The sequence below is a fragment of the Lentiprolixibacter aurantiacus genome, from assembly GCF_026241225.1.
GTDB classification, from domain to species: domain Bacteria; phylum Bacteroidota; class Bacteroidia; order Flavobacteriales; family Flavobacteriaceae; genus Lentiprolixibacter; species Lentiprolixibacter aurantiacus.
Genome location: NZ_JAPFQP010000004.1, coordinates 115,344 through 173,014, shown reverse-complemented (window position 1 = coordinate 173,014; position 57,671 = coordinate 115,344). Strand labels below are relative to the sequence as shown.

Sequence of the window (57,671 nt, the reverse complement as noted above, 5' to 3'; positions counted from 1 at the left end):
ATAAGTCCGCCCCTGCTGGTATTGATCAGCATGGCATTGTCCTTCATTAATTTAAGGGTTTCCCTATTGATGATATGCGCGGTTTCCGGCATCAGTGGTACGTGAAGAGAGACAATATCGGACTCTTTCAACAATGTACTCAAATCCACATAGCGATATCCTTTTTCTTCCAAACTGGTGTCGGGGAATTTATCGTATAACAGTATACGGCAACCAAAACCATGCATCAGATCGGCAAAAACACGTCCGATCTTTCCTGTGCCCAGAACACCGACGGTTTTTCCATACAGGTTAAAGCCTGTCAGCCTCGACAGGGAGAAGTTCCCGTCACGGACCCTGTTGTAGGCCTTGTGAGTCTTACGGTTCAGGGTCAGGATCAGTGCAACAGCGTGTTCGGCTACAGCATGTGGAGAATATTCCGGGACCCGGTAAACAGGAATTCCCTTAGCAGCGGCAGCGTCCAGGTCCACATTGTTGAATCCCGCACAACGCAGGGCAATCATTTTGACCCCCATATCCGAGAGGATATTGATCACCTCTTTGCTCAGGTCATCATTGACAAATGCACATATTACATCGGCTCCTCGTGCATAAGTTGCGGTCGATTTATCCAGCTTCACCCGAAAGTAGTTTATCTTATAGTTGTCGCTGTCAACATGTTGGTCGAACCATTGCTTGTCGTATGATTTGTAGGAGAAGAACGCGATATTCATAGAAGTTTAAACGCTTTGGGTGATTTTAACAAATTTTGAAGGCAAATGTAGGTCATGGATACTTATCTGATTCATTAATGCAGTAAAAAACCGTAATTTCTTTTTAGGGCGGGGCGGAAGCCCCATCTAACTCTTTATAATACATCCTGTCAAAATTTACCCGACGCAGTGTTTCAGGAAACCATAGGCAAGAGGATTTGCTTTTTTAGGCTTTTCTTTTATATTATAGGGTATGACAGCACAAGACAGAAAAGAAAATAGTTCGATCTTAGAAAAATCAATTGATTATTTAAAAGCCAAAGGATTCACCAATATTAAATCGGATTTGCCGGGCTATGAAAGTCCGAAATCCTTTGTAAGGAAGTCCAATGGCCTTAATGTTAGTCCGGATATTTCAGCGAATAAAAATGGGCGCAAGTATTACTTTGACATCAGCCTTAAAACTGAGGCATCCAGATTGTTAAAGTCTAAATGGTTATTGCTGGATACCGTTGCCCGCCTTAAATCTTTTCGTTTCAGGATCATTACTACCACAGGGCATGTCCGGTACACTGACAACCTCCTGGCGGAAGTTAACCTATCCAATAAAACGCCGATCAGGATCTGAATTACGGCTGCTGGAAGGATTCCATTACCGTAATTTTTAAGGCCTTCCCTAAACATGGGTTGTTTTTGGGTGGTAACCTTAGTACCTTTGCGGTAATGAGGATAAAAAACCACGAAAAGAGAAATAAGCGAGTTTTTAACTTTCAATATCTGGTATTCAGAAACCAGTCTGACAAATTTATCCCCCCCACAACCTGGCTTTTTGGGCTTCATTGAACTCTTGTTTATTCGTCGGTTGGCCACAATTTAGCAAACCAGGCTGGCGCATTATCATAATCAATTTACCAGTTCCCGAATGTCATACCATGACGTATTCATGGGCAGAATTTTAATCCTTGGATCCAGAGGTGTGGAAATATCCAATTGAAAAATAACACTGACAATACTTCGGCAAGAAGTTACCATAAAGAAACATAACACAAGTTAATATGCTAAAAATTGAAATTAAGCCGGGTGAAAATATAGAAAGGGCCCTGAAGCGCTATAAGCGCAAGGTCAGAAACGTAAAACAGATGGACGAAATACGGGAACGTAAGCAGTACACTAAAAAATCCCAAAAGAGGCGAGAACAGATAAAAAAAGCCAAATTCAGGCAGGAATATTTAAACAGACTCGAAAACGAATAGCTATGAAATTGATATGGATTAAAAGAAAGACTAAATATGAAAAAAGATTTAGTCCGAATATGGGTAAACTAACTACCAAGGTCACCTACGTTAGAAAATACCTGATGGGGCTTCCCGTAAATACTTTGCACAAATACCGGGAAACCTATTATGGCGAGGTGAAGGATTGTGAGGACTGCAATCTTTTTGTCTGATACCTTATTAAGACTTGGTTTCAAAAGCAGCCTGCAAATCAGTTGCCATTTTTAAATTGAACGGAAGCATACTGGTTCATTTGTGCGGTAAGAAGGAATACCTTTATTCAAGGGGAGGGGGACCTTATCCCCAGATGTTAAAAGCCTATAACTTAGTTGCTGATAAGGAATAATCTTCTTTTTGCAGCTACAGCCACTTTTTTCTTCTGAAGTAGTATAGCATTGCTAAAAATATCAGAAGCATAATACCTAGCAAAATAAAATAGCCATTTCGGTATTTCAATTCCGGGATGTATTCAAAGTTCATCCCGTAAATACCAGCAATAAAGGTAAGCGGTATAAAAATGGTGGCAATTATAGTCAGGACTTTCATGATGGTATTCATCTTATTGCTGATGGCTGTCATATACATGTCCATTAAACTCCAGGTCATTTCCCGGTAAATTTCTATACTCTCTGAGACCTGTATAATATGATCCTGTAAGTCACTGAGGTAGAGCATAATTTTTTCAGAAATATTAGGGTGACCACTTTTCTCAATTCGGGATACGATTTCCCGCAAAGGGGATATAGCTCTTCTTATCCGCAGGATTTCTCTTTTAAGTGATTGGATTTCTGTGGGCATTTCCTCACTGGTCTGGTCTTCAAATAGCTGATCTTCTAAGGATTCTATGCGGTTGCCTATTTCATCAAGAAGGTGGAAATAATAATCTACCACGGCATCCATTAACGCATACAGCAAATAATCCGAACGCATAGATCGGATTACGCCCTTATCTCCCCGAAGACGTGTCCTGACCGGGTCAAAGACATCTCCTTCTGCCTCCTGAAAGGAAATTACATAATGGCTTCCGAGAACCAGGCTAAGATGTTCTACAATTAAACCCTTCTCCTCATCCATATGTAGCATTTTAACAACCACAAAAAGATGGTCCTGAAACTCTTCGACTTTAGGGCGTTGCTGGGTGTTCACGATATCTTCAACCACAAGGGGGTGAATACCGTAACGTTTCCCTATTTTTTCAATTACCGAAGTATGACTAAGGCCATTGATGTTGATCCAGCTGACAGGTTCTGATTCTACAAAGGGATAGGCCTCTTCGATGCTGCTTAAATGCCTTTCCTCAAGCATTCCCTTGTTATATTCAATGACCTCGATGCTGAGTTCACTTTCTGTTTTATGCCCTACATAAACAGGAACTCCCGGCACCTGCCCGATGGTAGCCTTAGCACTCAGTCGTTTTTTTCTGATGCGGGGAGGCGTTTTAATCTTTTTCTTTGCTGCCATCTGGTTCTAAAATTTCGATGCCTTTTTGTATGACAAGATTAGTGGGAATGGTAATTTTCCTTCCATCATCAGTCTTCATAAAAAGGTAAAATGCACTTATATCTTCTATCTCACCGGTCCAGTCGAAATCCTTGTCCAATACCCGGATCCTGTCGCCCAGGCGCAGGGGATGACTGAAAAACAGGATAACACTGGCCGTGAGGTTTGATAAAATAGACCATTGTGCCACAAAAGCGACCCCCAGTACAGCCAGTATGGAGGAAATAAATACTACAAAATCCTTGAGGTTTACCCCCCAGATGATGGAAAGTACGGTAAGGGCCAGAAAGTAAATGATCAGGTAACTCAGGTAAAAAATCACCTTTCTTTTGTTGACATCAATCTCAACAAGTTTTCCAAAACGCCTGATTGCCCTCCTGGTGATGGAAATAACCAAAAAGGTCAGGATTATCAGGACCAGTGTGGATATTAATTCTGTTTGGATGTCCCCCATGCAGATTGATTTTAATTTAAAAATAGGCATTTATTTCAGGATTTGTTCCTCTCGAACCCCTGAATTATGCGAGATAAATAGGGATATTCCGGAACGGATTAACTCATTTACTCCTGATTGTACCATACCCTGGGGTCCATTTTATTTGAACGAGGCGGGAAAACCTTATGCGCTTCGTTTCTGGACTTTTCAGAGCTATTTATTCCGTCAATCTTTTGTTAATCAAAACAATAAATAGGAATATTTTGTAGTTTTGTTTCTGTATGAAGGCGGCATTGCACAAATTTGGAGCTGTTTGCTTGGCTTTAGTGGTCTTATTTTCCACCCTTTCATTTACGGTGGATATGCACTATTGTGGCCGTACCCTGGTCGATTTTAGCCTTGATCAGGCAGATAATTGCCTTATGAAATCATTGATGCCTGAAGATAGCAGCGCATGCGAAAGCATGAAGAAAATGCGCTGCTGTACAGATGTGGAAATCACCTTTGAGGGACAGGATGAGCTCAAAATGAATTTTGACCAGCTAACCCTTAACCAGCAGGTTTTCATTGTGGCATATGCCTATACCTTCATTGATCTGCTCCAGCCCGCGGAGGAGAATAGAATACCTTTTGACGGCTATCCGCCGCCCATCCTGGTGCAGGATATACAGGTATTGTACGAGACTTTCCTTATTTGATTATCGGATAATGTATAGCTCCCGATCCATTGTGGATACGGGCACTTTGTGTTGTATGCAACACGGATTTCATTATACCATAATCAAATAATATGCTCAATAAATCAATAAAATTTCTGATTCACAACAAACTGGTAGCAGCGCTGTTGCTGCTGCTTTTCATGGGCTGGGGAATTGTCAATGCACCTTTTAAGTGGGATATTCCTTTTTTGCCTGAAGATCCCGTTGCTGTTGACGCTATTCCCGATATAGGGGAAAATCAACAGATCGTCTTCACCAGATGGGAAGGAAGGTCTCCCCAGGATATTGAAGATCAGATTACCTACCCCTTAACGACCTCACTTCTGGGAATTCCAGGAGTGAAAACCGTTCGCAGTTCATCAATGTTTGGGTTTTCGAGCATCTACCTCATTTTTGAGGAGGATGTAGAGTTTTACTGGTCCCGCAGTCGAATCCTGGAGAAGTTGAATGCCCTGCCATCGGGACTATTGCCCGATGGGGTCAGCCCTTCCCTGGGACCGGATGCTACCGCCCTTGGACAGATTTTTTGGTATACCCTGGAAGGGCGTGATGAAAAGGGCAACGTTACCGGTGGTTGGGACCTCCACGAACTGCGAAGTGTACAGGATTACTATGTGAAATATGCCCTCTCTTCTGCCAATGGCGTATCCGAAGTAGCATCCATTGGAGGTTTTGTTCGGGAATACCAGGTTGATGTGGATCCGGAGTTGATGAGACAGTATAAGGTGAGCCTCCATGAGATTGTAAATGCTGCCAGAAGATCTAACCGGGATATTGGGGCGCAAACCCTTGAAATTAACCAGGCAGAATATTTAGTCCGGGGGTTGGGATATATCAAATCCATTACAGATATCGAGGAGGCCGTAGTCAAATCTACCGGATTTACGGCCATCCGTGTTAAGGACGTGGCCCGGGTAAACCTTGGGCCTGCAGCACGCCGGGGTATACTGGACAAGGAGGGAGCTGAGGTAGTTGGGGGCGTGGTGGTTGCCCGATACGGGTCAAATCCAATGGAGGTAATCAATAATGTCAAAGACAAGATAAACGAATTATCGACCGGACTGCCATCCAAAAAGCTGGCAGATGGACGGACTTCCCAATTGACCATTGTTCCCTTTTACGACCGGACCGAACTCATACAGGAAACCCTTGGCACCCTCAACCATGCCCTTACCATGGAAATTTTAATTACCGTGCTGGTAATAATCGTCATGGTATTTAATCTTCGGGCGTCAATTTTAATTTCAGGACTATTGCCTGTTGCCGTTTTAATGGTATTTATTTCCATGAAACTATTCGGGGTAGATGCGAATATCGTTGCACTTTCCGGAATTGCTATTGCCATTGGGACCATGGTCGATGTTGGCGTCATCCTGTCGGAAAATATTATCCGCCACCTGGATGAAAACAAATTGCTTTCAGCCAAAGAGCAACTCCCCGTAAATACGGTGGTATACAATGCCACTGCGGAAGTATCAGGGGCCATCTTGACGGCTGTGCTCACCACTATCATCAGTTTCCTCCCCGTGTTTACAATGATTGGGGCCGAGGGCAAACTCTTCCGGCCCCTGGCCTTTACTAAGACTATGGCACTAACCGCCTCCATTATTATATCGCTTTTGCTGATCCCTCCCTTTGCCGCTTATTTGTTCAGGAAACAAACCATAAAGGATACGGTGAGATACATTATCAACAGTTCGCTCATTGTTCTGGGCATAACAGCTGTCATTTTCGGGTACTGGCTTGGATTGCTGCTGGTTGCTTATGGCACGCTAACCATACTGTCTTTAAGGGGAAAGCTTACTCATAAACAGCAAAACATGGGTAATCTGCTGGTTTCTGCCGCTGCCATCCTGCTCCTGCTGTCCGTTCACTGGAGGCCCCTGGGCTTTGACCGGGGCATGTTCATCAACCTCCTTTTTGTTGGGCTTATTGGTTCTGGTTTATTGGGTACATTCTGGGTGTTCCGAAAATACTATACCCACATCCTGCGGTGGGCTATGGAAAATCGTTTGCTTTTTATTTCCATTCCTGTTGCCATTGTAGTTTCTGGAATATTGATTATGAAGAACACTGGGAAGGAATTCATGCCTCCTTTGAATGAGGGATCCTTCCTGCTTATGCCAACCTCTATGCCACATTCAGGGGTTGAGGAGAACAAGCGTGTTTTGCAGCAACTCGATATGGCTGTTGCGGGCATACCTGAAGTTGAAACTGTAGTGGGAAAAGCGGGTCGCACAGAATCTGCACTTGACCCCGCACCCCTCTCCATGTATGAAAATGTTATACAATATAGGTCGGAGTACCAGTTGAACGCGGACGGAGATCCACAGCGCTATAAAATCAACGAGGACGGATTGTTTATCCTCAAAGACGGCAGGCTGCTTGCCAATCCAAACCTCGGGTCGGAGAGTTCCGAAAATTCTCAGGAAAATCCCTACCGTATAGACCGGGATCTGTTGATAGCGGACGAAACCGGCGAGTATTTTCGAAACTGGCGACCCAAAATCAAGTCGCCCGACGATATCTGGAAGGAAATTGTCAGGGTAACCCGCTTGCCCGGGGTAACCTCCGCTCCCAAACTGCAACCTATTGAAACCCGACTTGTAATGCTGCAAACCGGGATGCGTGCCCCGATGGGGATCAAGGTCAAGGGGCAGGACCTCAGGCAAATAGAAGCATTCGGCATGCAGTTGGAAGAAATCCTGAAGACTGCCCGGGGTGTTAAGGCTGAGGCTGTTTTTGCGGATAGAATCGTGGGAAAACCTTATTTGCTTATTGATATAGATCGGCAGAGGCTTGCACGCTACGGAATTACTGTTGAAACTGTACAGGAGGTTCTTTCTGTTGCAGTGGGCGGTATGCCACTAACCCAGACCGTGGAGGGACGGGAGCGTTATGCTGTACGTGTTCGATATCCCAGGGAACTGCGCGATAACCCGGAAGATTTGGAGAACATCTATGTTCCCGTTTCCGGAGGGCAGCCGGTTCCTCTAGGGGAATTGGTAAGCATACGTTACGAACGCGGGCCCCAGGTAATAAAAAGTGAGGATACTTTTTTGGTGGGCTATGTCCTATTTGATAAAATGGACGGTTATGCCGAAGTAGATGTTGTTGAAAACGCCCAGCAAGCAATTCAGGCGAAGATAGAACAAGGTGAATTGATTATTCCCAAAGGGGTAAGCTATACTTTTACAGGTACTTATGAAAACCAGATTCGGGCCGAAAAGACCCTCTCTGTAGTAGTTCCTCTGGCACTACTCATCATTTTCCTCATCCTTTATTTCCAGTTCAGGAGCGTGTCTACTTCCCTAATGGTATTTACGGGTATTGCGGTGGCTTTTGCCGGGGGATTCCTCATGATCTGGCTGTATGGGCAGGACTGGTTCCTGAATTTCAGCCTGTTTGGGGAGAACATGCGCGATTTGTTCCAGATGCATACCATTAACCTGAGTGTGGCGGTCTGGGTTGGCTTCATTGCTCTTTTCGGTATTGCCACAGATGACGGAGTGGTCATGGCCACTTATCTCACCCAGACTTTTGAGCGAAACCAGCCCGGAGACCTGAATTCGGTTCGGGAATCTGTAATTGAAGCTGGAGTGAAGCGCATTAGGCCCTGCCTGATGACCACGGCCACCACCATCCTGGCCTTGCTTCCTATCCTGACCTCCACAGGAAGGGGAAGTGATATCATGATCCCAATGGCTATTCCAAGTTTCGGGGGGATGCTCATCGCACTTATTACCCTATTTGTAGTACCTGTGCTATACGGCTGGAAAAAGGAAGTTCAACTTAAACGTACTGCCAAATGAAGACCTTTCAATTAACATTTATCCTGCTACTAACCTTTATTGCTGGTAATGCCCAGCAATTGCAGGAGTATATCGCTCAGGCGCTGGTCAATAACCCCAACATCAAAGCCTATGAGGTGCGCTATAATCTGGCAGAGGAAATGGTAAATGAAGCGGCCTGGCTTCCCAATACGGAAATTAGCGTCGGGTACTTTGCCAGCGAACCGGAAACGCGGACCGGGGCGCAGCGCGCCCGGTTTTCGGCCAGACAGATGTTACCCTGGTTTGGAACGGTTGGAACAAGGCAGGAATATGCATCTTCCAGGGCAGCATCTGATTATATGGACTATATTATTGCCCGTAGAAAACTGGGCCTGCAGGTTGCTCAATCTTATTATGACCTCAATAGCAATCAGGCCAGGCAGAAGGTGCTGGAAGAGAATTTACGGCTCCTGGAAAGCTATGAAGATCTTGCATTGAACGCAGTTGAGGTAGGCAAGGCTAGTGCAGTTGATGTTTTGCGCCTGCAGATCAGACAGAATGAATTGCATCAGCAAAAAGACATTTTAGAGCAACAGTTTAAAGCAGCACAGTCAAAATTTAATGCCCTCCTTAACAGAGAAGGCAGTGCAACTGTTCAACTGTTTCCTGAAATATATATACCGGAAACAGATCCGGTAATAGCAGACAGCCTGCAGTTAAATCCTGAGTTGTTAAAGTTCGACCGCCTTTATGAATCGGTGGTGCAATCAGAATTGGTGAACCAGAAGGAAAGGGCTCCCATGCTCGGGTTAGGGCTGGATTATGTTCCCGTTCAGGAACGGCCCGACCTGGTCTTTAGCGATAATGGCAAGGACATTGTTATGCCCATGGTCTCCCTGTCAATTCCCGTTTTTAACCCGCGCTATGATTCCAGGACCAAACAGAATGAACTGCGTAAACAGGAAATCCAGTATCAAAAACAGGAACGTTTGAATATGCTGGATGCCACATTGGAAAATGCCCTTTCACAACGGAATGAAGCACGCATCGCCTACAATACCCAGCTCAAGAACATTAAACAGGCCAAAGACGCAGAGCAAATCCTCATCAAAAGTTATGAGACAGGCACTATTGATTTTAAAGAAGTGCTGGACATACAGGAGATGCAGTTAAAATTTCAGATGAATCAGATACAATCCGTGCAGAAGTATTTTACACAATCTGCCATTATCAATTATTTAATTAAAATGTAATTTTCAAAACTATGAACACAAAATTCAAATCTATCACAGTTGCTGTTTGTTTGGCGGGACTTCTATTTGCAGCATCCTGTAAAGGAAAAACAGAAAACAAGAATGAAGCCGCAACGGATCAAACAGAAAATGTGGAGGAACTGGGGAAGGAGTATACTTCGGCCTATGTTTGTCCTATGCATTGCGAGGGAAGTGGAAGTGAAGAAAAAGGCAATTGTCCGAAATGCGGAATGGCATATGTAGCCAATGAAGAGCATGTAAAGGACGGACATACTCATGAGTAAAATAAAATAATGAAACACACCTACCATATACACGGAATGTCCTGCAACGGATGCCGAATGCACGTGGAAGCTACCCTGTCGAATGTCGAAGGAGTAGCCCGGGCCTCGGTTGATTTGCAAAAGGCGCAGGCAACCATCGAAATGCAAACCCATATACCCCTGGAAACGTTCCAAAAAGCCTTGGAAAATGATGGGGGCCGTTATAGCATTCACCCTCCCGGTGAGCATGATCATCCAAAAAAGGAACATAAAATAAAACCCGTGGGGCAGGGGACAGGTGTTTTTTATTGTCCCATGCAGTGTGAAGGCGATAAAACCTATGACAAGCCGGGAGACTGTGCTGTATGCGGTATGGACCTGGTGGAGGAGCAAAATTTGTCCGTTGCTTCCACCAGCCAGTGGACCTGCCCGATGCATCCTGAAGTAATTCAGGATGGGCCTGGCAGTTGCCCCATGTGCGGGATGGACCTTGTACCTTTGGAAGCTGATCTCTCTGCCGAGGAAAAGGCCTACCGAAAGCTCCTTAAAAAGTTCCGGGTAGCCCTGGCATTTACACTACCGGTCTTCCTGATCGCCATGAGCGAGATGCTGCATCCTAACCCCCTTTTCGAAGTTATGGGTCAATATGCCTGGAACTGGGTACAGTTTGCCTTATCCCTGCCCGTCGTATTCTGGGCTACCTGGATGTTCTTTGAACGGGCCTACCGAAGCATCAGGTTTTGGAACCTGAATATGTTTACCCTTATAGGCATTGGTTCTGGTATCGCCTGGATGTTTAGCGTGGTAGCCCTTATTTTGCCAGATGTATTCCCGGATCAGTTTAAAACAGAATCCGGAACAGTGCATGTCTATTTTGAGGCAGCAGTGGTAATCCTCACGCTTGTGCTTCTGGGTCAGCTCCTGGAAGCCCGGGCTCACAGCAAGACCAATTCTGCAATTAAGGAGTTGTTGAAACTGGCGCCTAATAAGGCGATCAGGGTAGTAGATGGTGAAGAAGAGGTGGTAGGTATTGATGCGATAGAAATTGGAAATATCCTCAGGGTTAAACCGGGAGACAGGATTCCTGTAGATGGGGTGATCACAGAAGGCGAGAGCGCCATTGATGAATCCATGATCACAGGAGAACCGTTACCCGTGACCAAAAATGTCGGAGACCAGGTGAGCAGCGGAACCATTAATGGAAACCGAACCTTTTTAATGCAGGCAGAAAAAGTAGGTAGCGATACGCTTCTTTCCCAGATAATTTCAATGGTCAACGAGGCCAGTCGGAGTCGAGCTCCAATTCAGAAGCTGGCCGATACGGTTTCAGCCTATTTTGTTCCTATTGTGGTACTTGTTGCTTTGGTGACCTTCGGAGTCTGGGCTATTTGGGGTCCTGATCCGGCCTACGTTTACGCACTGGTCAATGCCATTGCCGTTTTAATCATTGCCTGTCCTTGTGCCCTGGGCCTCGCGACTCCCATGTCCGTGATGGTTGGGGTAGGGAAAGGTGCCCAGAACGGAGTGCTGATCAAGAATGCCGAAGCCCTTGAAAAGATGTATAAAATTAATACGCTTATTGTTGACAAGACGGGTACTATTACAGAAGGAAAACCCGCTGTGGAACACATTGGGTCATTCGGGAATAACTATACCAAAAATGAAATACTGGAACTGATCGTTGCACTGAACAGCAACAGCGAGCATCCCCTGGCGGAAGCCGCAGTAGCCCACGGTAAGGAAAAAAAGATAGGGGTAAAAAAAGTGGACAATTTCAGTGCAGTAACCGGAAAAGGGGTTGAGGGCACTGTTGACGGTAAAAAACTGGCCCTGGGCAACCTTAAAATGATGGATTATGCCCTGACTCCGGTAGCTGATGTTATGAAGGCGGAAGCAAAGCGTTTCCAAAAGCAGGGGAAGACCGTTTCCTTCCTCTCAGTAGAGGGCATTCTAGAAGGTTATATGGTAATTGGAGATAGAATAAAAGCGAGCAGCGCTAATGCTATCAGGGAATTACAAGCCAAAGGAATTGATGTTGTAATGCTGACAGGCGATAATTACGACACTGCGAAATCAGTGGCCAGTGAACTTGGCTTAGCCGATTTCAGGGCGGGCATGCTACCAGAGGATAAACTGAAAGAAGTGGAAAGGCTGCAGTCACAAGGTAATGTGGTAGCCATGGCCGGTGATGGAATTAACGATTCACCTGCTTTGGCTAAAAGCGATGTAGGCATAGCCATGGGGACCGGCACAGACGTAGCTATTGAAAGCGCGGCTATAACTCTGGTTAAAGGGGACTTACTAGGCATTGTAAAGGCGAGGAAACTCAGTGAGGCGGTCATGAAAAATATTAAGCAGAACCTCTTTTTCGCCTTGATATATAATACCCTGGGAGTTCCCGTGGCAGCGGGAGTGCTGTACCCCGTCTTTGGGATATTGCTGTCCCCAATGATCGCGGCTTTGGCTATGAGTTTTAGTTCTGTATCCGTGATTACCAATGCGTTGAGGTTAAGATCTGTAAAAATATAGGCGATATGGCGAACAGGATTACAGCAAAATGGATTCGGAAATCCCACAGGTACCTGGGTATCTTTTTAGGGATTCAGTTTCTGTTGTGGACATCGAGTGGAATGTATTTCAGCTGGACCAATTTAGATGAAATTCACGGAGACCACTTTAAAAACCTCGGGCAGCAACCCAGGGCATTTTCAGGCTTAATCGCCCCTGATATGCTTAAGGTAAAAGAGGGCATACGGTCTGTGGAAATTCGGGATATCAGCAAAACGCCATACTACTGGATCAATGGAAAACAACTTTTCAATGCCCTGGATGGAAGCCCCAAAAAAGCTATCAATGAGGAAGAAGCCTTGTATGTTGCAGCCCAAAACATGAAAAGTGACCTGGAAGTAGCCCATGTAACCTTGATAGAAGAGGCAGACAAACACCACGAATACCGGGAAAAGTTACTTCCGGCCTATGTGATCACCTATAAGGGCAATGAAAACCTGAAAGCCTACGTGTCTTCCAGGGATGGAAAGTTCCAGACGGTAAGGCACCGAAACTGGCGTATATTCGATTTCCTGTGGATGACCCATACCATGGATTATCAGGGCAGAGATAACTTCAATACTACCGTTCTGAGGGCCTTTTCCCTCCTGGGTTTGATTACCGTTCTCAGTGGATTTGTACTGTGGTACATCAGTTCCCCTTCGGTTGTAAATCTTAAAAAAATATTTAAATCAAAGAAATGAGAAAGAACACCCTTTATATCATTATCGCGGCAATTGCAGGCCTTTTGCTAGGATACCTGTTTTTTGGCGGTTCGGATTCCAGCAGTACTTCAGGTCAATCGCATGATCACAATTCAGAGGCGGCCGATCATATGTGGACCTGCTCCATGCACCCCCAGATCATGCAGCCCGAAGCCGGGGATTGTCCTATTTGTGGAATGGACCTTATCCCTGCAGAAACAGGATCAGAAGGTGTAGGGCCAGATCAAATAACAATGACAGAAAACGCAATGGCTTTGGCCAATGTGGAAACCACGGTGGTTGGTAGTGGCGATTTTGGATCCGGGGATGCCATTGTGCTATCAGGTACCATAGCGGTTAATGAAGAGGCCATGGCCGTACAGGCAAGCTATTTTGATGGTAGGCTGGAAAAGCTCAATGTGAATTATGAGGGACAGCAGGTAAGGAAAGGTCAGCTCTTGGCTACTATTTTCGCCCCGGAACTGGTGGCCGCACAACAGGAATTGCTTACAGCGGCTTCTCAAAAAGAATCTCAGCCAAAGCTATATCAGGCGGTTAGAAATAAACTTAAGTTCTGGAAACTTACTGATGAACAGATAAATGGTATCGAGAACTCAGGCAAGGTACATGAGTTCTTTCCGGTTTACGCAACTGTTTCTGGAACGGTTTCGGAAGTGATGAGCGCAGAAGGCGACTATATTAAGCAGGGACAGCCTATTGCCAGGGTAATTAGTTTAAGCTCGGTCTGGGCCGAATTTGACGCCTACGAAAACCAAATCTCCCAAATCAAGGAAGGCCGGGAAATATCCATTACCACAAAGGCCTACCCGGATCAGAACTTTGAAGGGCAGGTTTCCTTTATTTCTCCTGTACTCGATAATGCCACCCGGACCTTTACTGTTCGTGCTATATTGAATAACCAAAAAGGACTTTTTAAGCCGGGCATGTTTGTAAATGGCCAAATCAGGAGCGGCGTCCAGTCCGATGGGGACCAAAAGCTCTTTGTTCCGGTTTCTGCAGTTATGTGGACCGGGGAACGTTCCCTCGTATACGTTAAAGCTAGGGCAGAACTGCCCGTTTTTGAGATGCGGGCCGTTACCCTGGGAGAACGGATTGGGGAATCCTATACCATTGCCTCGGGACTGCAGGCAGGGGAGGAAGTGGTAACCAACGGGACATTTACTGTAGATGCCGCTGCACAGCTTCAGGGTAAGAAAAGCATGATGAACCCGGAAGGCGCCTCTTCCGTAACCGGTCATGAACATCATAGCGAAATGCAGCCGGATCAAAGTATGGAAATGGATTTGCCAGAATCGTTTCAAAAGGGTTTTATTGGACTGCTTCCATCTTATTTGAAGATGAAGGACGCCTTTGTGGCAAGCGACGCCAGGGCCATTGCCGGGGAAGCCTCTGCCTTGGGTAATAAGATGAACAACCTGGATGATTCTTCACTTGGGAAAATGGAAAAGGAATACTTCAGGGAATCGGTTCGGTTAATAGAAAAAATCAGTGGATCTGCCGGGTTAAAGGAGCAGCGCGCTTATTTTGTAAATCTTAATGAACGGCTTATCACCCTGGCTTCGCATATGCAATTGAACAGCACGTTCTATGTACAGCAGTGCCCTATGGCAAATAATAATAAAGGGGCCATATGGCTGAGTGCCGAAGAGAAAATCAGGAATCCCTACTACGGGGACGAGATGCTAACCTGTGGGAAGGTGGAACAGGTTTTGAATTAATGCTCATTCCAGCCCTACGAATGGGAGATTTCCTGTTGGCTCAGTTAAACAAAAACTTTAGGGTGAGGTTGGGGGTAATTCCAAGCGATTTTTGGTCTATCTGCTGAGGGTTTTCCAGATTATCCAATCGGTAGTAGGTGTTTAATGTATTTTCACGGTCCAGTATGTTCCACACGGACAATCCGGCCTGAAGACCTGTATTATTCCCCAAATTAGTATTATAAATTGCCGAAATATCAACCCGGAGATAATCTTCTACCCGTTCCCCATTTACATCGGCAAAATTCAGTTCACCATCTGTTACTTCACTTCCAGTTTGTGGCTGTGTATAGGGCTTGCCGGTTCTCCAGTTAAATCCTGCTGCCAGGTGGAGACTCTCCGTAGAAAACGTTAACCCTGAGGACAAAGCATGGGTAATGTCAAAATTGCTTCTAAATTCAGGTTCCTGTAGCTCCGGAAATATGTACTGGCTGTCCAGATACCCATAGCTCATCCACATATTCCAGTTGGACAGTTGTTTTCTAAGTAGTAATTCCAGTCCGCTTGCCTCATATTCCCCTGAAGACCTTACAAATTCATAACGATCCTGAAAACCCTGGCTCTGCGTGGTTATACCGTCCACTTTTTTCAGGTATCCAACGGTATTTACTAGCCAGCCGTTATTCCTGTAACTCAGCCCGATGGATCCCTGTTTGCTTTGGATAATGGGAATATCTTCATTATTAGAAAGCTGCCACCGCCTCTTTTCTATCCCCAGAAAATCATTTTGAAAATTAATGATCTGCGATGTATTCTGATGTTTAAATTCTCCGAGCACTTCCAGGTTTATATAAGCTCCTATTCGCTGGTTGAAACTTAACCTGGGTTCCCACAGTTGTCTGCTGAACTTTTCCAGGTGGTTGAACCGCATCCCGGCATTTAAAGAAGTGCCGGTAGCCGGTAATTTCCAACCCAACTCGGAAAAAACGCCGTGAGTTCTCAGTACCTCGCCAACCAAACGCCTGAAAACTGGATTATCAACATCATCAAGGTTGGTGATCTTGGTCTCAACGAAATGATATCCATTTCTCCATACCAAATTACCTCTGAGTTGATAGCTTGCCAGAAATCTGGCTCCTGTTTCAGAAATGATGTTTTCCTGTAAAAATCGCTGGCTGTCCAGGATATTGGCATTAATGGCCCTGAGTTTATAATCGGTTTCGTATACGGATAATTCAGTGCTAAGACCCGGGCTCCACCGGCGCTTGTAGAATACTCCTCCTGCTATACTTCTTTGGTTTAAACTGCTCTCACGGATTTCCTCACTGTTATTTACCTGGGCACTTTCATTAAACACCACTTCATTTGCGGTATGGATAAAGTTGAGCCTGATAAAATCCTTATCGCTCGGTTGAAAAAGCAAGCGCATGGAAGCATCGTAAAAATCAAATTCGATGTTGGAATTGGAAACAGAAACTACATTGCTCTCTATTTCCGTATCCTGAGCTATGCGTTCAAAATATTCCGTATAGGTAGGAGTTTCTACAAAATCACTGATCGCTTTTCTTGCAGCAAACTGTACGGAGCTATTTTTACCAAGCGGGACATCGGCAAAACCATTGGCATCAATAAGATTGATACCGAGGCTTCCTTTAAAGTCGGGATTTATATTCTGTCTTGTCTGCATGGCTATGGTCCCCGAAACCCCATCTGTTAATGATGCTGAGGTTCCGTTCTTTTGAAGGGATACACGTTGTGTAATCTGAGGGTTGTACATAGAAATAAGCCCGAAAAAATGGCCGGACTGATACATTTTGATATCGTCCCAGATAATCAGGTTCTGGTCGTTGCTACCCCCACGAATATTGATGTTAGATACGGTTTCATCCACGCTGTGTATGCCAGGTAGGGCCTGCACCGATTGGAGTACGTCTTCCTCTACAAGGCCCGGCAGTATTGAAAATTTGTCAAAATCCAGCTGGAAGGAGCCGTTATCCAGCTTATCAAGGCCCCGGATGAGGTAATCTGATAAAATAATTTCAGCTAGCTGCTCCTGTTCCGGCACCAGATAAATGATTGCACAATCACCTGGGTTAAAAAACCGGGCTTCCCTGCGCAGGGTTTTATGGCCAATATGGCGAAGTATTATTTGCTGAGAGGAATTTTCAATGGCCAGCTCAAAATACCCTTCTTCATTTGCTACCGTACCCTGGCCGTCGACCTGAATAGTTGTAAATGGTACAGGTTTACCGGTGTCTTTGTCGCGGATGCGACCGCAAATCATTCCTGCGCTTTCACGAATACTGATAATCCTATCCGAAATAAACTCAAAATTGAGTCCGGTTTGATTTTGCAATTCCTTGACGATATCATTTATATCCTCAGATATTTGCGGGAGGATTACCTGTTTTCCCTCTACAATATCCGAGGCGTAATTGAATTGTACCTGGAATCGCTCCTGAAGGATGTTAAGTACTTCAAGAAGTGGTTTATCCTGTGCTGTTTGCTGTCCGTAAAGCGTGTTGCAAACGGGCATGAGCAGCACAATAAAAAGAAGAATTAACTTATTTCTCACCTGGCATTACCCTGACATTGTTGGTTTCCGTGATGCTATAATGCAAATTAAGAGGTTCTGTTATAGATTTCAGGGCGTTTTCCAAATCTCCGTGAGTAAATCCACCTGTGAAAAGCAGGGTAGAGTCAACATTTTCGAAGGTGACCGATATACCAAATTGTCTTTCGAGCTCGGTAAATACCTCGGAAATGGCTACCCTTTCGAAAGTGCTGGTATTCTGAGTCCATTGAGGAGCTGAGAAGCTATTTTTTCCGGTAGTGAATTTCCCGCCTGATGACCTGAATTTATCACCTACTTCCAGGATCACCTTGTAGTTTCCTGAAACTACCTGAACTTTTCCCTCGTAACAACTTACTTCAAAGAAATCACCTCTTTGCTTAACATTGAACTCCGTTCCAAGGACCGTAATCTCACCTTCAGGAGTAATGACTTTGAACTTGCTTCCTTTAACAACATCAAAAAAAGCTTCTCCAATTAATCGAACCTGACGGTTTTTATCCCATTTTCTTTCGTTGAATGCCAGCTCTGAAACCGCATTTATGGTAACCCTGGATTCATCTGGCAAAGTAATGGTGGTTTGCTCCCCAATTCTGGTATCTATTTTAGTTACACTTCCGGGCCATAGAAAATAGGATAGCACAAAACCGATAAGTACTACACTGGCAACTCTGAGCAAGGGCCCAATCCAACGGATTTTTCCTTTTGATTCATCCTTTTTGCCCAACCTGTCCTTCAATTGAGAGTAATCTCCTGGGGAAGAGAAATGGGAAGCCTTAAAAGCTGAGGCATTATCCACAATACCCTTTAGAAATGCCGCATCTTCAAGTGATTCGAAAGCGCTAGATTCCTCCTGAGTAAGGGTGCCGGACAGCCATTTATTAATAAGTTCTTCCTTGTTCATTTTTACTTCCCTTTACTGTATAACAACTTACTTTCCATTTTTCCTGATTATTTAATGCGGAATCCTTCAAGTTCCTCTCTCAAAACCTTAAAAGCAGAGTATATCCGGTATTCCACGACTTTCCTTGTGACTCCTAACACTTCAGCAATTTCCTCGTGTTTTTTGCCCTCTACTTTATTCAGCATAAAAGCCGTACGTTGTTCTTCGCTTAATTTTGAGAGCACTTCCTGATACCTTTTAAAATACTCATCCTGCTCCATCAGGAATTCCGGTGACTCCCTGGTGTAATTTCTGGGTTTCTGGTTTTGGTAATTCAAAACTACCTTCTGATGTTTGATTTCGTTAAGCATCAGATTATTGGCCACGGTATAAAGGAAAGACCTGGCTTTTCCCAGGCTGACCTTTTTACAGTTTTCCCATAGTTTGATGAAAGCCTCCTGAACTTTATCATCTGGATTTAGGTTCTGCCCGTACTTGTAGTAGAGGAAATCGTGGAGCCCCTGTGCAAGTTTTTCATAGAGGCCGGAGTAAATATGTTCTTCGCAAACTTCCTTAAGCAGGTCTTTTTCCAAGAGTGTGGTTTTTCTATATCAAATTTATAAAAAGAATTTTCTTCAAATTTTTTCAGGAATTTTCAAGTCCGGGTTGTTTAATAAGTAAACAGCATGAATTTAAAACTTCAACCTATGAAAAAAGCTATGAAAAACCTCGGTCTGCTCTTATCAGCGATTGTGCTTCTGAATGTTTCCTGCAGGCAGGAAGAGTCAGAATTTATCGAGGCACCCCAGGAAGAAACCTTAAAGGCCAACTCGGCTGTTGCTTCTCTTCTCTCAAGGACAGCATCGAAAGATGGTTCAGACGATAATATAATAGACAATGCCAGCTGCCTGAGTATACAGTTGCCCGTTACCGTAATAGCCAATGGTATTGAGATTGTGGTAGATTCTGAGGATGATTTTGACATAATAGAAGAAATATTCGATGCGCTGGAAGACGATGAGGATGTCCTGGAAATTTTGTTTCCTATCACTATCATCCTGAGCAATTTTGATGAAATAACCATTAACAACCTTACGGAGTTAGAATCATATGTGGCTGCCTGCCCGGGTGAGAATGAATATGATGATGACATTGAATGTGCCGACATAAAATACCCCGTTACGGCATCTGTATTTAACGCTCAGAATGAAATTATCGATACCGTCACAATAAGCGATGATGAAACACTTTTCGCTTTCCTGGAGGAATTGGATGAGACTGATGTAGTAAATATTAATTTCCCCATAACTGTGGTTCTTTTTGACGGCACAGAAGTGGCAGCATCAAACCTTGACGATCTGGAAGATATTTTGGAAAATGCCGAAGACATCTGTGATGAGGACGATGACAACGATTATAATGACGATGACTGCGATAACTGTACCACGGAACAACTTTCTCAAGTGCTTACTGGTTGCTCAGACTGGACGGTGGATAAGTTGGAGCGCAATGACCAGAACCTCGAAGACCAGTATATTGGCTACCTGTTCAATTTTTTAAATGACGGGACCTTATCTGCAACGGAGGGCGCCAATGTGTTTTCGGGTACCTGGTCGGCCAGTGGAACAGCAAATAGCATATCGGTTCAAATAGACATTCCTGATCTAGGAGATTTTAATGCGGTATGGAACCTTCATGAGATCCAAACCGGTGGAGAAACAGATGTTGATTTGCGGGTAGGGGATGACCGCCTGAGATTTGAAAGTTCCTGTAGCACTGGAGGTGGAGATGGTAGTACTGGCTCTACGCTTGGAGCTATACTTATAGATGGGAGCTGGATAGTCTCGTCCTATGTTAGTGATGGTATTGATGAAACCACTAGTTTCAGTGGCTATGACTTTAACTTCCAGGCAGGTGGTTCCGTTGAAGCCAGTAATGGCAGTACGGTCACTGGCAACTGGTCTTTCCTTGAATCCAGCAACAAACTAATCCTGAATTTTGGAACGGACATTACCCTGGAGGAACTGAATGATGATTGGGATGTGGTATCGGTTACCGACACCCAGGTAAACCTAACGAGTGTGAGCGGTGGAGACGGCTCAACAGACACCTTAATATTAACAAAACAATAGAACAATAAATAATTTAAGATCATGAAAAAGAACATTTTAAGCCTGGGAATTTTTCTGGCACTAATATCCTTTACTGCCTGTACAACGGAGAGTGAGAGTAATAATGAAGACCTTGATTTAGCCCGCCTGCAAGCCGATGTTGCAGAGATTACAAACATGGCTACAACAGGTCCCTGGACTATAACCAACTTTGTTGATTCCGGAAAGAACGAGACGGGAGACTTCTCGGGTTACGGTTTTAGTTTTAATGCAGATGGAAGCCTGGTGGCAGACAATGGTACGACCACCATTACAGGATCTTGGTCTATTACCATAGACGATGATACCAGTGACGACAATAGCGATGATTCCAGTGGGGATTCTCAGGACCACGACTGCGATTCCTGTACTATTGAACAACTAACAGACGTGTTAACCGCCTGTTCCGACTGGTTTGTGGAAAAACTGGAAAGGAATACCAACAATCTGGAAGACAACTACTCTGGCTATCTTTTCAACTTTATGGCAGATGGCTCCCTGATGGTGACCAGCAGCACGGATAGCTACAACGGCAGCTGGACAGCATCCGGAAGCGGAAACAACATTCAGGTTGTACTAACGGTTACAGATCTGGCTGATTTTGAGGATACCTGGACCTTGCACGAAATAGAATTATATCAGGGAGAATCTAATGTAGACCTGAGGATAAATGGTGAAGATCGCCTGCGATTCAGGAACAATTGTACTCTTGGAGATTTTGGAGGCGGCAATACTACCGGGGAAATTGATTTCAACATATTCTTTGCTGCCCCGGAGGACTTTGCCGAACTAACTGAGGATTGGAATATTATTTCATATTCTGCCACCAAAATTGAACTGAAACATGTAAGCGGAGGAGATGGAGATATTGACCTGCTTACATTTGAAAAATAAGACGCTCCAATGAACATAACCTAGGGACCTTTCTGAAACTATGGAATGAGACCCGCTGTGAAAGAGAGAGGTTCTTTAATTGCCCCGGCAACACGTCGGGGCAGTTTAATTGTTATATTTAGTAAACTCAAAGCAGGATTTCCAAAATGGATACTTCGGATAAAGCTTCACAAAACTTTCCCAAACTATTCAGGAAAATGCAGGAGGTAGGCATACGCAAAAGTATCAGTGAAGGGACAGAAATCCTTCGTGAAGGACAGTTTGTAAAAGTTATACCTCTGGTTCAAAGTGGGCTCATCAAGGTGTTTACACGTCATGAGGACAGGGAATTGCTATTGTATTATATACGGCCTTACGAGAGCTGCATCATGTCTTTTTCTGCTGGTATCAATAATGAACCCAGCGAAGTGTTTGCAGTTACCGAGGAAGATACGGAGGTATTGTTAATTCCTGTAAGCGAAGTGCAAAACCTGGTAAAGGACAACCCAAACGGAAATCATTTCTTTTTTCAGCAGTATAAAGCCCGATACGCGGAATTGCTGGATACAATCCACCATGTACTTTTTTCAAAAATAGATGCCCGCCTTTATAAGCATCTTAAGGATAAGGCCGGTTTAAAGGGAGAAAATCCGCTTCGCATTTCACACCAGCAGCTTGCCAGTGAACTGGGAACTGTCCGGGAGGTTATCAGTCGCGTAATGAAAAAACTGGAAGGGGAAGGCCTGGTCAGACAAATAGGCAATACTATCCAGGTTTTTAACCGGTGACTTAAGTCACTGCACACTCCAACTACACCTTTTATTTTTATCAAAAAAGGAAATCATGAGCTGGAAATCCATAAAATTTCTTATTGCGTGTATTATTTGCATTGAAATTGCAGGTTTGGTTTGGCTTGTGAAGCTGTTGTTTAATTAAAAACTATAATCATGAAAAAAAATATGGGGTCTGCAGACCGAATCATCCGAACAATCATCGCTGTAGTAGTTGGAGCCCTTTACTTTACTGATGTAATAACCGGGACTCTTGGCCTGGTACTGCTTATCCTGGCAGTGGTATTCCTGTTAACCAGTCTGGTTAGTTATTGCCCGCTTTATGCCCCTTTTGGAATTTCAACCTGCAAGCTTAAAAAAGAGGATTCATAAAAAAATTGAGATTTCTTGAGGAGTTTTCCGGAGTTAATTGTTTTAATAATGTGATTCCGAGCAATATGGAATGGAATCATTCGTTAGTAAAATGTTCAATCTTAAGTACTTAACCTATTTTAAAGTTATGAAGAATTCAATTTATCTTACCCTTTTGCTGTCTGCCATGTTATTGGTGAGTTGTTCCAGTGACGAAAACGACGGCAGTAGGATTAGACTCAAAGTTGCCTCTGTTAATGCCCCCGGGATAAGCGGGAAATCTGCTGCTTTTACCAGCAAAGTTAACGAAGGCATTGTTTTTACAGATTTCCGTATCTCTATCAGGGATGTGGTTTTTAAAAACGATGATGACCCTAACAGCAGCCTGGATACCGATGAAATACAGTTCAGGGGACCCTACCAGATCGATTTGCTCACTGATGGTGATGCTGTTACTCAAACTATTGGGGATGCATTTGTTCCCGATGGACTTTACAAGGAGCTCCGTTTCAAATTTCATAAAGACGAAGACCTGCCAACAAACGATGTCCTGTACGACAAATCCATTTATATCGAAGGTACTATTGATGGCACTCCATTTGTTTTCTGGCACGATACCAGTGAAAATCTTGATGTAGGAAGAACTACGGGTGTGGAAGTAGCCGGAGGTGTGGTTAATTTCACCGTGGAATTTGATATCTCTCAGTTCCTGAGTTCTTTGACGACCATTGACCTGCATCAGGCTGTGGACGGGAATCAGGACGGATTAATAGAGATTTTCCCCAATGATCAGGATGGAAACCAGGATATAGCCGATACCTTAAAGGACAATATCAAAGAGACCGCCGATTTAATTGACAGGTAGTCTGGCGCTCCTAAAGATTAGTAAAAGCACCGCATGGCATGCGGTGCTTTTTTATTCTCTGGATTTGTGTTCGACATGACAAATATCAGTGTTCTTTATTTGTTTCGTTCAGACCTTTGTAACTATTGTTACGGCCTACAAATCGGATACGGGTTAATTTTAACTCATAACCATTTAGTTGACGAATTATGCATGTTGAACAAATCTATACCGGATGTCTCGCTCATGCGGCCTATTATCTGGAAAGTAAAGGGGAAGCTGCCATTTTTGACCCCCTTAGGGAAGTAGATCCTTATATCGCCAGGGCCAATAAGGACAATGCGAAGATCAAGTATGTTTTTGAAACCCATTTCCATGCTGATTTCGTAAGTGGACATCTGGATCTGAAAAAGAAAACCGGGGCCCAGATCGTTTTTGGTCCCACTGCTAAACCTGGTTATGAGGCCATTGTTGCCAAAGACGGGCAAATATTTGAAGTTGGGGATTACAAGGTGAAAGTGATCCATACGCCCGGACATACTATGGAAAGTACAACCTATTTGCTGATAGACGATAAGGGTCAAGAACACGGAATAATCACCGGAGATACCTTATTTATCGGTGATGTGGGAAGGCCTGATCTTGCACAGCATGTGGTATCCGAACTGACCGAGGAAAAGCTGGCCGGGCATCTTTTTGATTCCCTCAGGAATAAAATAATGCCTTTGGATGATCACCTGATTGTATACCCAAACCACGGAGCGGGCTCGGCCTGTGGTAAGATGATGAGCAAGGAGACCACGGATACGCTGGGTCATCAGAAGAAAGTGAACTATGCGCTGAGGGCAGATATGACCAAGGACGAATTTATAAAGGAACTGCTGACCGGGCTTACCCGTCCGCCGGGCTATTTCCCCCAGAACGTGCTTATGAATATCAAAGGATACGAAAGCCTGGACACGATTAAGGAACGGGGCGAGAAACCATTATCGCCCAGGGCATTTGAAGTGGCTGCCAATGAAACCGATGCACTGATGCTGGATACGCGGACGCCCATGGATTTCGCACGGGGATTTATCCCGAACAGCATCAATATTGGCCTGAAAGGAAACTTTGCCCAATGGGTGGGGGAAATGATCCCGGATATAAAACAGCAAATTCTGCTAATAACCTACCCCGGACAGGAAGAAGAGGCAATTACACGGCTTTCGAGGGTTGGGTACGACCATACTATTGGATACCTTGAAGGCGGGTTCGATGCGTGGAAAAAAGCAGGAAAGGAATACGAAACCGTAGGAAGGATCGATGTAAACGAATTTGAGGAAACCTATAAGCGCGAAAAGCCAGTGGTTATCGATATCAGGAAGAAGAGCGAGTTTGATTCCGAGCATGTTGTAGACGCCATAAATGTTCCCCTGAATGATATTAACGAAAACCTGTCCCGGTTTCCAAAAGATAAATCCTTTGTATTGTATTGTGCAGGAGGTTACCGCAGTATGGTTGCCGCCTCTATACTAAAACAGAGGGGCTGGGATAATTTTGTAGATGTCATTGAAGGTTTCGACGAAATTAAGAAAACTAGCGTGGAGAAGACGGATTATATCTGTCCGACAACCCTGCTCTAGTGACCATAAAATTTGTTTTGGTTGGTTGTTAGGGAAACGGCCACATTTCTTTGGGTCGTTTCCCTTCTTTATCGACTGTCAGGTCTTAAAAAAATAAAAATAATGTCATTTCTAAGTACTATATTTAAGTCAAAGTCAGTAGATTCTGATAAAATTGAAATCCTGGACACCAGGTCTTATAAAGAGGCTGTTGTGGGCAAGAATGTTCAATTGGTTGACGTCCGGACTCAACGGGAATTTAGATCCGGCCATATTGGCAAAGCCGCTAATATCGATTTTTTCAAAGGTGGTTCTTTTGAGAAGGCTTTTGAAAAATTTGACAAGCAAAAACCGGTTTACCTGTATTGCCGTTCCGGCAACAGGAGCCAGAAGGCGGCCCGGAAACTGGTTGCCATGGGATTCGAAAAGGTTTACGACTTAAAGGGGGGTATTTTGCAGTGGGAGTAAAATAGGAACTTCTTAAAACCAATCATATTATGAGAGCTTTACTTTTCTTCGCCATCCTGGCCTTTGTTGTCAGTTGTAAGGAACAACCCAAAAAGGCAGATGAAGCGGTAAGCATGAGTGCTGAGGCACTCGCAGAACAAGGGGAAAAACTGATGACTACCTACTGCTATCAGTGCCACAACCCCAACACTTCAAGAGAAAGTATGCTGGGACCACCTATGATAGGTATTAAAAAACACTACATTACGGATAGTACTACCAAAGAGGCGTTTGTAGCCGACCTATTGTCCTGGATGAAAGGGCCTAAGGAAGAGAATAGCAAAATGCCCCATGCCCTGGAAAAATTTGGTTTGATGAATCACCAGGTTTATCCGGACAGTGTTATCATAGGTATTGCAGAATATATGTACGATAACGAAATTGAAAAACCGGAATGGTATCAGCAGCACCACCGGGAGATGCATGGAAGCAAAGACGGAACTGGTCATCGGCATGGCCAGAAAAAAGGGGATCAGTAAGTGACCTGGATAAGGCCAGGGACTTTGCCATGGCTACCCAGGCCCAACTTGGAAAAAATTTAATGGCAGCACTACAAAGGGGAGGCACCACAGAGGCTATCCCCTTTTGTAATATTAAGGCCCTGCCAATAACAGATAGTATTGCTGAGGCTTCAAACGCTCGTATTCAGAGGGTGACTAATAAACCCAGGAATCCTGCAAATAAGGCCAGTGAATCTGAAATAGCGATTATCCAGAACTTCCAGAGCCGGATTGAAAATGGCGATACGCTGGAACCTGCTATAGAAACCCTGGATGGTAGAACGGTGTATTACTTTCCCATTATTACCAATCCCATGTGCCTGCAATGCCACGGCAAACCGGGAAAGGAAGTTCAGGAAGTTACTCTGGAAAACCTTAAAAAATACTACCCGGCGGATCAGGCACTGGGTTACGGCCTCGATGAAATCAGGGGACTATGGAAGGTAATTCCAAATCCGATTCAGCAGTAATCCTTGATGCAATTAAAACAAACTGCCCTGACGGAAACGTCAGGGCAGTTGTATTAATCTTTTAAGTGGGATAGGGATGGGCTATTCATTCTTTGGTTTGCCAAACCCATAAATATTCTGGTGTACAAAATCCTGAGGGAAGTTCTCGTCGCCCGGGAATCCAAGTTCTATAGTTCCGCTATCCTCGGGGATATAGTTGGTTTTAAAGATATAATCCCAGAGGCTCAGGCTGATCCCAAAGTTTACTCCGAAAGATCCTTTTGGAAGGGTATAGGCATGGTGGTAGAGGTGCATTACCGGGTTGTTGAAAATATATTTCAACGGGCCGTATGAAAGCTTTATGTTGGCATGATTGAGGTGTCCTATGCCAATAGCTACAAAATGTACGATAAATGCCTGTTCCGGCTCAAAGCCTCCCAATACCATTACACCCAATGTTTTCAGAGGTTTATACAGGATGTTTTCCATCCAGTGGTAGCGCAAATGCGCAGCAAATCCCATTTCCTTTACCGAGTGGTGTACCTTGTGGAAATTCCATAAGACCGGGTATTTGTGCAAAAGGATATGAGTAAACCACTGCACAAAATCGAGGATGATAAAGAAAATCAGCAATTGCAGCCACATTGGATAGCCGGAAATACTCAATAAGGTCAGGCTGTCTGAGGCAATACCCAGGTCTTTGAACGCCAGGCCAAGCACCTTGTAAAATCCGCTGATAGCTATCGCAAACAGGAAGAAATTAAAGTACATGTAAAAGGCGTCCAGCCAGAAATCCTTCCTGAAAATAGACTGATTTTTCCTCCAGGGAAAGCCAATTTCGAGTAACCAGACTACCAGCGAAATAGCCGTAAGCCCCCAGAAATAATTTGTGTACCAGGGAACATCGAATATGATCGATTTCCAGGTCCATTGTACACTTCCCATAAAGGCATCACCAAATGCATTAAGATATTTTTCCATAATTCAATTTTTTACTAGCATGTTTAATTTATTAATAAAAGGGTAATCTGTATGGCTCCATTCTGTCCAGGAGCCATCATAATTCAAGACGTTTTTGTATCCCAGCAATTCCGTAAGCACAAAATAAGTATGCGATGACCGTACCCCGGAATGGCAATACACGATTATTTTATCTTCTTTGGATGCATTCAGGCGCGCAAATATGCGCTCCAGGTCTGCAAGTGATTTGAATTTCTTGTTTCCGTCAAAATGGATGGCTTCGGACCAGTCCAGATGAACGCTGCCCGGTATTCTGCCCGCTTTGGCAGCACCTGTTTTCCATTTGTTGCCCAAATACTCTTCTTTGGACCGCGTATCTACCAGTACATAGGAGTGTTCCTTTGAACTGATCAGCTCAAACAGTTCTTCCTTGGTAATCAATTTGCCGGTGGCAGGGCCCGACGGGAAATTAAACTGTGTAGGTTCAGGTTGCTCAGCTTCTATTTGCAGGGAATGACCCAGGTCTTTCCAGGACTGTAATCCACCATCCAGTAATTTTACATCTGGAAAACCGTAATACTTCAGGGCCCACCACATGCGCGCCGCTTCCGGAAGTCCCTGGTCATCATAGAGCAAAAGCTGATGTTCATTGGTAATCCCCAGTGAGCTCAATACCTTTTCCATATGATTTTTATCTGCCAGCATTCCACCATAAGAATAAGAAGGGTTCTCAATAGCATCTCTCCAGAGGTTAACAGCGCCTGGAATATGACCCTTTTCATAGTCTTCTTTTTTTCGAAGATCTATAAATAGGGTATTTCCGGTATCCACCCTCTCCAGCTCCGCTACTTCCATAAGGGCAACCTCAGAAGGTTTATTAATATGACCTTCTTTACAACCCCAAAAGACCAGCAAGCCAATAACTATATACAGCTTATTCTTCCAGTACATACCAATCAACATCAGTGAGAACTTCTCTTCTTCCTTTTTTCTTTGGGGGGTAATTCGTAACCAGGTAGTCTACAATAATATCCTCATTCTTTCCCAGGTCCCATAAATTTTGTGTCTCCTGCATCCAGCGTATTGTGGAAATCCAGCGTTCCTTGTTCATCCTGTTCTGTATGACCAGTCGTGCAGAATGGCAATTGGTACAGTTGTTCACTACCGTCATTAGCCCCTCTGCATCTACAAGCCCGGTACGTACATGGATTCCATTTTCAATTTTATCAAAATCATCTTCCTCCGAAACAGCAACATAAGTAGTGTCTGCTGTACTTCCCCTGAAAAATGAAAGATCGGGATCGGCCATGATATATAGTATGGTAGCCACCATCAATCCAAATATGCCAAAGAGGCCCAGCATGAGTCGGTAAATGGCCTTTACCTGTTTATGGAATGTATTTTTTTCTTCCATCTCAGGTAACTTTTACCGCAATCCTGTGGCAGGCATTGTTAAGGTATCCTTTGGGGTTCCAGCCGGGCAACAACATAGGTTGTCGCATACCCTGGGAGTCCATGGCGCGGGCCCAGACTTCATAGTAACCTTTCTTTGGGAAAGATACCTCGGCAGAGAAATGCTGCCAGGCCAGCCTGTTTGCGGGCTTTTCGAGGGTACACTCCTGCCAGGTTGAACCAAAGTCTATGGAATATTCCATTTGAGTTACTTCCAGTTCACCTGCCCAGGCATGCCCGCGGATACCTAGTTTTTTGCCTTCCTTGATCATGGCACCGGTTTTGGGATAGGTGATCAGTGATTTTACTGGCATGGATTCGATAATACACATATCCTCATCCTTCACCTTTTCACCCGGAGCAACCGGATTGCACGGAACCCTGTATGCGGTACCTGTCATTTTAGTTCCGTCATGCACTTTATCCCGCACGCTGATTCTGTTTACCCATTTTCCGGATACAGAAGCAGGCCAGCCACCGGCCACAAGCCTGAGTGGATAACCATGTGCAAGCGGTATATCTTTACCATTCATTTTGAAAGCGAGCAAAGTTTCATCCTGCAGGGCTTTTGCCATTGGAGCACCCCTTGAAATGGGCTCTTTGCCAGGGTCACGGCTCAGGTGCACATCGGCAGCATGGTATCCTATGTACACAGCATTGCTTTTGATCCCAACATCTTCCAGCACATCGCGCAGGCGCACTCCCGTCCAGGTGGCACAGGATACGGCGCCAACCGTCCACTGGTTTCCTTTTGCCGGTGGATCAAATTCGCTTCGTCCATTACCTCCGCATTCCAGGGTGAGTTGATAGGTGTAGTTGGGAAATTTGGATTTCAGCTCCTGAAGGGTATAGGTCTTACTTTGGGATACTGCCTCCCCATCTATGGTAAGGGTCCATGTTGAGGCATCGATGTTTTCGGGAATAAGCCCATTGTTCCGTATAAACATACAACGGTTTGGAGTGATTGCATCATCCAAAAGGTGGGCTTTGGCCTCGATATTCCAGGGCCTATCATTTAAAACTTCCATCCCCTCGTCTTTTCCAAACAGCTTGAAGGGGTCAGGATCCTGCAGGCCCAATGGCTGGTAACCAGATGGCATGGTATGGCCATAAACAATTTCAACCCCGATAACGGCCGCCATAGAGCCCAGTACGGAGTTTTGTACGAACTTTCTTCTATTCATGGATTAAGTAAATCTACTTACCACTAAATTACTAAATATTTCAGGGTCAATTATGTAACAAATGTTACCCATCTGCCGAAATTGTAGAGCTAAATTGATCACATAACCTATTTATAAAATAATGAAGGGAATAATGTGTGATTAGTTGATTGGTTGTTAATGAAAACGGGGATGAAGATCCCCGTTTTTTGTTTGCCGTTGATGAAACTTTTTAAATAAAAAGCAAGTGTGTGCCGTCTTCGTTGGCACGATTGTAAAAATCACCAATGGTAAGAATACCATCCAATTCATCAATCAAGTCTTCACGTTCCAGGTGGAACATGTCTACGGCAAGCTTACAACCCCATAATTTACAGCCAGAGTCAGAAAGGATTTCCAGGAATTCCCCAACCTCGGGCATATCCAGTTTTTCCATTTCTTTTTTCATCATCTTCGAGGCCAGAGCTTCCACTCCTGGCAATCCGCCAAGCATGGTAGGCATGTGCATAGCAGGATTACCAACCGTAGCTACATGCAAATGCTCGAGCTTTTTCTTCTGTATGGCCTCAAGACCGAAGAAAGTAAAGAATATTTCGGCTTCAATACCTTCCATACGGGCACCATTGGCCATCACAAACGCGGCGTAAGCATTTTCCAGAGTCCCCTTGGAGAGGATGAAAAGCATCTTTTTAACTTTAGTTTCGCTCATAACGTATGTTTATTGATTCACAAGGCAAGAGCCTTGATTTATTTTAATTTAAATACAGCTTTTTGGTTTAGGAATACCGGCGATTAATGTGGATTTTTTTAGTGGTCCACCTGGGAACAAATTGTAGAACTCCTTGATGTCAATTACACCACTTTTTTTGATGCCTCTGATAGAAAGGGCCTCGCCGCTTTGTTGTTTGTCCTGGAGATATTTAATTACTTCCCAATGTTTATCAGACATGGAAATACCTTGTTCTTCCGCCAGGTATTCACCTATTTCCTTGCTCCACTGACTGAAATCCAGCAGATACCCTTCTTCGTTCACATCTATTTCCCGGTTTGCAATTACTTTTTTCATTGTATAAAATATTATGGTTATGATACTTCTTCTAATTTTTTGCCTTTTTCGTTCATGGTAGCCGATACAAATGGGATGTTTATACCTTTTAACAGCATATTCCAATATATCCAGCGGAATGCCATTTTTCCCATATGATTGGTCCTGCTCTCCTTAAGCAGACTTAATGGTCCCACACCAGGGAATGGGAAAGTACCTTCCACAGGTTCGTGGGTGTAGTTAAAGTCAATAAGCAGGGCTTTGCCATTACCGGTTTCAATGAAGCAATTGGCATGACCGTCGAACTCTTCTTTAAGCGGTTCTCCTTCAATATATCGAAGGATATTTTCTGTAAGGATCTCGGCCTCGAAGTGCGCCACGGACCCGGCTTTGGAAGCGGGAATGTTGGAGGCATCCCCGATTACAAAAATGTTTTCGTGCTCCTGCGACTGCAAGGTAGCCTTGTCTGTGGGTACAAAATTAAGATCGTCTCCCAGGCCGGATCGCTCGATAACAGGGTCTCCCATGTTGGTAGGAACGGTCACTAAAAGGTCATAGGAAACTTCTTGATCGGCGTAGTCAATGATCTTGTTATTCTCATAATCCACGCGTTCGATGTTAAAATCAGTTACTTCTTTGATCGCCTTTTCTTCCAGTAGGTAATGCAGTGTTTTGGTGGCTCTGGGCTTGGTAAATGCTCCGCCTAAAGGGGTTACAAAAGTGATGTCTACCTTGTCGCGCATGCCCTTGTTTTTGAAATAGGAGTCGGCCAGGAAGGCAAATTCCAATGGTGCCACAGGACATTTAATGGGCATTTCGGTAATATGGACAACCAACTTGCCTCCTTCCCATTCCCGAAGTTTGTTTCTCAGGGCTTTGGCTCCTTCGTAGGTGTAGAAATCAAAAATGCTCTTATGCCATTCAGGTCCGCTCATGCCTTCGATCTCTTCCGGCACTATTTTGCTGCCCGTGGCAATAATTAGCACATCATAGGCCATGGTTTGCCCATTTTTAAGGTCCACTTCATTAGCTTCCGGCCTTATGAGCTCAATTTCTTCCTGTACATAGTTTACACCTTTGGGTATAAATTTCTTCCCATTCTTTTTGACCTGCTTGGTAGTGTAGATATCAAAAGGGAGAAAAAGGAAGCCCGGCTGGTAATAGTGGGTTTTGTATTGGTCTACAATAGAAATCTGCCATTCACTTTTAGGAAGTTTGGATACCAGATGGTTTGCCATCATCGTTCCTGAAGTTCCTGCTCCTAAAATCAATAAGTTTTTCATTTTGAATCTTGTTTTAACTGGGTGAGACGCCTTATCTGGTCTGAATCACGGGGTAAAATTAGTGGAGATGCCAAATGGAAAACATGACATAAATCATAAATAACCCCCGGCACCCCCTTATGTAACATTTGTTACCTATATACTGAAAATCAGATATTTAAATAAAATTATACCTTATATATAAGTAAATATGGGGGTTTGGGTGATATATGACTTTTATCATGAAAATTAGATTGTTTGCAGTATAATTTTGGCATGACTATTTAACCGTGATACCCCAGCTTTTTGGGAAGCTCCGGGATATTTTTTGTAACTAAATTTTAAAATTATGAGGAATTATCTGCTCAATTTAATGGTATTGTTTTCGGCGGCCTTTGCTTTCGGACAGGCTGGCCACATCATGCAGGGTGTGGGATCAGTAAATATGTCTATGGGTGGTGCTGCCACAGCACAGCCTATTGATATTTCAGGGGCCCTGCAATGGAACCCGGCTTCCATTTCTGTATTTGATGGAACAGAGCTGCGCTTTGATGTAGGCTTGTTCTTTTCATCCCCGGAATTAAGCGCAACCGTACCCGAAGTTGATGGTACTGGTCAGCCCACCGGAAGGTTCTTCAGTGGATCTACTCCTGATGACAGGGGTATGTCTCCTTTGCCTGCCCTGGCAGTGGTATGGGGAGAGGCCGATAGTAAGCACACATTTGGTGTTTCTGCTTTTGGTATCAGTGGTTTTGGGGTTACTTTTCCTGAAGAAACCCGGACACCACAGCTGGTAGACGACACTTTTATTTACAATCCTATAACAGCACCACAATCACAAAGAGGTTTTGGCCGCATAGAATCCGAATATATTCTATTACAGGTAGGCTTTACCTATGCCTATGAAATTACGGATCAGTTATCCATAGGGGTACAGCCCAATTTAAATTTTGCAACACTGGAGTTGCTACCCAACCCAACCGCTACTCCTGGTCCTTCCGGGTATCCCGGGACAGACAAGGCAACCGCTGTCGGTATAGGAGGACAGGTAGGGTTATTCTATGATTCAGGTTCAGGATTCAAGGCAGGTCTTGCCTATAAATCTACCCAGGCATTTGGCGATTTTGAACTGGAAAATACATACCTGGATGAGTCATCCAACACCAATGAATTCAAGATCAATTACCCGGCAATATATTCCTTAGGTCTTGGATATTCCCTGGGGAATGTGGATCTGGCACTGGATTATCGCATAGTAGACTATGAGAACACCGCCGGATTCAAGGAAAGTGGCTGGACAATCGTAAACGGTCAGCCCACAGGCTCTGTAGCAGGCTTTGGATGGGACAATATCTCCATAATCTCCGCCGGTATCCAATTCAAAGGGATAGACAAGCTTCCTATCAGGGTAGGCTATACCTATAGTTCTAATCCGATCAATAATGATTTAGCATTTTTCAGTATTCCGGCTACGGCGATTATCAAAAACGCATTCCAGTTTGGCCTCACCTATGAGGTAAACGACCGACTGCAATTGAATACAACTTATCACCATGGGGATAGTGGAGGAGCTACACGCGGACCAGTATTGGATCCGAGCCAGGTACTCAACTTCCCTCCAAATGGGGCTATACCTGGTACTGAAGTGTCTTACGATATGACCACGGATATGGTAATGTTTGGTTTCAGCTACAAATGGCTGAATTCAGGCGGAAATCAATAAAAATTACCTAACTACTCAATAATACCATATTCAATGGTGGAAAAGCGGGGGTTTGGCCTCCGCTTTTCTTGTTTCGTTTACAATTGAAAAGGATGTTTCATTTGAATATTCCCTTTTGTATCTTTAAAATGGCTGTCCGTTAAGATAAGAATGCACCCGTTATTGGTTGTATAAATTAGATCCGGCACTGTTGATTAATATTTCGCTATGATCATTCATAATTATTCAGAATCCAATTCACTGTTAAACCAATTCGTGGCAGAATTGAGGGATGTGAATATTCAGAGGGATTCCATGCGTTTCCGAAGGAACATTGAACGTATAGGTGAAATCCTGAGCTATGAATTAAGCAAGACCCTGGACTACCGGGTAAGTACTGTGCAAACCCCTTTTGGTAACAAAGCCATGTCCCTGTCCGTCAACAACCTGGTACTTTGCTCAGTACTCCGTGCCGGCCTGCCCCTGCACCAGGGCCTGTTGAATTACTTTGATGCGGCAGAAAATGCCTTTATCTCAGCCTACCGTCACCATCCAAACGGAAAAGACGATTTTGAAGTGATTGTCAAGTATTTTGCGGCACCTGCCCTTGGCGGGAAAACCTTGATACTTACAGACCCGATGCTGGCCACTGGAAAAACCCTGGAAAATGTGCTGAAATCACTTAAAAGCCACGGGGAACCCAGGTCTATTCACATCATTTCCGTGATTGGGTCCAGGCAGGGCATAGACTATGTAAACAGTGTATTTCCGGAAAACACCCAGCTTTGGATAGCAGCCATCGATGATGAACTGACTACCAAGGGCTATATTATCCCTGGACTGGGAGATGCCGGCGATCTGGCATTTGGGGTTAAGTTATAATAACCGGGTCTTTCTACTCATTTGATTTAGCAATTTTCCGTAGTTGTTACTGTAACATTAGTTACCGGGAATAGGTAACAATGGTTACGGATTTCGGCCTTTCATCGCCCTAATTTTGGTGGAAATTAATTCAGATATGAAGCATTTCCATTTTATCTTACTATTATTCCTCTTCAGCCTTCAGCTGTTTGCTCAGGATACCTTGCTTATATCCAAGGCCAGTGTCCTGGAACAAATGGAAAAACAAAACCTGAAGATCAGGATATCAGAGCAGGAACTCTGGTCGGCCAGAGGACAATACCGCCAAACCAATGGGTTGTTGCTGCCTTCGGTTAGTATTTCTCACACGGGGATCACCACAACAAACCCCCTCATGGCTTTTGGATCAAGGCTCAATCAGCAGCGAATAGTGTCTGCCGATTTTAACCCGGACCTGTTGAACAATCCGGAACGTATTGAAGATTTTGCTACCCGCGTGGAGGTTAGTCAACCCCTGATAAATATGGATGGCTTTTCAAGACGAAAGGCGGCCAAAGCCCAATGGGAGGCTGCCAGCCTTAATTCAGAAAGGACGCGAGAATACATGGTCCTTGAAGTGGAAAAGGCCTATATGGAACTGCAACTTGCCTATAAGACCATTGAGGTACTTCAAAAAGCGAAGCGAACAGTGCAGAGGAACCTGAAGCAGGCCAGGGATCAATACAAGCAGGGTTTACTCCAGAAATCCGATATCCTGGCGGTAGAAGTCAGGGCCATCGAAGTTGAAAATCAGTTGCAGAGTGCGGAGAGTCAGTTAGGCATCACCTCCAACTACCTTTCCATGCTGATGAACGACACGGGATTCATGATACTAAAACCCAGCGATTCCCTTGAGGTGTCCGGTATTCCATTTGAAGAGGCTCCTGTACTGGACAATCGCAAGGATATCCGGGCCATGGAGGCGGCCACCAGAGCATACAAACAACAGTACCAGGCAGAAAAAATGAATTTCCTTCCCCGTCTCAATGCGTTTGGGGTATATGAATTGCATGATCAGGATATATTTCAGGGAGCCGCCAATGGGTATCTCATTGGGGCCGAATTGAAATGGGATGTACTTCAGGGAACCAAGCGTTTTGGAAAAGCACAGTCCAGCAAGGCCGATTATGAAAAATCGAGGCTTGAATTGGCCCAATATAAAGCAAATAGTCAGGTAGAGCTAAACAGAGCCAGACGTATGCTTCAGGATGCGCAAAGTAGCCTGGAGCTTACGACACTGGCCCTGGAACAGTCCAGGGAAGCACTCCGGATCAGAACAAACAGATATAAACAGGGACTTGAAAAGACCTCGGATCTGCTGGCAGCAGAATCGCAGTACGCACAAAAAGAACTTGAATATTACATCAATATTTTTCAACTCAATTATTCCCGGGCCTATCTGCATTTCCTGACCAGGGGCTAACGGTATTATTAAAAGTAAATGAAATACATAATGAAACTAAGAAATGCAATTGTGGGGTTATTAACCCTCGGATTCATTGTCTCCTGCGGGGATTCGAACACTGAAAAAGAATTGGCCAAAACGTCACCGATTCCGGTAACAGTAAGTGAAGTGGGTTCCGATAGCGGAGCTGCCTCCTTCTATGCCAGCGGCAGCCTGGAGGCTGTACAGAACACCAGTATCAGTACAAGGATGATGGGATTTGTAAGGCGATTGAATGTAAAGCCCGGTGACAAAGTAAGGCAGGGAGCACTGCTGATAGAGATAAGCAATGCTGATTTGTCTGCCAAAAAAGCCCAGGCCCGCGCAAACATTCTCTCTGCGGAGGCAGCTTTCGCCAATGCAGAGAAGGATTATAATCGCTTTAAGGCGCTTTACGAATCACAGAGTGCTACCCAGAAAGAAATGGATGACATAAGCGCCCGCTACAGGATGACGAAGGCCGGGCTGGAGGCCGCCAGGCAGATGGAGCAGGAAGTCCTGGCCCAAATGGATTATGCAAAGATCAAGGCCCCCTTTGACGGGGTAGTGACCAATACCTTTATCAAGGAAGGGGATATGGCCAATCCGGGCATGCCTCTGCTGGGTTTGGAAGCACCGGATCAATTTCAGGTAGTAGCCATGGTTTCGGAATCCGATATAGACAGAATTTCAAAAGATGTCGGGGTACAGGTGCACCTGAAATCCCTGGATAAGTGGGTTACAGGAAAGGTAAGCGAGGTAAGCACTTCTTCCCGGAATACAGGAGGCCAGTTTTTGGTGAAGGTTGTTTTGGAAGAAAATCACCCTGGAGTAAGGTCCGGGATGTACGCCACAGTGCAATTTCCACAAGGCAGGGAAGCAACATCTGAAAAGGTCATGATTCCCTCCAGCATCCTCGTAAACAAAGGTCAGTTGACGGGAGTCTATATTCTGTCTGATCAGGATATTGCCCTGCTGAGGTGGATTAGGACTGGCAGGACCATAGGAGATAGCGTAACAGTGCTATCCGGTCTGAAACCAGGGGAGCGGCTAGTCCTCACTGCGGAAGGAAAATTATATAACGGAGCTAAAGTAACAATCCAGTAATAGTGCTGGTCAAAACGGTGTTTACTAAAGAAGGATAAGCATTATGAAAGAAGGAATAGCAGGAAAAATTGCCAAAGCATTTATCGGTTCAAAACTGACGGTTTTGCTGATGATTGTCTTTATGGTCATCGGGGTGTACAGCTCTTTTTTGATCCCAAGAGAGGAGGAGCCACAGATCGATGTACCCATGGCCGACATACTGGTTGGCTATCCCGGCGCAAGTCCCACGGAGGTGGAATCTCGGGTGATCAAACCCCTCGAAAAACTCATATCCAACATCAAAGGGGTAGAATACGTGTACTCCACAGCCATGGAGGAAAAGGCACTGGTGATTGTGCAGTTTTACGTTGGGGAGGATATTGAAAGGTCTTTTGTTAAGCTCTATAACGAGATAAACAAACACATGGATATCATGCCAAGGGGGGTGACCTTCCCCCTGGTAAAAACGCGCGCAATTGATGACGTTCCTATTCTGGGACTAACCTTGTGGAGTGAGGTGTACAACGACTTTCAGTTGAGACAGATCGGGCAGGAGTTGAGGCATGAACTGGAAAAAGTGAAAGATGTTTCGGCTACCCGTGAAATTGGTGGTCGGGTCCGCAAACTGAGGGTACTCCTGGATAAGGAGAAAACGGCTGCAAGCGGGCTGGATTTACTTTCGGTTGCCCAAATGATACAGGCAAGCAACCAGCAGTTAAACAGCGGCACCTTTGATCGCAACGATATGGAATTTGCCGTAACCACAGGGCAGTTCCTTAAGTCCAGGGAAGACGTGGAGAATCTTGTGGTAGGTACTCAGGATAATATGCCGGTTTACCTCAGGCAAATAGCCGAAGTAATCGATGGCCCGGGGCTGCCACAGAACTATGTAAGCCTTGGTTTTGGCCCGGGAAGCCCTAAGGCATCCCAGTACCCTTCAGAATATCCGGCGGTAACCCTTTCTGTAGCAAAGCGAAAAGGGGCCGATGCCATGCAAATAGCCGACAGGATCCTTGACAAAGTAGAGCACCTGCGCACCAACCTTATTCCAGATGAAGTAAATGTAGAGGTAACCCGGAATTATGGTCAGACGGCTTCACAGAAAGTTTCAGAGCTGCTGATGCACCTTATAGGGGCCATAATTGCCGTAACCTTTGTAGTTATGCTGGCAATGGGATGGAGGGGAGGCCTGGTGGTTTTCCTGTCGGTCCCCATCACATTTGCCTTAACCCTGCTGAGCTATTATATGCTTGATTACACCCTGAACAGGATTACATTGTTTGCCCTGGTTTTTGTAACTGGTATTGTGGTAGACGATTCCATTATCATAGCCGAAAATATGCATCGCCACTTCAAGATGAAGCGGCTTCCTTTCCGGCAGGCTGCATTGTATGCCATTAATGAGGTAGGAAATCCTACCATACTGGCCACATTTACGGTTATAGCCTCCGTGCTACCCATGGCATTCGTTTCCGGTTTGATGGGTCCTTATATGTCGCCCATGCCCATTGGGGCCTCTATAGCCATGATCTTGTCTTTATTTGTGGCCCTGACCATAACTCCATATCTGGGTTACCTGTTCCTGAGGGAAAAACATGGTAAATCTCAGACCCAGGAAGAGCAAAAACCCCAGGAAACCTTTATTTACAGGTTGTATGAAAGATTTGAAAAGCCCCTTATCGAAAACAAAAAGGTTCGCTGGACATTTCTGGGCATTACCTTCCTGTTGCTGGGCGGTTCCATAATGCTGTTCTTTACCAAGACGGTAGCTGTAAAAATGTTGCCATTTGATAACAAGAACGAATTCCAGGTGGTTATTGATATGCCGGAGGGAACAACTCTGGAGCGCACAGCCGCTGTTACCCAGGAAGTGGCCCGTTACCTGTCTGAGCAGGACAATGTTGTTAATTACCAAAGCTATGTAGGTACATCGGCTCCTATCACTTTCAATGGCCTGGTAAGGCACTATGATCTGCGCGGTGCCAGCAATATGGCCGATATTCAGGTAAACCTCACGGATAAGCACAACAGAAGCGAACAGAGCCATGATATAGCCAAGGGTGTTAGGACAGCGGTACAGGAGATTGGAAGGCGTTATGGTGCGAACATCAAAATTGTGGAAGTTCCTCCCGGTCCTCCAGTACTTTCTACTATAGTTGGGGAAATCTACGGGCCGGATTACGATGGACAAATAGCCCTGGCAGGAGATGTGGTCAACTTGCTGGAAAACACCGAAGATGTGGTGGATATTGACTGGATGGTAGAGGCAGATCAGAAGCAGTATGCCTTTGTGGCTGATAAAGAGCGAGCCATGCTCAACGGGATCGCACCGGAGCAAATAACACATACCCTGCATATGGCGCTATCAGACCAGGCCATTACTAACCTTTATGATGAAAGTGCTGCGGAGCAGGTTCCCCTGGTTTTGGCCATAGATGAAAAAGAACGTTCCACTACAACTGACCTCAAACAACTTATGATCAAATCAAAATCGGGTCAACTTGTAGCCGTTGGAGATCTCACCAAAATGGAGGAAAAGGTACGCCCCAAAAGCATTTACCGCAAGAATCAGAAGCGCGTGGTTTATGTGCTGGCAGACATGGCAGGTGAATTGGAAAGTCCGGTTTATGCCATCCTCGGGATGACGGATAAACTCATGAAGTTAGATCTGCCCCAGGGTTATTCTCTGGAGGAATTGTATATGAATCAGCCTGAATTTGAAGATGATTACACTGTCAAATGGGATGGAGAATGGCAAATAACCCTTGAGGTCTTCCGGGATCTTGGCATTGCCTTTCTGGGTGTTATCATTATAATTTATATCCTTATTGTAGGCTGGTTCCAGAATTTTAAGGCCCCTGTGGTGATGATGGTTGCCATTCCGCTTTCCCTTATCGGGATAGTACTGGGGCACTGGCTCCTGGACGCTTATTTCACTGCTACGTCTTTTATTGGTATGATTGCCCTTGCAGGTATTATGGTACGCAATTCAGTATTGCTGATTGATTTTGTGAACCTCCGCCTCTCTGAAGGTATTTCGCTGAAGCAAGCCGTGATTGAAGCCGGCGCTATTCGTACCACTCCAATCTTACTAACAGCCGGTACGGTGGTTATTGGGGCATTTGTGATACTGTTTGACCCGATTTTCCAGGGACTGGCTATTTCACTTATGGGAGGTACCATAGCCTCCACTGTGCTAACCCTGCTGGTTGTACCCCTTGTTTATTACATGATCGAATCTAAAAACCATCAATAATGAAACTAGTAATTGTTACCGTTGTAGAGGATTTTGAACCTGAGGTATTGCGGCTTTTCAAAGAGGCCGGGATAGAGCAATTCAGCGGGTCGGATATAGATGGATATAAAGATCAGGCTTCAGTCCTTAAGGCTGCCAGTTGGTTTCCAAGTACCAAAGGGGGTGTGGAGTCCAGCCTGTTCTTTTCGTTTACGGATACTGATAAGATCTCCAGGCTGTTTAAGCTTATCGAGGCCTTTAATTCAAAACTGGATACGGAGAACCCCATAAGGGCCGTTGTGGTACCCATAGAGAACTATATTTAAAACCGAAGAAATGAAAAATAGAATTATACGTGCAGTTGCAGGGTCCTTTATTCTTATTAGTCTGATCCTGGCTGTATATGTGAATCAGAACTGGTTGTGGTTTACCGCCTTTGTAGGCCTGAATCTGCTGCAGTCTTCCTTCACCAAATGGTGCCTCATGGAAGATATCCTGGCTAAGTTTGGAGTGAAGGATTAATATGGTAATTGATAGATTATCAATAAGTTTTGTATAATGACCTGTGGTTTCGGCTTCATAGGATAACTTTTGATAACTTTTGATGTAAGTTTTTTGGTCAATATCCTACTTTTATAACCGTATTAATTGATGATTTTCATTACATATGAGTGAGCAAATAGAACGAATAAAGACATTGATTATCGGCTCCGGACCGGCCGGCTACACAGCAGCTATATATGCTGCCCGGGCCGACTTAAAGCCTGTGGTTTACACGGGTATGGAGCCGGGTGGACAGTTGACCACCACGACTGAAGTGGATAATTTCCCCGGCTATCCTGAAGGAATAGACGGGCCAACCATGATGGTTCAGCTGCAACAGCAGGCAGAGCGCTTTGGAACGGATGTTCGAATAGGAATGGTTACCGCTGTGGAATTCAGTGATGAGGTAGGGGGTATTCACAAAGCTACAATTGACAACGATAAGGTTGTTGAAGCTGAAACGGTCATTATTTCTACCGGAGCTTCTGCCAAATATCTCAATATTCCAAGTGAACAGCGTTTACGCGGGGGTGGTGTTTCTGCCTGTGCTGTATGTGATGGGTTTTTCTACAAAGGACAGGATGTGGCTATTGTAGGTGGAGGGGACACTGCTGCTGAAGAAGCCTCTTACCTTGCCAACATATGCAACAAGGTAACTATGCTGATTCGGAAAGACTATATGCGGGCTTCCAAAGCCATGCAGCATCGTGTTAATAATCTTTCCAACATAGAGATCCGCTACAATACCGAGGTTGATGAAGTACTGGGAGATCAGGTTGTGGAGGGCCTTCGTCTCGTTAACAATAAAACAGGTGAAAAAGAAGAAATTACGGTTACAGGCTTGTTCATTGCTATTGGCCATACCCCAAATACCGGTATCTTCAAGGGACAGCTGGATATGGATGAAACCGGATATATCATTACAAAAGGCAAGTCTACCAAAACCAACAAACCCGGAGTATTTGCCTCGGGAGATGCCCAGGACAAAGAATACAGGCAGGCAGTAACGGCTGCAGGAACCGGGTGCATGGCCGCTCTGGATGCGGAACGATACCTGGCTACCGTAGAGACGCCGGAAGAAGTTTCCTGATAAAACAAAAAAAACCGCTGCAATCACAGCGGTTTTTTTATTGTGGTGGATATGATTAATCTATGCGCCGATAGTTCTCGGAGAATGTTCTGTTGCCCTCTTCGTCCTGAGAGATCTGACTGTAATTGTCATCGGTGAGTATTAGTTCAAAAGTAAATACACTAAGGGTATCCAGGGCCTGCATCATCTGGTAATCCCCGTATTCAATGGTTTCAATTAGCTGGTCTGAGGTTATCCTGTACGAACCAAAACCAAACCTGCCTATGGTATCACTGGGGTTTGTTCTGGACCACATGATCTTCCCATTGTAGTACATCTTGACCTGGCGGTACCCTTTTGGGGCATATACAGTATCCGTGACTTCCTCTCCGTCATAATTGTAGAAACTTTCTAACTCCCAGGTGCCTTCAATGGTATGCATGGCAGGAGGGGTTGTTGTGGTGATTGCTGTACCAGCAAAAAGGATCAACAGCAGCAAAACCAGTCCGATCAATTTTCTCATGGCCGTATCATTTAAGTGTTATTCTTAATTATTTCTTAAAAGTTACAAAATTTTTGCAAATAAAAGTACAGGAATAAGAAATACCAGAGCTGCGTTTGCTCAGGGTTCAATGACCATGAAAATATTGGTTAATAAGCTGTGCCAGGTGGCTGATTTCAGCCTTGCTGTGCGCCGCTGTAAGGACAATCCTGCTGGTAGGTTCGGATTGTTCATTTGGGTAATGGAAATGCGTTACCAGGACATTTTGTCGCCTTAAATACTCCGTTAGCCCCAGATCCTTATAGGCAAAGGCAGGCTGGCCGGGTATAAAGCGAAATACATGCTTTTGCTCTAGGAGGGCAAGGAAATATTCGGTTAATCCCTTGAGTTGCTGGTTTTTCTCCCAGATCAAAACCAGGGACTGCACAAAAGTAGCCAGTCCCGCAGGGCTGGCCGGACTTGCTGCTCCGTATATTTCGGATTTAGCCAGCTGATTGATCATTCTTTTGGAGCCCGCGACAGCACCTGCGGGGATGCCTATGGCCTTGCCCATGGAAAAACACACCAAAAGATCTTTGGGCTTAAACTGTGTCAGTATGGGGTAGGCACCTGTACCTTCCTTCCCCATCACACCAAATCCATGTGAGTCATCCGCTACAAGGATACACTCCGATAGGGGCAAATCCCGTAAAGCGTCAAATTCGGGATAGCTTGCCTCCGGGTTCTCCAGGGTATCCATGAAGATTACAGGGGTAGATTCTTTTGTGGAAAGGTGTTTTTCAAGTGCGAGCCTGAGTTCCCCGAAAGACGCATAGGCTGGGATTTTCTTCTGGTACAGTGCGGAATGGCTTTCCCGGGTATAGAAAAGGGTATAATCCGAATCGCTGAAGAAGGCTGCCAGGATCTGCCCGGCAAGATATCCTGAGGATAACGTAATTGCAGCCTGGGATGCTGTGATTTCTTTCAGCTTCTGTTCTGCTTCTGCATAGATGGCAATCTGCACATTGGCATTGCGGGAAGCGCCGTAATGTGTGCCGTAGCGATCGATGTTCTCTTTGTAGCACTTCTGGAAGGAAGGATTGGTTTGCAAACCCAGGTAGGCTGTACCCCCGAAATACAGATCGGATTGTTCTTTTATCTTAATATGTGTCCCGGGGAAGTGATCCAGAGGTTCCATCAGGCAATCAGGCTTACTCCACTTCCTCCTGTTCTGGGAAAGATCACTTCTCCTCCTTCCCTGATCTGCACACCGGTAGCTATGTCTTCAGTCAGCAAAAGTGCTCCATCCATGTCTACATAATCAAGTTGAGGCAATAGCTGCGCAATGGCCGAAATACCTACTGTAGATTCCGTCATGCAGCCCACCATCACTTTCATCCCAAGGGATTTTGCCTCGCTGATCATCCTGAGGGCCGGGGTGAGGCCGCCGCATTTGGTCAATTTGATATTGATACCGTGAAAATGAAGGGCGCAGGCGGCTACATCGCTCTCCACAATACAACTCTCATCGGCTATTACCGGCAGTACACTATTATGTGCCAGTTGTTCCATGCCTTCCCAGTCATCCGCTTTTAAGGGCTGCTCCAGGAATTCCACACCCAGTTCCTTAAGCAGGGGGGCATTGGCGATGGTTTCGGCTGCAGACCAGGCACAATTGGCATCGATCCGGAAGCGTGCATCGGTATAACGCCTGAGTTCCCGGACTATATCCAGGTCGTGATCGGTACCAAGTTTAATCTTGTATATGGGCCAGGGCTTTTCCCTGATTTTGGCTGCCATTGTTTCAATGGAATCCAGTCCTATGGTATAATTGCTAATAGGATAGTTGCTGATGTCTGTTCCCCATATCTCGTAAAGGGGTTTATCCTGCAATTTGCCAAACAAATCGTGAGCGGCAAGGTCCAGGGCACAAATGCTGAAATTGCTCAATCCCTTATCAACAAGAAACTCGTGGAACACAGATGGTTCCCGGAAATCGAATCCGGCAATTTCTGCACGTATTCCCTCAATTTCTGTAATCATCCCGGGTACCGTAATCCCATAATAGGGGTTGGAGGTAGCTTCCCCGTAGCCGGTCTTTCCGTCCAATGTGAGGGCTGCAATAAGGCTGTCCTGGGAATCATAGGATTCCCTTGAGATTCCAAAGGTGCGTTTTAACCTTAAGGTATAGGATTTTAGCGCTAATTCCATAAGCGGGTTTATTTACGAATATAGCTAAATATGGCCTTTATAAAACAAAAAAAATCCGGGCACAAAGGCCCGGATTCAGGGGTATTGGTTGCGAATCAGGTATGGAATATTAGCATCGTTATTGGTTTCACCCGAATCCGTGATAGTTGCCCCTTAGTATTCCCTAACGCTGCCGGATACTGATTTGTTTTTAGTCACATCGGCCCCACCGGTGTACTTGATATCGGCTCCGCTGCTGGCATCGGCCACGAGCTTTTTGGTTACGTTTACTCGAATATCGGCTCCACTGCTGGCATCTGCCTCACAGGTTTGCACTTTGAACTCTCCGGCCCTGATATTTGCTCCGCTGCTTGCATCGGCGTACAGGATATTGGCATCCCCACTTATACGCAGGTCGGCGCCACTACTGGTATCGGCGTGAACGATATCGGCACTAAGTTGCACCTTAAGATCGGCACCACTGCTCGCATCCAGGTAGATCTCGTCTGTCTCAATGCGGTCCTTTGTTATCAGATCAGAACCGCTGGTAGCCTTAAGAGCGCTGATCTCCGGAAGGGTTACATAAATCTTTTTGGTTGCCCTTCCAATGTTCTCAATGGCATGGATCCTCAATTTGCCATCCCTGATATCTGTACCGATAAGGTCTATGATGTTCTCGTCGGCTTCTACAAGGATCTCAAAATTCTTATCCTGGGTAATGTAAACATCAAGGCCCTCACTTGCCTCAACAGCGGTAAACTCTGAGGTTACTTCCCGCCTTTCATCTGTTACATTGCCATTTCCTCTTTTTCCTTCTCCCCAGCTCATGTCGAAGGCACATGAAGACAGGAACAGTGCTGTTAGTACTGCGATGGTGATTTTTGCTAGTGTTGTCATGATTGTCGTTTTTTTAGATTGTTTGCTGTTATTGTTTAAATCCGGTATCAAAATTCTGAAATGCCTTTAGCATCCCCCATTTTAAACTACCCAATTGTCGATTTTGTTTACTGAATTGCATTAATTGAAATTATCCTTCATCGGCCTTGATGCGGAGGCCATCTTCATCGAGCTTCATTTTGAAGGATTCCCCATCATTGTTGATGTTCACATCCACACCCTCGCGGTTGATAATAATGCGGCCTTCAGCGTCCTGGTCACCGGACCTGTCGATATCATCCGGACAGTCCAGGCATTTCAATTCGCCATTGGACTGCATTTCCCAGGTGTAGGTTACAATATCGCTGCGGTACAGGTCTTTGTCGTATCTTGTAATACGGCCCAGGTGCCTTTTGGTATTGTCGTCTAATTGAACCACCGTTCCTTCGGGCAGGTACACCGCAATCCGCACTTCCTGATCGCGCATTTTGTTCTCATATGCTGTGGTCAGGTAATTATCCATTACCAGGGTACCATTCTGCAATGCATATTGATAATCTATACTGGCTGCGCGTTCCCGGGCATCTTCGAATGAACTGCCATTGGCGTCCTTGCGAATGCGGATATGGGCCAGGCTGTCCTCGGATTTCCGGATATCAAAACGGATATCATCGGAATAGAGCAGGCGATTGCCTTCCTCATCCTGGGTAACGTATAATCCGCCTATGCCATATTGCTCTCCCTCTTCATAGAGTTCATTACGCTGCATACTAATATTCAGGGTGTCTCCATACATGGGCTGATACAGTTCTTCCTTAACAGTAGAGCTCCCACTGTAAGCGTGTGCCGCTGCCTGTTTTACACCAAGTACCATCAGTCCTATGATAGAGATCAACCATACGCCCAGGAGGGAAAATTTTGCAATATTACCAATGGATTTCAGGTTGGTCACCAGGATCTTCAACCCCAGATAGAGCAGGAAGAAGAAAGGTATCCCCACGGCAAAGAATGTGAGCAATGATACCAGCCATACGGGTGCATCGGTGTAGTTTACTATTTCATAAAAATCCACCCCCGGGATATGGATTACGTCTAGTATGCCTACTGAGAACAGGCCGATAAACAGCCCGATCAGGGATGCGGCCCCGATTATGATCAGGAGGATACCTACAAACTTTCCGATGACCTTGAAGAAGAACATGATGATGTCGCCCAGGGTATCAAAAAAAGACTTTCCGCCTTGTTTTACCTTGTTGCCAACTTCTTCGTAGTCCACGCTTTTTACACGTTCGGCAACGTCTTCAAACCCTTCTTTTACTTTGCGTTCGATATTGCTGATATTGACCGGCTCACCGGTCATGTCCAGTTTCTGGGCAGTTGTAGCTGCCTCAGGAACCAGTATCCACAACAGTATGTACGCGATAAAGCCAAAACCTGTGAACAGACCAAGTATTATAAATATAATACGTATCCAAAGTGCATCAAAGCCCAGGTAGTGTTCCAAACCGGCACACACACCTCCGATGTATTTATTGTCTATATCACGGTAGAGCTTTTTGATCTTGCTTTGAGTTGCACCACTGCTGGAAGAAGGGGCATCTTCAAAGATATCCTCGTCTACCATGTAGTCTTCTGGCTGACCCATGATCTGGATCACCTCGTCTACCTCTTTCATGGTGATCACCTGCCGCTCGCTCTCCATTTTTTCATGGAAAAGTTCTGCAATACGAGCCTCGATGTCTGAAATGATCTCGTCACTGCCTGTGGTACCGGCAAAGGATCTTTTTATGGCCTCCAGATACCGCTGCAGTTTATTGAATGCCTTTTCATCGATGTGAAAAAGTATATTCGCTAGATTTATGTTTACTGTTTTATTCATTGTTAGGCTTTTTTAGCTTTTGCTTTGGTTACCAAATTCACGGCGTTTCGCAGTTCATCCCAGGTGGTGTTCAGTTCTTTTAGAAAAACTCTACCCGTTTCCGTGAGTCCATAATATTTCCTGGGTGGTCCGGAGGTCGACTCTTCCCAACGGTAATTGAGTAACCCCGCATTTTTCAACCTTGTGAGCAAAGGGTAGATAGTACCCTCTACCACGAGCATTTTTGCGTCTTTAAGGGCGCCCAGAATCTCAGAAGCATACTTGTCTTCCTCATCCAGAATGGACAAGATGCAGTATTCCAGAACCCCTTTGCGCATTTGTGCTTTTGTGTTTTCTATGTTCATGATCTCATTGTTCTGTTAGATTAACTGTTCGTTTTCTTGATTGGTGTTGATTGATGAATAAACTTCATTGGCTTTGGTTTTGATTGATGATGATTGATTATTTGATAAAATTGATGGTGATAGGGTATTTAAATACCTGTCCCTCGTTTGTCCTGATGGTGGCCAGAATAGTGTAGACAATATTGACTACAAACAAGGCCAGATGTGCCATTCCGGCAAATCCTGCCGGCCATATAAACCGACCCCAGTTAAAATGGTCGCGATCAAAATGGAAATTTATCCCATTGAAATCGTTAAAGTCCCGGATATTCAAAATGCCGCCTTCAAAAATGTTGGGAAGGAATCCAATAATTAAAGGAACGGCAATAATGCCGAGGATAACCGAATACAATAACAGGCTGATCTGGAAGTTCAGGGCCTGTTTGCCGTTGTAATCCACAAAGGCATTTTCCTTGCGGTTGGCCAGCCAAAGTACTAGCGGAAGCAGGAAGTTCCCGAAGGGAATAAAGAACCTGCTCAGGGTAGAAGCATGTATGGCAGCGGCCAGATTTCTTTCGTGTTTGGTCAATGATTCTGTCATGGCATATTAGTTTCTTATGCAAATATATATCCAAAAGAAGGTATTATGCAATACAAAGTACTAAATATTAACATAAAATTAACATTTTAATCCTTTGAAATTATCCCTACATTTAGTGAAAGTTTGAAGAGTATGTCCAGGAAAACAAGGAGTGTCAATACCTTTTTGCTATTTAAATTGCCTTCCGCTTGGATATGCGGTGTGAGACTTAAATATATCGATGATAATCAGGCAGTGGTTAAAATCAGGCACCGCTGGATAAACCAGAACCCCTTCCGATCCATGTTCTGGGCGGTTCAGGGGATGGCTGCGGAACTAAGCACCGGAATACTGGTTATGGAAGGCATTAGAAACAGTGGTAAGAAAATCTCCATGCTGGTTGCCAACAACAAAGCTAGCTTCACCAAAAAGGCTACCGGTACCATTACGTTTACCTGTACGGAAGGAACCCTTGTGGATGACCTCATAAAAAAGGCCATTGAAACCGGGGAGGGACAGACCTGCTGGTTGCACGCCACCGGGGTAAATGAGGATAATATTGAAGTAGCTTCCTTTGCTTTTGAATGGACTGTAAAACTTAAATGACCAACCTTTAAAAGGACAAGTTATGCAAGATCAGCGTGATTTATTGTTTAAAGAGTCTCAGCGGTTTACCCAATGGTGGCTCTGGATCCTCCTTTTTGGCATATTCGCCCTGCCCATCTATGGAATAGTACAGCAATTGATCTTTAAGGAACCCTGGGGTAGCAAACCTATGCCCGATATTGGCCTTATGATCTTCGCCCTGGTTATGGCAGCTCTTGTTTACTTTATTTACTATATAAAGCTCATGACCTGGATCCATCCGGATCGTATTGTACTATCCTTCCCTCCATTTTTTAAAAGAAAACAGTTCCTGTTTGCCGATATTGAATCTGCGAAAGTGGTCACCTATGGCATATTAGTGGGATATGGATTGAGGTTCAGTCCCAAATACGGTACTGTCTACAATATCAAAGGAAACAAAGGGCTTGCGATTACCATGAAAAATGGCGGGAAATATATGATCGGCACCCAGCATCCCGCACAGGTAGAGGAATTAGTAAAACATCTCTTATCCCATATGTAACATTTCATTAATCCAATCAACTAACAACTAGAAACCATCAACTAACGACGATCAACATTTAACAAATATAAAAATGAACGCACACGAAATAGACTACCAGATCTACGGTGAGGAAATGCAATACGTAGAAATAGAACTCGATCCACAGGAAGCAGTTGTGGCCGAAGCCGGCAGCTTTATGATGATGGACAGCAATATTAAAATGAGTACAATCTTCGGGGATGGCTCCAACCAGGACAACAGCGTGCTTGGAAAGATTTTTTCCGCGGGTAAGCGCATACTAACCGGGGAAAGTCTGTTTATGACGGCTTATCTAAATGAAGGACAAGGGAAAAAGCAGGTGAGCTTTGCTTCTCCTTATCCAGGCAAGATCGTACCTATTGATCTCTCTGAGAAACAAGGCAAGTTCATTTGCCAGAAAGACGCTTTTCTATGTGCCGCAAAAGGGGTTTCAGTAGGTATTGAATTTTCCAAAAGGCTGGGAAGGGGACTGTTTGGAGGTGAAGGCTTTATTATGCAAAAACTGGAGGGTGATGGCATGGCCTTTGTCCACGCCGGGGGTACCCTGGCCCGAAAGGAACTGGCTCCTGGTGAAGTTCTTAAAGTAGATACGGGTTGTATTGTAGGCTTTACCAAGGATGTGGATTATGACATAGAATTTGTTGGAGGCATCCGTAATACCATTTTTGGAGGAGAAGGGCTATTCTTTGCCAGTCTAAGGGGTCCTGGAGTGGTATATATACAGTCGCTTCCCTTCAGCAGGCTCGCCAGCAGGGTATGGGCGGCTGCCCCTAAAGGAGGCGGAAGAAACAAGGGAGAAGGTAGTATTTTAGGCGGACTGGGCGATGTTCTGGACGGGGATAAGCCCTTCTAAACGGCTTACCCGAATATAAATCGCCGGAACCCATATGGATTTTGCCAATCTCTTTGCCTTTCTTGAAGCCCTGCAATCCAACAACAATAAATCCTGGATGGATGCCAACAGAAAATGGTACCAGGAAGTGAGGAACGATTTTATCCGTTGGCTGGATGACCTGGACCATGACCTAGCCACTATAGATCCGATGTATTACCCAACTCCTGGAAAGAAGGGTATCAACAGGATCAATAACAACCTTATGTTCCATCCTGAAAGGCCGGTTTACAAGGATCACTTTGGTGCCGGGCTGGACAAGGCACCAGGTACCGGTGACTTTTACATCCAAATAGGGGTGGGGGAATGTATGCTGGCAGGAGGATTGTGGAGGCCCGACCCCAAAAGACTCAAAAGTATTCGGGATGCGATTGATTATAATGGGGATGAACTGGTCAAAATCCTTAATCAGCCTGACTTCAAAAAGCGGTTTGGAGGATTGTATGAAGATACCCGCCTTACCAAGGTTCCAAAAGGGTTCCATTCCGCCCATCCACATTTAGAATTATTAAAAAACAAGACCTTTGCGGTAGCCTGTTCCATTAGCAGGAAGCAGGTACTGGCTCCTGATTTCAGCGATCTTGTCATAAAGGTATACCAGGAAATGCTTCCTTTCAGGCGCTATTTGAATGAGGCGATTACTGTATAATTTTACCGGATACATATGAAATACGGCAACATCAGGAATATCAAAAAAGAAACACTTTCAAAAGCCTGGTACCGCCTGTATCGTTATACATTCGACTACCAGAAGGAAGACGGAGAATGGGAAACCCAACAGCGAGAAACCTACGACAGGGGCAATGGTGCTGCAATCCTGTTATATAATCCCGAGACCTCAAGGGTAGTCCTAACCCGTCAGTTTAGAATGCCTACCTACGTAAATGGCAACCCGGATGGCATGATGGTGGAAGTCTGTGCAGGCCTTCTGGAAGGCGATGATCCGGAGTCCTGTATCATCAAAGAGGTAGAGGAAGAAACGGGTTACAAGGTTGAAAAGGTTGAAGAAGTATTTCAGGCCTATATGTCGCCGGGAGCAGTTACCGAGAAATTATACTTCTTTCTGGCCGAGTACAATGATGATATGAAGATCAGCGCGGGGGGAGGGGCACCGCATGAATCCGAACATATAGAAGTCCTGGAAGTATCTTTTGACAAAGCCCTCGCAATGATACAATCCGGGGAGATCATTGACGCCAAGAGCATATTATTACTTCAATACGCCCGCATTAAAGGAGTACTCTAAATTACTTTTTAAAGCATACTAGTAATGGTCCCGAACTCCCTCCAGAAATTCCTGCATATGGGTTTTGATCTCTGCTGAGGGTTTGCGGAAATGGTTGTTCATGAAGCTAAAAATCAACACTTTACCTTTTTTAGTGATCAAATACCCACTCAGGTTGTAGTTGTTGCCCAGGGTTCCGCTTTTGGCAAAAATGTAGGGTTTAGAATCTCCCGGGAACCAGTCTTTCAGGGTGCTGGATTCTCCGCCAGCAGGAAACAAATCAAACAGTCTTTGCCTGGGGATCTGACGGTATAGTTTCGTTAGCACGTGCACCATGGATTCCGGTGTAAACAGGTTGTATCTTGACAGGCCGGAACCATCTACCCACCGGGGCATCTGCGGCAAATCAGACAAAGACATGCTCAGGATATATTTGCGTGCCAGATCCGTGCTCAGTGAGTCTGAAAGCTCATTGGATACCATAAGCAATAGCTGTTCAGCCAGAAAATTATCGCTTTCATGCATCATCCTTTTAAGGACAGAATCTGTAAGAATTCCAGAAAGGGTCCTGTCCATCGGGGTATTCTTCCCTGGGGGCTGCAGCAGGCGTCGGCCGATGGCCTTTTCCAGCAACAATTTGATTTGCATGCTATCCGTTTTAAATGGGATCTCCAGGGTGTCAGTTCTATCCGGATCGTAGAAAAATACATTGGCTTCCTGCGAACGCTTTTTGGAAACGGCTGCAGGTAGGAGCTGCTCCCGGAACAACGAAGGGTAGGTTCTGAGGGAATCATCCTTAATGATGGTGAGCACATTTCCATACAGGGGCAGGCTACTTCGCTCTGCTGAGTAGTACTGGTCATAGTCGTCCCAGGCCCAGCCTGGCCCCAGGGGGTCATCAGCAAAATAGGGGTGATGTATGGCTATGGGACCGTCGTGCTTTTTCAGGAAATGGTAAAGCGTACTGTCCTGGAAATAGGGATGAAACTGGGTGGGATCTCCTGTGCCCGATATCACAAGGGTATCTCCCAGGTAGGTATAGTTAATTACGGGGATTTTTTCCGGCAGGAATTGCAGTGCGGTGTAAAAGGTAAATATTTTGGTATTGCTTGCCGGGGTGAAATATTTATCACTGTTTCTGCTCAACAGGGTATCCTGGTTTTCCGGATCGAGGATCATGATCCCCGTGAACTGGTTCTGGTAAAAAGATTTGGTGAGGGTTTTGCGACTTACTTTTCTTATAGCTGATTTACCTGTGGAAGCGCAAGAGTATAAAGCACTAATAATCAATATGTAAACAATAGGTTTTGTTGCTGCCCTGATCGTTTTCAATGTCAAAGAAATACGGTATTTCATCGAATTTAACACCTTATTGTCCATTTTTTAACGAATTCCCTTACAGGATATTTACCTTTTTTTGGTTAATTTTGAGTACAATCTAATTAAAACAAACAAATCTTATGGCCAGAGCAATGTTGGATTACTATAAGACAGTACTCCAAAAAGTAAGTTTTGATGTTAAATTATTTAGCAAGGAACTTAAGAAGGCCCTGAAAAGGCTGCTTCCCCATGAAATTGAAGAGTTAAAATACTGGTTGCGACTCTTTCTGACAGACAAACCGGAACTGCAACCCAGTTTAATTTATTTAAAAGGATAAAAAAGGGCCACTTACTTTAAAGTGGCCTTTTTTATTTGTTGATCGGGCTTATGATCTGAACGTCCTGAAAGGTGATTGCCCCCCGGACTACTGCAGATATTACATCCTTTATGGCCTCTGTTATCTGTATTTTCAGTTCATTCTTGTGGTAGATCAGGCTAACCTCGCGTGCCGGTGGCGGGCTTTGAAAATGCATCAGGTTTCCCTTTTTCCTATCATCCAGTACCAGCGTATTCAGGTAGGGAAGTAAGGTCATACCAAGGCCTTCATCGGACAGGTTGATCAGCGTCTCAAAACTACCGCTGTGCAACTGGAAATGCTCATCCCGGTAGTCTCCCCTTGATTTACAGAGGTTAACCACTCCATCCCGGAAGCAGTGGCCGTCCTGAAGCAATAAGATATCGCTGATATCCAATTCTTCAGGCTTAAGGAATTTCTGATCTCTCAGGCGATGCTGCGGAGGAACATAGCCTACAAATGGTTCGTAGTAAAGAGGGCGCTCCCTGATAAATTCAATTTCCAGGGGTGTTGCTGCAATGCCGCCGTCCAGGTGCCCATCCTGAATATTCCGTATCAGGCTTTCGGTGCTTTGCTCCTTTACGATAAGGTTTACCTTGGGATATTTGTTGATGAAGGTTTTCAGGAACATGGGCAGCAGGGTGGGCATTATTGTGGGAATGATCCCCAGAGAGTATTCCCCACCGATAAATCCCTTTTCCTGGTCCACTATATCCCTGATACGCTCGGCCTCGTTTACGATGTTTTTTGCCTGGGAAACGATCTTCCTGCCGGCTTCGGTAATAGAAATGGGCTTCTTGCTGCGGTCAAAAATCAGGATGTCCAGCTCATCCTCAAGTTTCTGTACCTGCATGCTCAGGGTAGGCTGGGTAACAAAGCATTTCTCGGCCGCCAAAGTAAAGTTCTGGTACTCCGCAACGGCTAAAACATATTGAAGTTGGGTTATGGTCATTTGAGATAATTCTATATAATAAAATTATAAAAAATATTGATATTATTTCCCATTATCAATAAGTTATTCTTATTAATTTTAAAGTAAATAAACACTACAGTTATGACGTTAAACAGTATCGGACTTGATCTTGAAAAGTCCAAAGCACTTGGTGCTGAACTGAACATTTTACTGGCAAATTTCCAACGCTACTATCAAAATTTGCGAGGTATTCACTGGAACATTAAGGGGAAGCGATTCTTTGATTTACACACTAAGTTTGAGGAATTGTACAACGATGCAAACCTCAAGGTAGACGAGATAGCAGAACGGGTATTAACCCTTGGTGTAACCCCACTGCATACCTTTGAAGACTACACAAAAAATTCCACTGTACCAGTGGGAGAAAACGTAACCAATGATGAAGATTCCATACGCCTCATTGTAGATTCACTTAAGGAGTTACTTATTATTGAAAGGCGTATCCTCAAAGCATCGGATGAAGCCAATGATGAGGGAACCAATTCCATGATGAGCGACTTTATCACTGAACAGGAAAAGACAGTCTGGATGATGAAAGCCTGGCTAGCTGAAGAGATGTAATCTTTTTCGATTAAAAAACAAAGGCTGCCAAATGGCAGCCTTTTTGTGTTAGAAGCGTATGCGTATTTCAAGGTCTTCCTTACCCACCTCAAATTGACTATCCTGGAAATTGGGCGGACCCATAGCAATACTATTTCCGCTGGTGCCATAAGGTTCCACAGGCATGCCACTGGCTTCAAAATCCATGCGCTGGTTGTTGTTAAAGTCCTGCATTACAGTAATAGCATAAACACCTGGGTTCACATTTCTGAACTCAAAACTGAGTTCACCGGCTTTGGCTTCGGTGGCATAGTCTGCCACACCCGCTCCGCGCATAAAATTGTCCTTGGTATAAAGCCCTGCGAGAATATTACCCTTATCGCTCAGAACATTTTCAATGACAACGCTTATGGTTACACCGGAATCTTCCTGTGCGCTCAATGAAAGGGTGCAGATGGCTAAAATTAGTGTTAGGATGTACTTGCTCATGATGATTCATTTTGTGGTTACTTGTACAAAAATGAGTTAGCTGAGCAGATTCAGGAAGAAACTCTTTCTGAATTGTAGAAATTAACCTCTGAACTGTTACAGATTATTCGCTGGCAGGAATGCTTTACTCCTCATTGTCCTGAACAATCAGGCAGAGGGCCGCTGCCAGAAACATACTTACGCCCCCCACGATCAGCGCATAAATAGATATATTTCCGAAAAATGATTTGAGCATAAAGCCCAGTATCCCTGCTGCCACAATCTGAGGTATTACGATAAAGAAATTGAATACCCCCATGTAATACCCCATCTGATGGGATGGTAGTATGCTGGAGAGCATGGCATAAGGCATGGACAAAATACTTGCCCAGGCGATACCTACGCCAACCATGGATATTAGTAATAGGTTAGGGTCCGAAATGAAATAGATAGAGATCAATCCCAGGCCGCCGAGGGCCAAAGCCACCAGATGTGTTATCCTGCGACTTAACCTTTTGGCCACAACCGGAAGCAAAAAAGCTACCAGGGCCGCAATGCCATTGTAGACTGCGAAACAGATCCCTACCCAGTCGGCACCTTCATTGTAGACTGCAGAAGTGGTATCTGAAGTTCCGTAAACATGGCTGGTGACGGCTGAAGTGGTGTAAATCCACATGGCAAAAAGAGCAAACCAGGAAAAAAATTGCACAAAAGCGAGTTGGACCATGGTTTTGGGCATTTTGAAAATCCCCATGAAGGATTCCGCCAGTCCCTGGAAAATTCCTCGTTCGGCATTCTCAGCCTTTAGTGCTTCGATATCGTCAGGCGGATATTCTTTGGTTTTTACAACCGTCCACATCACAGCGCAGAAATAAGCAATGCCACCCAGGTAAAATGAGATCCGTACAGAATCCGGGATACCCCCATCGGCAGCAACATTGCTAACCCCAAACCAGTTGGTCATCATATAGGGCAGGGCAGAGGCAATGATAGCTCCCAGTCCTATAAAAAAGCTTTGCATGGCAAAACCGCTGGTGCGTTGCTCATTGGGAAGCATATCACCCACAAACGCCCGAAAAGGTTCCATGCTAATGTTAATGGAAGCGTCCATGAGCCATAGCATGATAACAGCCATCCACAGGGCCGTAGAGTTGGGCATGGCAAACAGGGCAATGGTAGCCAGAATGGCACCAACAGCGAAAAAAGGCCGCCTCCGTCCCCATTTCCTGTGCCAGGTACGATCGCTGTAATATCCTATGATAGGCTGAACCAGGAGACCGGTCACCGGGGCTGCCAGCCAGAGAATAGGTAATTCATCCTTTGAGGCGCCAAGGGTTTCAAAGATCCGGCTCACATTCGCATTTTGCAGGGCAAAACCAAATTGGATTCCCAGGAATCCGAAACTCATATTCCAGATTTGCCAAAAACTTAGTCTTGGCTTAACGGAGCTTATGGAGATTTGTGTCATGTCTGGTTAGTTTGATTACCCTAAAATAGAATATTTATGCAAAACCAGAATATTCATTCCCGGGGATTACCAGGAGTTTTACTCTTGAAATAATCACCACAACCGTCACTTTTCAGACATGGACGACCTGTGAATTTTTAACAGTTTTACTGTCAAAATCATCCATTTGAGTGTAGTTTGTCGAAAAAACTTGCCTGTTTATCCTTATGCTCTATCTTCGAAGGACAAATCTTACTAAAACTTTATAAGCACCAAACTACTTCCTTCTGGGATTTCCATACATTTATTTATTACTCTTGGCGGTTGACATATTCAGATTTCCCGGAGGGTTGGTTTTGGTGCAAAAGTTTTGAATAAATGTTTACCGCAGAGCTAAGCCCTTTCCCAGGCCGTTTCAATCAATTTCTTTGTAGCCCTTATGCCTTCTGGCTCTGAAATGTGTTTCCCTTCGTATTCAATGCCGATATATCCCTGGTAGCCTGCTCGTTTCACAATACTGAGCATTTGCTGGTAATTGATCCTGGTCTCTTCACCCAAATCGTCAAATTCATAGGATTTAGCGCTAACTCCCTTTGCGTAGCGTATCATTTCGGTTACCCCGCGATAGGGATCGTAGCGGTTCTCACAGGGATTCTGTATACTTCCCCATTCGTGGGAGAGGCACCAGTTGCCAAAATCGGGCAGTGTACCCAGGTAAGGGTTATCTA

General features: G+C 44.8%; 59 protein-coding genes (2 of these 59 cut by a window edge). 34 read left to right on the top strand and 25 right to left on the bottom strand.

Annotation, left to right across the window (positions count from 1 at the left end):
- Positions 1-713 carry the 5' portion of a 2-hydroxyacid dehydrogenase gene (locus OO016_RS12110; RefSeq protein ID WP_266014345.1) on the bottom strand. 283 nt of this gene lie to the left of the window's left edge, so only the first 713 of its 996 coding nucleotides appear in the window; its start codon is at positions 711-713; the stop codon falls past the left edge of the window.
- 232 nt (positions 714-945) lie between these two features.
- On the opposite strand from OO016_RS12110, the gene OO016_RS12105 reads away from it, so the two are divergent.
- From OO016_RS12105 to OO016_RS12095, 3 genes are all read left to right on the top strand, one after another.
- On the top strand, positions 946-1,320 hold the full coding sequence (locus OO016_RS12105; RefSeq protein WP_266014342.1) for a hypothetical protein: 375 nt from the start codon (positions 946-948) through the stop codon (positions 1,318-1,320).
- A gap of 427 nt (positions 1,321-1,747) precedes the next feature.
- Positions 1,748-1,945: a 30S ribosomal protein S21 gene (gene rpsU / locus OO016_RS12100; protein ID WP_266014339.1), complete on the top strand. Its 198-nt coding sequence runs from the start codon at positions 1,748-1,750 to the stop codon at positions 1,943-1,945.
- 2 nt (positions 1,946-1,947) lie between these two features.
- Entirely contained in the window at positions 1,948-2,139 is a 192-nt protein-coding gene (locus OO016_RS12095) for a hypothetical protein (protein ID WP_266014336.1), read from the top strand.
- 187 nt (positions 2,140-2,326) lie between these two features.
- Here the strand turns inward: OO016_RS12095 and corA are convergent, their stop codons facing one another.
- Both corA and OO016_RS12085 read right to left on the bottom strand, forming a co-directional pair.
- Positions 2,327-3,427 (bottom strand): magnesium/cobalt transporter CorA, encoded by a 1,101-nt coding sequence (gene corA / locus OO016_RS12090; RefSeq protein ID WP_266014333.1) that lies wholly within the window; start codon positions 3,425-3,427, stop codon positions 2,327-2,329.
- Positions 3,405-3,920 (bottom strand): mechanosensitive ion channel domain-containing protein, encoded by a 516-nt coding sequence (locus OO016_RS12085; RefSeq protein WP_266014329.1) that lies wholly within the window; start codon positions 3,918-3,920, stop codon positions 3,405-3,407. The genes corA and OO016_RS12085 overlap by 23 nt, the downstream gene beginning before the upstream one ends.
- A 263-nt stretch (positions 3,921-4,183) precedes the next feature.
- Here OO016_RS12085 and OO016_RS12080 point away from each other — a divergent pair, with 263 nt between their 5' ends.
- From OO016_RS12080 to OO016_RS12050, 7 genes are all read left to right on the top strand, one after another.
- Complete coding sequence (locus OO016_RS12080; protein WP_439649333.1) at positions 4,184-4,600, top strand: HYC_CC_PP family protein; 417 nt, start codon at positions 4,184-4,186, stop codon at positions 4,598-4,600.
- A gap of 92 nt (positions 4,601-4,692) precedes the next feature.
- The gene (locus OO016_RS12075) at positions 4,693-8,433 is read left to right on the top strand and encodes an efflux RND transporter permease subunit (RefSeq protein WP_266014327.1); all 3,741 of its coding nucleotides are present in this window, start codon (positions 4,693-4,695) and stop codon (positions 8,431-8,433) included.
- On the top strand, positions 8,430-9,647 hold the full coding sequence (locus OO016_RS12070; RefSeq protein WP_266014324.1) for a TolC family protein: 1,218 nt from the start codon (positions 8,430-8,432) through the stop codon (positions 9,645-9,647). The genes OO016_RS12075 and OO016_RS12070 overlap by 4 nt, the downstream gene beginning before the upstream one ends.
- A gap of 11 nt (positions 9,648-9,658) precedes the next feature.
- Entirely contained in the window at positions 9,659-9,931 is a 273-nt protein-coding gene (locus OO016_RS12065) for a heavy metal-binding domain-containing protein (protein WP_266014320.1), read from the top strand.
- A gap of 9 nt (positions 9,932-9,940) precedes the next feature.
- Positions 9,941-12,439: a heavy metal translocating P-type ATPase gene (locus tag OO016_RS12060; protein WP_266014317.1), complete on the top strand. Its 2,499-nt coding sequence runs from the start codon at positions 9,941-9,943 to the stop codon at positions 12,437-12,439.
- 5 nt (positions 12,440-12,444) lie between these two features.
- Complete coding sequence (locus OO016_RS12055; protein WP_266014314.1) at positions 12,445-13,161, top strand: hypothetical protein; 717 nt, start codon at positions 12,445-12,447, stop codon at positions 13,159-13,161.
- Positions 13,158-14,900, top strand: coding sequence for an efflux RND transporter periplasmic adaptor subunit (locus tag OO016_RS12050; protein ID WP_266014311.1), 1,743 nt, complete (start codon positions 13,158-13,160; stop codon positions 14,898-14,900). Before OO016_RS12055 ends, OO016_RS12050 begins: the two co-directional genes overlap by 4 nt.
- Positions 14,901-14,940: 40 nt before the next feature.
- Here the strand turns inward: OO016_RS12050 and OO016_RS12045 are convergent, their stop codons facing one another.
- Genes OO016_RS12045 through OO016_RS12035 form a run of 3 tightly spaced genes read right to left on the bottom strand, consistent with a single transcriptional unit; the run spans position 14,941 to position 18,927 of the window.
- Complete coding sequence (locus OO016_RS12045; protein ID WP_266014308.1) at positions 14,941-17,454, bottom strand: TonB-dependent receptor; 2,514 nt, start codon at positions 17,452-17,454, stop codon at positions 14,941-14,943.
- The gene (locus tag OO016_RS12040) at positions 17,444-18,355 is read right to left on the bottom strand and encodes a FecR family protein (protein WP_266014305.1); all 912 of its coding nucleotides are present in this window, start codon (positions 18,353-18,355) and stop codon (positions 17,444-17,446) included. Before OO016_RS12040 ends, OO016_RS12045 begins: the two co-directional genes overlap by 11 nt.
- Positions 18,356-18,402: 47 nt before the next feature.
- Positions 18,403-18,927: an RNA polymerase sigma factor gene (locus OO016_RS12035; RefSeq protein WP_266014303.1), complete on the bottom strand. Its 525-nt coding sequence runs from the start codon at positions 18,925-18,927 to the stop codon at positions 18,403-18,405.
- 114 nt (positions 18,928-19,041) lie between these two features.
- Between OO016_RS12035 and OO016_RS12030 the strand changes: the two genes are divergently transcribed.
- The 9 genes from OO016_RS12030 to OO016_RS11990 all read left to right on the top strand — a co-directional run bounded on the left by OO016_RS12030 (position 19,042) and on the right by OO016_RS11990 (position 26,424).
- A complete protein-coding gene (locus tag OO016_RS12030; RefSeq protein WP_266014299.1) occupies positions 19,042-20,466 on the top strand; it encodes a hypothetical protein in 1,425 nt (474 codons plus the stop codon).
- A gap of 21 nt (positions 20,467-20,487) precedes the next feature.
- Entirely contained in the window at positions 20,488-21,378 is an 891-nt protein-coding gene (locus tag OO016_RS12025) for a hypothetical protein (protein ID WP_266014296.1), read from the top strand.
- A gap of 146 nt (positions 21,379-21,524) precedes the next feature.
- A complete protein-coding gene (locus OO016_RS12020; RefSeq protein ID WP_266014293.1) occupies positions 21,525-22,145 on the top strand; it encodes a Crp/Fnr family transcriptional regulator in 621 nt (206 codons plus the stop codon).
- A 159-nt stretch (positions 22,146-22,304) separates the two neighbouring features.
- Positions 22,305-22,520, top strand: a complete 216-nt coding sequence (locus tag OO016_RS12015; RefSeq protein ID WP_266014290.1) for a YgaP family membrane protein — start codon at positions 22,305-22,307, stop codon at positions 22,518-22,520.
- Positions 22,521-22,647: 127 nt separating this feature from the next.
- Complete coding sequence (locus OO016_RS12010) at positions 22,648-23,364, top strand: DUF4382 domain-containing protein (protein ID WP_266014287.1); 717 nt, start codon at positions 22,648-22,650, stop codon at positions 23,362-23,364.
- Between the two features lie 188 nt (positions 23,365-23,552).
- Entirely contained in the window at positions 23,553-24,968 is a 1,416-nt protein-coding gene (locus tag OO016_RS12005; protein WP_266014283.1) for an MBL fold metallo-hydrolase, read from the top strand.
- Between the two features lie 102 nt (positions 24,969-25,070).
- Positions 25,071-25,415 carry a rhodanese-like domain-containing protein gene (locus OO016_RS12000; protein WP_266014280.1) on the top strand — a complete coding sequence of 115 codons (345 nt, stop codon included), beginning with the start codon at positions 25,071-25,073 and terminating at the stop codon, positions 25,413-25,415.
- Positions 25,416-25,444: 29 nt separating this feature from the next.
- Positions 25,445-25,933, top strand: coding sequence for a hypothetical protein (locus OO016_RS11995; protein ID WP_266014277.1), 489 nt, complete (start codon positions 25,445-25,447; stop codon positions 25,931-25,933).
- Entirely contained in the window at positions 25,849-26,424 is a 576-nt protein-coding gene (locus tag OO016_RS11990) for a Tll0287-like domain-containing protein (RefSeq protein WP_266014273.1), read from the top strand. Before OO016_RS11995 ends, OO016_RS11990 begins: the two co-directional genes overlap by 85 nt.
- A gap of 81 nt (positions 26,425-26,505) precedes the next feature.
- On the opposite strand, the gene OO016_RS11985 is transcribed toward OO016_RS11990, so the two are convergent.
- The 7 genes from OO016_RS11985 to sqr all read right to left on the bottom strand — a co-directional run bounded on the left by OO016_RS11985 (position 26,506) and on the right by sqr (position 32,306).
- Positions 26,506-27,384, bottom strand: coding sequence for a sterol desaturase family protein (locus tag OO016_RS11985; RefSeq protein WP_266014270.1), 879 nt, complete (start codon positions 27,382-27,384; stop codon positions 26,506-26,508).
- 3 nt (positions 27,385-27,387) lie between these two features.
- Entirely contained in the window at positions 27,388-28,326 is a 939-nt protein-coding gene (locus OO016_RS11980) for a sulfurtransferase (RefSeq protein ID WP_266014267.1), read from the bottom strand.
- Positions 28,298-28,777, bottom strand: a complete 480-nt coding sequence (locus OO016_RS11975) for a monoheme cytochrome C (protein WP_266014264.1) — start codon at positions 28,775-28,777, stop codon at positions 28,298-28,300. Before OO016_RS11975 ends, OO016_RS11980 begins: the two co-directional genes overlap by 29 nt.
- Before the next feature lies 1 nt (position 28,778).
- On the bottom strand, positions 28,779-29,999 hold the full coding sequence (locus OO016_RS11970) for a sulfite oxidase (RefSeq protein WP_266014261.1): 1,221 nt from the start codon (positions 29,997-29,999) through the stop codon (positions 28,779-28,781).
- 211 nt (positions 30,000-30,210) lie between these two features.
- Positions 30,211-30,687: a DsrE/DsrF/DrsH-like family protein gene (locus OO016_RS11965; protein ID WP_266014257.1), complete on the bottom strand. Its 477-nt coding sequence runs from the start codon at positions 30,685-30,687 to the stop codon at positions 30,211-30,213.
- A gap of 48 nt (positions 30,688-30,735) precedes the next feature.
- The gene (locus OO016_RS11960; RefSeq protein WP_266014254.1) at positions 30,736-31,044 is read right to left on the bottom strand and encodes a TusE/DsrC/DsvC family sulfur relay protein; all 309 of its coding nucleotides are present in this window, start codon (positions 31,042-31,044) and stop codon (positions 30,736-30,738) included.
- 17 nt (positions 31,045-31,061) lie between these two features.
- A complete protein-coding gene (gene sqr, locus OO016_RS11955; protein WP_266014251.1) occupies positions 31,062-32,306 on the bottom strand; it encodes a type III sulfide quinone reductase, selenoprotein subtype in 1,245 nt (414 codons plus the stop codon).
- Between the two features lie 328 nt (positions 32,307-32,634).
- Between sqr and OO016_RS11950 the strand changes: the two genes are divergently transcribed.
- The 8 genes from OO016_RS11950 to trxB all read left to right on the top strand — a co-directional run bounded on the left by OO016_RS11950 (position 32,635) and on the right by trxB (position 42,264).
- Complete coding sequence (locus OO016_RS11950; RefSeq protein ID WP_266014248.1) at positions 32,635-34,008, top strand: OmpP1/FadL family transporter; 1,374 nt, start codon at positions 32,635-32,637, stop codon at positions 34,006-34,008.
- Between the two features lie 207 nt (positions 34,009-34,215).
- A complete protein-coding gene (gene upp / locus OO016_RS11945) occupies positions 34,216-34,869 on the top strand; it encodes a uracil phosphoribosyltransferase (RefSeq protein ID WP_266014245.1) in 654 nt (217 codons plus the stop codon).
- A 136-nt stretch (positions 34,870-35,005) separates the two neighbouring features.
- Positions 35,006-36,310, top strand: coding sequence for a TolC family protein (locus OO016_RS11940; protein ID WP_266014242.1), 1,305 nt, complete (start codon positions 35,006-35,008; stop codon positions 36,308-36,310).
- Positions 36,311-36,340: 30 nt separating this feature from the next.
- Complete coding sequence (locus OO016_RS11935) at positions 36,341-37,417, top strand: efflux RND transporter periplasmic adaptor subunit (RefSeq protein ID WP_266014239.1); 1,077 nt, start codon at positions 36,341-36,343, stop codon at positions 37,415-37,417.
- A 43-nt stretch (positions 37,418-37,460) separates the two neighbouring features.
- A complete protein-coding gene (locus tag OO016_RS11930; RefSeq protein ID WP_266014237.1) occupies positions 37,461-40,652 on the top strand; it encodes an efflux RND transporter permease subunit in 3,192 nt (1,063 codons plus the stop codon).
- On the top strand, positions 40,652-40,957 hold the full coding sequence (locus OO016_RS11925) for a hypothetical protein (protein ID WP_266014235.1): 306 nt from the start codon (positions 40,652-40,654) through the stop codon (positions 40,955-40,957). The genes OO016_RS11930 and OO016_RS11925 overlap by 1 nt, the downstream gene beginning before the upstream one ends.
- A 10-nt stretch (positions 40,958-40,967) precedes the next feature.
- A complete protein-coding gene (locus tag OO016_RS11920) occupies positions 40,968-41,153 on the top strand; it encodes a YgaP family membrane protein (RefSeq protein WP_266014233.1) in 186 nt (61 codons plus the stop codon).
- Positions 41,154-41,298: 145 nt separating this feature from the next.
- The gene (trxB, locus tag OO016_RS11915) at positions 41,299-42,264 is read left to right on the top strand and encodes a thioredoxin-disulfide reductase (RefSeq protein WP_266014231.1); all 966 of its coding nucleotides are present in this window, start codon (positions 41,299-41,301) and stop codon (positions 42,262-42,264) included.
- A 55-nt stretch (positions 42,265-42,319) separates the two neighbouring features.
- Here the strand turns inward: trxB and OO016_RS11910 are convergent, their stop codons facing one another.
- From OO016_RS11910 to OO016_RS11880, 7 genes are all read right to left on the bottom strand, one after another.
- Positions 42,320-42,766: a hypothetical protein gene (locus OO016_RS11910; RefSeq protein WP_266014229.1), complete on the bottom strand. Its 447-nt coding sequence runs from the start codon at positions 42,764-42,766 to the stop codon at positions 42,320-42,322.
- A gap of 106 nt (positions 42,767-42,872) precedes the next feature.
- Positions 42,873-43,922, bottom strand: a complete 1,050-nt coding sequence (locus tag OO016_RS11905; protein ID WP_266014228.1) for an aminotransferase class I/II-fold pyridoxal phosphate-dependent enzyme — start codon at positions 43,920-43,922, stop codon at positions 42,873-42,875.
- On the bottom strand, positions 43,922-44,935 hold the full coding sequence (locus OO016_RS11900; RefSeq protein ID WP_266014226.1) for a dipeptide epimerase: 1,014 nt from the start codon (positions 44,933-44,935) through the stop codon (positions 43,922-43,924). Before OO016_RS11900 ends, OO016_RS11905 begins: the two co-directional genes overlap by 1 nt.
- Positions 44,936-45,088: 153 nt before the next feature.
- Positions 45,089-45,811 carry a head GIN domain-containing protein gene (locus OO016_RS11895; RefSeq protein ID WP_266014224.1) on the bottom strand — a complete coding sequence of 241 codons (723 nt, stop codon included), beginning with the start codon at positions 45,809-45,811 and terminating at the stop codon, positions 45,089-45,091.
- Positions 45,812-45,941: 130 nt separating this feature from the next.
- Positions 45,942-47,669, bottom strand: coding sequence for a PspC domain-containing protein (locus OO016_RS11890; protein WP_266014221.1), 1,728 nt, complete (start codon positions 47,667-47,669; stop codon positions 45,942-45,944).
- Between the two features lie 2 nt (positions 47,670-47,671).
- Positions 47,672-48,013 (bottom strand): PadR family transcriptional regulator, encoded by a 342-nt coding sequence (locus OO016_RS11885; protein WP_266014218.1) that lies wholly within the window; start codon positions 48,011-48,013, stop codon positions 47,672-47,674.
- Positions 48,014-48,110: 97 nt separating this feature from the next.
- Positions 48,111-48,593 carry a DUF4870 domain-containing protein gene (locus OO016_RS11880; RefSeq protein ID WP_266014215.1) on the bottom strand — a complete coding sequence of 161 codons (483 nt, stop codon included), beginning with the start codon at positions 48,591-48,593 and terminating at the stop codon, positions 48,111-48,113.
- A 132-nt stretch (positions 48,594-48,725) separates the two neighbouring features.
- Between OO016_RS11880 and OO016_RS11875 the strand changes: the two genes are divergently transcribed.
- From OO016_RS11875 to OO016_RS11855, 5 genes are all read left to right on the top strand, one after another.
- Positions 48,726-49,178 carry a DUF4442 domain-containing protein gene (locus tag OO016_RS11875; protein ID WP_266014212.1) on the top strand — a complete coding sequence of 151 codons (453 nt, stop codon included), beginning with the start codon at positions 48,726-48,728 and terminating at the stop codon, positions 49,176-49,178.
- 22 nt (positions 49,179-49,200) lie between these two features.
- The gene (locus tag OO016_RS11870; protein ID WP_266014209.1) at positions 49,201-49,701 is read left to right on the top strand and encodes a hypothetical protein; all 501 of its coding nucleotides are present in this window, start codon (positions 49,201-49,203) and stop codon (positions 49,699-49,701) included.
- Positions 49,702-49,774: 73 nt separating this feature from the next.
- Positions 49,775-50,575, top strand: coding sequence for a TIGR00266 family protein (locus OO016_RS11865; protein ID WP_266014207.1), 801 nt, complete (start codon positions 49,775-49,777; stop codon positions 50,573-50,575).
- A gap of 34 nt (positions 50,576-50,609) precedes the next feature.
- A complete protein-coding gene (locus tag OO016_RS11860) occupies positions 50,610-51,263 on the top strand; it encodes a DUF2461 domain-containing protein (protein ID WP_266014205.1) in 654 nt (217 codons plus the stop codon).
- Positions 51,264-51,278: 15 nt separating this feature from the next.
- Complete coding sequence (locus OO016_RS11855) at positions 51,279-51,860, top strand: NUDIX domain-containing protein (RefSeq protein ID WP_266014203.1); 582 nt, start codon at positions 51,279-51,281, stop codon at positions 51,858-51,860.
- Positions 51,861-51,878: 18 nt separating this feature from the next.
- On the opposite strand, the gene OO016_RS11850 is transcribed toward OO016_RS11855, so the two are convergent.
- The gene (locus OO016_RS11850; RefSeq protein WP_266014200.1) at positions 51,879-53,219 is read right to left on the bottom strand and encodes a D-alanyl-D-alanine carboxypeptidase/D-alanyl-D-alanine-endopeptidase; all 1,341 of its coding nucleotides are present in this window, start codon (positions 53,217-53,219) and stop codon (positions 51,879-51,881) included.
- 80 nt (positions 53,220-53,299) lie between these two features.
- Here OO016_RS11850 and OO016_RS11845 point away from each other — a divergent pair, with 80 nt between their 5' ends.
- Positions 53,300-53,497, top strand: a complete 198-nt coding sequence (locus OO016_RS11845) for a hypothetical protein (protein WP_266014196.1) — start codon at positions 53,300-53,302, stop codon at positions 53,495-53,497.
- A 31-nt stretch (positions 53,498-53,528) separates the two neighbouring features.
- Here OO016_RS11845 and OO016_RS11840 read toward each other — a convergent pair whose 3' ends face one another.
- On the bottom strand, positions 53,529-54,467 hold the full coding sequence (locus tag OO016_RS11840; RefSeq protein WP_266014193.1) for a LysR substrate-binding domain-containing protein: 939 nt from the start codon (positions 54,465-54,467) through the stop codon (positions 53,529-53,531).
- A gap of 102 nt (positions 54,468-54,569) precedes the next feature.
- Here OO016_RS11840 and OO016_RS11835 point away from each other — a divergent pair, with 102 nt between their 5' ends.
- Positions 54,570-55,049: a Dps family protein gene (locus OO016_RS11835; protein WP_266014191.1), complete on the top strand. Its 480-nt coding sequence runs from the start codon at positions 54,570-54,572 to the stop codon at positions 55,047-55,049.
- A gap of 48 nt (positions 55,050-55,097) precedes the next feature.
- Here OO016_RS11835 and OO016_RS11830 read toward each other — a convergent pair whose 3' ends face one another.
- From OO016_RS11830 to OO016_RS11820, 3 genes are all read right to left on the bottom strand, one after another.
- The gene (locus OO016_RS11830; RefSeq protein WP_266014188.1) at positions 55,098-55,517 is read right to left on the bottom strand and encodes a DUF2141 domain-containing protein; all 420 of its coding nucleotides are present in this window, start codon (positions 55,515-55,517) and stop codon (positions 55,098-55,100) included.
- Between the two features lie 124 nt (positions 55,518-55,641).
- Complete coding sequence (locus OO016_RS11825; RefSeq protein ID WP_266014186.1) at positions 55,642-56,904, bottom strand: MFS transporter; 1,263 nt, start codon at positions 56,902-56,904, stop codon at positions 55,642-55,644.
- A gap of 432 nt (positions 56,905-57,336) precedes the next feature.
- Positions 57,337-57,671, bottom strand: partial view of a sugar phosphate isomerase/epimerase family protein gene (locus OO016_RS11820; protein ID WP_266014185.1) — the end only. It continues 586 nt past the right edge of the window; 335 of the gene's 921 nt are visible here — the last part of the coding sequence; the start codon falls outside the window, past its right edge — the gene reads right to left on this strand; the stop codon is at positions 57,337-57,339.

Excerpts from the sequence above, each read along its gene's own strand:
- OO016_RS12105 (WP_266014342.1), top strand. The coding sequence starts at position 946 with ATGACAGCACAAGACAGAAAAGAAAATAGTTCGATCTTAGAAAAATCA.
- OO016_RS12075 (WP_266014327.1), top strand. The coding sequence starts at position 4,693 with ATGCTCAATAAATCAATAAAATTTCTGATTCACAACAAACTGGTAGCA.
- OO016_RS12070 (WP_266014324.1), top strand. The coding sequence starts at position 8,430 with ATGAAGACCTTTCAATTAACATTTATCCTGCTACTAACCTTTATTGCT.
- OO016_RS12065 (WP_266014320.1), top strand. The coding sequence starts at position 9,659 with ATGAACACAAAATTCAAATCTATCACAGTTGCTGTTTGTTTGGCGGGA.
- corA (WP_266014333.1), bottom strand. The coding sequence starts at position 3,427 with ATGGCAGCAAAGAAAAAGATTAAAACGCCTCCCCGCATCAGAAAAAAA.
- OO016_RS11925 (WP_266014235.1), top strand. The coding sequence starts at position 40,652 with ATGAAACTAGTAATTGTTACCGTTGTAGAGGATTTTGAACCTGAGGTA.
- OO016_RS11885 (WP_266014218.1), bottom strand. The coding sequence starts at position 48,013 with ATGAACATAGAAAACACAAAAGCACAAATGCGCAAAGGGGTTCTGGAA.
- OO016_RS11850 (WP_266014200.1), bottom strand. The coding sequence starts at position 53,219 with ATGGACAATAAGGTGTTAAATTCGATGAAATACCGTATTTCTTTGACA.
- OO016_RS11950 (WP_266014248.1), top strand. The coding sequence starts at position 32,635 with ATGAGGAATTATCTGCTCAATTTAATGGTATTGTTTTCGGCGGCCTTT.
- OO016_RS12085 (WP_266014329.1), bottom strand. The coding sequence starts at position 3,920 with ATGGGGGACATCCAAACAGAATTAATATCCACACTGGTCCTGATAATC.
- upp (WP_266014245.1), top strand. The coding sequence starts at position 34,216 with ATGATCATTCATAATTATTCAGAATCCAATTCACTGTTAAACCAATTC.
- OO016_RS12010 (WP_266014287.1), top strand. The coding sequence starts at position 22,648 with ATGAAGAATTCAATTTATCTTACCCTTTTGCTGTCTGCCATGTTATTG.
- OO016_RS11940 (WP_266014242.1), top strand. The coding sequence starts at position 35,006 with ATGAAGCATTTCCATTTTATCTTACTATTATTCCTCTTCAGCCTTCAG.
- OO016_RS12025 (WP_266014296.1), top strand. The coding sequence starts at position 20,488 with ATGAAAAAGAACATTTTAAGCCTGGGAATTTTTCTGGCACTAATATCC.
- OO016_RS12055 (WP_266014314.1), top strand. The coding sequence starts at position 12,445 with ATGGCGAACAGGATTACAGCAAAATGGATTCGGAAATCCCACAGGTAC.
- OO016_RS11970 (WP_266014261.1), bottom strand. The coding sequence starts at position 29,999 with ATGAATAGAAGAAAGTTCGTACAAAACTCCGTACTGGGCTCTATGGCG.
- OO016_RS11825 (WP_266014186.1), bottom strand. The coding sequence starts at position 56,904 with ATGAGTTTCGGATTCCTGGGAATCCAATTTGGTTTTGCCCTGCAAAAT.
- OO016_RS12095 (WP_266014336.1), top strand. The coding sequence starts at position 1,948 with ATGAAATTGATATGGATTAAAAGAAAGACTAAATATGAAAAAAGATTT.
- OO016_RS12060 (WP_266014317.1), top strand. The coding sequence starts at position 9,941 with ATGAAACACACCTACCATATACACGGAATGTCCTGCAACGGATGCCGA.
- OO016_RS11905 (WP_266014228.1), bottom strand. The coding sequence starts at position 43,922 with ATGGAACCTCTGGATCACTTCCCCGGGACACATATTAAGATAAAAGAA.
- OO016_RS11855 (WP_266014203.1), top strand. The coding sequence starts at position 51,279 with ATGAAATACGGCAACATCAGGAATATCAAAAAAGAAACACTTTCAAAA.
- trxB (WP_266014231.1), top strand. The coding sequence starts at position 41,299 with ATGAGTGAGCAAATAGAACGAATAAAGACATTGATTATCGGCTCCGGA.
- OO016_RS11995 (WP_266014277.1), top strand. The coding sequence starts at position 25,445 with ATGAGAGCTTTACTTTTCTTCGCCATCCTGGCCTTTGTTGTCAGTTGT.
- OO016_RS11985 (WP_266014270.1), bottom strand. The coding sequence starts at position 27,384 with ATGGAAAAATATCTTAATGCATTTGGTGATGCCTTTATGGGAAGTGTA.
- OO016_RS12020 (WP_266014293.1), top strand. The coding sequence starts at position 21,525 with ATGGATACTTCGGATAAAGCTTCACAAAACTTTCCCAAACTATTCAGG.
- OO016_RS11900 (WP_266014226.1), bottom strand. The coding sequence starts at position 44,935 with ATGGAATTAGCGCTAAAATCCTATACCTTAAGGTTAAAACGCACCTTT.
- OO016_RS11910 (WP_266014229.1), bottom strand. The coding sequence starts at position 42,766 with ATGAGAAAATTGATCGGACTGGTTTTGCTGCTGTTGATCCTTTTTGCT.
- OO016_RS11835 (WP_266014191.1), top strand. The coding sequence starts at position 54,570 with ATGACGTTAAACAGTATCGGACTTGATCTTGAAAAGTCCAAAGCACTT.
- OO016_RS11845 (WP_266014196.1), top strand. The coding sequence starts at position 53,300 with ATGGCCAGAGCAATGTTGGATTACTATAAGACAGTACTCCAAAAAGTA.
- OO016_RS12005 (WP_266014283.1), top strand. The coding sequence starts at position 23,553 with ATGCATGTTGAACAAATCTATACCGGATGTCTCGCTCATGCGGCCTAT.
- OO016_RS11865 (WP_266014207.1), top strand. The coding sequence starts at position 49,775 with ATGAACGCACACGAAATAGACTACCAGATCTACGGTGAGGAAATGCAA.
- OO016_RS11990 (WP_266014273.1), top strand. The coding sequence starts at position 25,849 with ATGGTATCAGCAGCACCACCGGGAGATGCATGGAAGCAAAGACGGAAC.
- OO016_RS12080 (WP_439649333.1), top strand. The coding sequence starts at position 4,184 with ATGAAGGCGGCATTGCACAAATTTGGAGCTGTTTGCTTGGCTTTAGTG.
- OO016_RS11895 (WP_266014224.1), bottom strand. The coding sequence starts at position 45,811 with ATGACAACACTAGCAAAAATCACCATCGCAGTACTAACAGCACTGTTC.
- OO016_RS11830 (WP_266014188.1), bottom strand. The coding sequence starts at position 55,517 with ATGAGCAAGTACATCCTAACACTAATTTTAGCCATCTGCACCCTTTCA.
- OO016_RS12000 (WP_266014280.1), top strand. The coding sequence starts at position 25,071 with ATGTCATTTCTAAGTACTATATTTAAGTCAAAGTCAGTAGATTCTGAT.
- OO016_RS11930 (WP_266014237.1), top strand. The coding sequence starts at position 37,461 with ATGAAAGAAGGAATAGCAGGAAAAATTGCCAAAGCATTTATCGGTTCA.
- OO016_RS11890 (WP_266014221.1), bottom strand. The coding sequence starts at position 47,669 with ATGAATAAAACAGTAAACATAAATCTAGCGAATATACTTTTTCACATC.
- OO016_RS12050 (WP_266014311.1), top strand. The coding sequence starts at position 13,158 with ATGAGAAAGAACACCCTTTATATCATTATCGCGGCAATTGCAGGCCTT.
- OO016_RS12040 (WP_266014305.1), bottom strand. The coding sequence starts at position 18,355 with ATGAACAAGGAAGAACTTATTAATAAATGGCTGTCCGGCACCCTTACT.
- OO016_RS11840 (WP_266014193.1), bottom strand. The coding sequence starts at position 54,467 with ATGACCATAACCCAACTTCAATATGTTTTAGCCGTTGCGGAGTACCAG.
- OO016_RS12030 (WP_266014299.1), top strand. The coding sequence starts at position 19,042 with ATGAAAAAAGCTATGAAAAACCTCGGTCTGCTCTTATCAGCGATTGTG.
- OO016_RS11935 (WP_266014239.1), top strand. The coding sequence starts at position 36,341 with ATGAAACTAAGAAATGCAATTGTGGGGTTATTAACCCTCGGATTCATT.
- OO016_RS11975 (WP_266014264.1), bottom strand. The coding sequence starts at position 28,777 with ATGGAAGAAAAAAATACATTCCATAAACAGGTAAAGGCCATTTACCGA.
- rpsU (WP_266014339.1), top strand. The coding sequence starts at position 1,748 with ATGCTAAAAATTGAAATTAAGCCGGGTGAAAATATAGAAAGGGCCCTG.
- OO016_RS11980 (WP_266014267.1), bottom strand. The coding sequence starts at position 28,326 with ATGTTGATTGGTATGTACTGGAAGAATAAGCTGTATATAGTTATTGGC.
- OO016_RS11880 (WP_266014215.1), bottom strand. The coding sequence starts at position 48,593 with ATGACAGAATCATTGACCAAACACGAAAGAAATCTGGCCGCTGCCATA.
- OO016_RS12015 (WP_266014290.1), top strand. The coding sequence starts at position 22,305 with ATGAAAAAAAATATGGGGTCTGCAGACCGAATCATCCGAACAATCATC.
- OO016_RS11960 (WP_266014254.1), bottom strand. The coding sequence starts at position 31,044 with ATGAAAAAAGTAATTGCAAACCGGGAAATAGATGTGAACGAAGAAGGG.
- OO016_RS11860 (WP_266014205.1), top strand. The coding sequence starts at position 50,610 with ATGGATTTTGCCAATCTCTTTGCCTTTCTTGAAGCCCTGCAATCCAAC.
- OO016_RS11965 (WP_266014257.1), bottom strand. The coding sequence starts at position 30,687 with ATGAGCGAAACTAAAGTTAAAAAGATGCTTTTCATCCTCTCCAAGGGG.
- OO016_RS11875 (WP_266014212.1), top strand. The coding sequence starts at position 48,726 with ATGTCCAGGAAAACAAGGAGTGTCAATACCTTTTTGCTATTTAAATTG.
- sqr (WP_266014251.1), bottom strand. The coding sequence starts at position 32,306 with ATGAAAAACTTATTGATTTTAGGAGCAGGAACTTCAGGAACGATGATG.
- OO016_RS11870 (WP_266014209.1), top strand. The coding sequence starts at position 49,201 with ATGCAAGATCAGCGTGATTTATTGTTTAAAGAGTCTCAGCGGTTTACC.
- OO016_RS11920 (WP_266014233.1), top strand. The coding sequence starts at position 40,968 with ATGAAAAATAGAATTATACGTGCAGTTGCAGGGTCCTTTATTCTTATT.